Raw genomic sequence first — 55,208 nt, 5'->3', positions numbered from 1 at the left:
CGGCTCGTCTGCGAGCCCACGCTCATACGAGGTCTGGTACACCTACGTCACCGGGCAGAAGCCCGTGATCAACGACGCCATCAAGCGCATCGCCGCCCAGAGCGGACACGTCCGCGACGACGACGTGGTCACCCTCTTCGAGGAGCATCTCGCGCCCCAGCGCTTCGCCCAGGAGGCGGAGAAGGCGGGCGCCACCGTCATCGGCGAGATCGACGAGGTGATGGAGATGCTCGAGATGGCGCTCGGCTCCACCGCCAAGTACGGCGAATCGCTGGAGGCGTTCTCCAACGACCTCGCCATCACCATCGACAAGCGTCGCATCCGCGAGCTGGTCGCCGCCCTCGTCACCGCGACGAAGGACGTCGGCGCAACGAACAAGACGCTCGAGGCGCGCCTGCGCGAGACCCGCGGCGAGATCGAGGTCCTCCGCGAGACCCTCGAGGCGGTGCGCATCGAATCCCTCACCGATCCCCTGACCGGCATCGCCAACCGCAAGCACTTCGAGGAGATGCTGGTCAAGACGCTCGACCAGGCGATCGTCGAGCGCGCGCCACTCGCGCTCATCGTCATCGACATCGACCACTTCAAGCGGTTCAACGACACCTACGGCCACCTCACCGGCGACCAGGTGCTGCGTCTCGTGGGCATGACCATGCGCGAGCAGGTCAAGACGAAGGCGACGCTCGCCCGCTTCGGCGGCGAGGAATTCGGCATCATCCTGCCCGACACCACCGTCGAGACCGCGCGCGCCGCCGCCGAGCGCGTGCGTACGAGCGTGATGAGCCGCGAGCTCGTGAAGCGCTCCACCGGCGAATCGCTCGGCAAGGTGACGATCTCGGTGGGCTGCGCCGGGGTGCGCAAGGGCGATACCGCGGTGTCCCTGCTCGAGCGCGCCGACCAGTGCATGTTCACCGCCAAGCGCGCCGGGCGCAACCGCACCGTCTGCGACACCGACGACGACTTCTCCGGCGCCCAGGAGACGCCCCAGGCCGAGGTCGCCTGAGGCGCGGCGCGAGGCGCCTCAGGCGCCCTGCACGACGAGCACGACATCGCGCCGGTGCGGCCGGTCGCGGTGCTCGACGAGATAGATCCCCTGCCAGGTCCCGAGCGCGAGCGCCCCGTCGAGGACGGGGAGGCCGAGCGACGCCCCCGTCAGCATCGCGCGCAGATGGGCGGGCATGTCGTCCGGCCCCTCCGACCGGTGGCGATAGGGCGCATCGCGTGGGGCGAGCCGGTCGAGCGCATCGACGAGGTCACGCGTCACGTCCGGATCGGCGTTCTCCTGGATCGCGAGCGATGCCGATGTGTGACGGCAGAAGATCGTCGCGAGCCCCTGCGCGATGCCGCTCTCACGCACGCCGGCCCGCACCTCGTCCGTGATCTCGACGAAGCCCTGCCCCCCGGTCTCCACCGTCATGGAGAACGCCGCCTGGCGCGTCATCGCGCCGGCGTGGAGCAATCGAGGAGCGTCGATCCCCGTTCGTCTCGCAGCCATCGCACCCACCTCTCCTGCGCATCCGTCGGTCCGAAGCGCTGCACCGGAACCCCGTCCGGGGCCCGTGCTTAGCCTAGGACCGAGACAGGAGGACCGCCATGAGCCGCCTCGCGCGTCATCGCATCGATCCACCGGAGTTCCTCGCCGCTGCGGAGCTCGCACCCGGCGGCCGCACGGCCGGGACCGGTCACGTGCCGCTCGACCCGACCGAGCCGCCGGCGCCGCTGCCTCCCGGCGGACGCCTGCCCAGCGAGGTGCCACCGCTCCCCGAGAAGGAAGAGCCCGGTGCCGACGGCGATCTCGACGGCGACCCGACCATCCGCGATCCCGGGCGCCGCATGCCGCCGGACCACCTTCCCGGCGGCCCGACGAACCCGAACCCGCACCACGCCGGTCGGCACGTGAGGACACCGTGATCGCCGAGACGGGACGCGCCCTCCCGAACGAGAGGCCAGGACGGGCCCGAGCGCGGACGGCCACTTCGTCGCGGACGGTTCCCGCATGCGACCGGCGCCGGCACGATCGCCGGCCGGTCAGGCCCGGAAGCGGCGCGCCGGGACACGCACGGACGCGAGCCGACGGCGGCGCTCCGGGATCACCTGCGCGAAGACCATGGTGATGAGAGCGAGCGCACCCGCGATCGTCGCGATCGCGCCGGGAAGCGCCGAGGCGCTCGCGGCGGCGGTCGCGGACGCGACGAGCGCCAGGACGAGGAACACGGCACTGAAGCGGATGAGCAGATCGCGGGTCATCGGTGGCCTCCTGCGGTACGCGTCAACGCGCATGCCACCGATTGGTTTCACGGCAGGCTCGGACGGACGTGACAGGCGTGCCGCGCATGCGAGAGAGCCGCGCGGTCCCCCCGCGCGGCTCTCGCTGGTCCCGTGAGGGCCGCGGCCGGCTCGCGTCAGCCGCTCGCCGCCTGCAGCGCGGCGCGGGTGATCCGGTCCGCGCCGAGGTCCTCGTCGCCGTCGACCGCGAGAAGCTGGGTCAGGCGCGAGCGCGCACGGTTGACGCGGCTCTTGATCGTGCCGACCGCGCAACCACAGATGTTGGCCGCCTCCTCGTAGGAGAACCCGGAGGCACCGACGAGCAGCAGCGCCTCGCGCTGGTCGGGCGGAAGGGTGGAGAGCGCCTCGCGAAAATCCTCGAAGTCGAGGCGCGCGCCCTGCTCGGGCTGCGCCTTCAGGCGCGCGGCGTAGGAGCCGTCGGCGTCCTCGACCTCGCGGCGGCGCTTGCGGTACTCGGAATGGAAGAGGTTGCGCAGGATCGTGAAGAGCCACGCGTTCAGGTTCGTGCCGCGCTCGAAGCGATCGATGTTCGACAGGGCGCGCAGCAGCGTGTCCTGGACGAGATCGTCGGCGCGGTCCACCTGTCCGGTCAACGAGATCGCGAACGCACGCAAGCTCGGAACGGCCGCGAGCAGGGCGTCGCGCAGCGCCGGTTCCGGCTGGGTCATCGCGAGTTCTCCGTCTTGTTCTGGCTGTCGAGCTGCGCCAGCAGGTCCTTGAAACGGTCGGGAACCGGCTGGTCCATCAGATCGGAATACATGGCTCGCAGCTGGTCGCCGATCCGGGACTGTATGGCCCGGTCGAGCCTCGGATCGGACGATACCGATCCAGGATCCCCACCCTGCACGCTCTCCGCACGCACCTCGCGCGTGCCGAGCTCGTGCCCCCCCGTGCCCTTGTTGACTTTCATTACGTGACCCTCATCCTCGAGGCGTGATAACGAGCGCTCGCGGGCCTCAACGCCCCGGGCGGGCGATGGGTTCCATCTTCGGGCGCGATCGGGAACCTTTCGCGGCACGGCGCGTTGACCGGCGACAGGACCAAAGCCGAACCGGCGACTCCACAAGGGGATATGCATGTCGACAGCCCAGCTCGTCGTCCAGTACCTGCCGTATCTGCGCCGCTATGCCCGTGCGCTCACCGGCAGCCAGCAGGCGGGCGACGCCTACGTCGCCGCGACGCTCGAGGCGCTCGTCAGCGAGCCCGAGACGATCGATCGCCAGGGCAACATCAAGGCCGACCTCTTCCGCGTCTTCACCCGCATCTGGAACTCGCTTTCCGTCAACGGCCGTGCGGAGGGCGTCGAGCGCGACCTGCCGGCCGAGGCGCGGCTCGGCCAGATCACGCCGCTGCCGCGGCAGGCGTTCCTGCTCTCCTCGCTCGAGGGTTTCTCGGAGGAGGAATCGGCCCGTGTCCTCGCCGTGCCGGTGGCCGAGGTCAGGTCGCTGGTCGAGGAGGCGGGTCGCGAGCTCGCCGCCGACATCGTCACCGACATCATGATCATCGAGGACGAGCCGCTGATCGCGATGGACCTCGAGGCGCTCGTCGAGGGCCTCGGGCACAACGTCACCGGCGTCGCGCGCACCCGCGGCGAGGCGCTGGCCCTCGCCGGCTCGAAGCGTCCCGGCCTGATCCTCGCCGACATCCAGCTCGCCGACGGGTCCTCCGGCCTCGACGCGGTGAACGACCTGCTCGACACGTTCCAGGTCCCGGTGATCTTCATCACCGCCTATCCCGAGCGCTTCCTCACCGGCGAGCGGCCCGAGCCCGCCTTCCTGATCGCCAAGCCTTTCCAGCCCGCGAACGTCTCGGCGGTGATCAGCCAGGCCTTGTTCTTCCAGCAGAGCGCGCACCGCCGCCGGCCGCAGCGCGCCTCCGCCTGAGCCCGGTATCACGAGACAGCGAACGAGGGGTCCCCAAGCGGGGCCCTTTTTTCGTGCGGATCGGCGTCCTCTCGATGCGCGTCGAAGGCATTCGCGGGGTGCTCGCAAAAAGAAACGGATCGGCCCGGCCGATCCGTCGAGAGTTTCTGGCCATCTTCAAGGGGAATGCAGGGAGGACCATCGGGCCAGGTGGTCGGTGAACCGACGCGTCGGCGAATCGTTCCGCCGGCGAAACCTTCTCGACGGTAAAGCTTTAACTTCGCAGGAACCACTCCGGACACCAAGAAGGGAATTTGTCTTGGTCGAAGGCACCGAAAATGTCGGCGGGCCTTTCTCCGGCTGCATCCTTCTCGCGGAGGACAGCGCCATCATCGCCCTCGACACTGCGGACACATTGCGCGAGCTAGGATTCGAGGAAGTGCTCGTCGCCCGCGACGCCGACGCCGCGCATACGCTGCTCGCAGCGCGGGCCGACCTGCGCGCCCTCGTCCTCGACCTCGACCTCGACGGCGAGAGCGGCACGCCGGTGGCGCGCGCCGCCCGCGCCGCGGGCGTCCCGGTCGTCGTCGCGTCGGGCCACGCCGATCCCGGGCCGGACCCGGCTTTCGTCGGCGCGCCGCTCCTGCGCAAGCCTTACACCTGGGAGGCGCTCGCCGCTGCGCTCGCGCGGGCGCTGACGCCGGCCTAGCCGGCGGGCCGGAACGGTGTGCGGGAACTCTGCTTCGGCTGCGCCGTTCCATGTTCCCGCAACCTCGAACGAGAGCGCGCCGGAGCAGGCGCGCGGCCGGAGTCCTCGGGATGCTGCGCCTCGCCGCGCTCCTCGTCGCGACCTACGTCGGCGCCTTCGTGCTCACCAGCGCGGTGACGTCGCCACACGAGCTGCGTACCGGCTGGGCGCGCCTAGCCGGGGCGACGCAGAGCCTCGTCTCGCTGCCGGCACGGGCCGAGGCGAAGGCGGAGGTCTCCGGGCGGGCGACCGGCGGCGCCCGCAAGTCCGCGGCGCTCGCGCGGCCGTCCGGACAGCCCGCGCACCCGCTCGACCTCGCGACGTCCGAGATCGTCCTCCTCGCGGGCGGCGCGCTCGCCTTGCTCGATGCAGAGGGGCGCATCGTCCTGCGGCACGATCCCGCAGGTCGGACGACGACGATCGCCCGCGGCACCAGCCTGCCGCGGCTCCTCGCCGCGCCCGCCGGCGACGCCCCGCGCCTTCCCGGTCCCCTGCCGCGTCGAGAGGTGGACCCGCCCCGCGAGGTCGATGCGCCGGAGGTCGATGGGCCGGACGAGACCCTCGCCGTCGGCTGCGAGAGCCCGGTGAGCCCGCTCGCGGGCGGAGGCCGCGCGGTCTCGGCACGCGCCCTGTGCCTCGCCTCGCTCTGACGTTCGCGCCGCCGCATACGCGCCCTGCCCGGCGATCGGCACCATTCGTTCATGTTGCAGCCATCCGGAGCGCTATAACGGTCCCGCGATGCGGCCCGCGAATCGCGGGGCGCGCCACGACCACGGCGGTGCGATGCGGCAAGGCTCCTTTTCCGGCTCCTTTCTCGGCCTCCTCGGGATGGCGATCTCCCTCCTCATGCCGGCGGCGGCTCTGGCGCAGGACGCGTGCACCCGCTACCGCACCGAGCTCGCGCAGATCGACGCCGGCGGCGGGCGCGACTACGGGGCGCTCGCGCGCCAGCAGGCGATCGAGCTCGAGCAGATGCGCCGCTACGTGCAGAGCCTCGATTGCGGCCGCTCGCGCTTCCTGATCTTCGGCGCGCCGACCTCCCCCGAATGCGCCGCCGCCGAGGAGCGGCTCGGCGCCATGGAGGCGAACTACCAGCGCCTGCTCGTCGAGTCCTCGCGCTCGGGCAACGAGCGTCGTGCCGCGCTCCTCTCGGCCATCGAGCAGTACTGCACACCTCGGCCGCCCGGAGGCGTCCCCGGTGGCCAGCCCGGCGTCTTCGACACCTGGATCGAGCCGACCGAGCCCTTCATGGACGGCCCCGGCTTCCCCGACGAGGCGCGGCCGATCGCCGGTCAGGCCGTGTGCGTGCGCACCTGCGACGGCTCGTTCTTCCCGCTCGCGAGCACGCCGCGCGACTCGCGCGAGGCGGGCGCCCTGTGCCAGGCACAGTGCCCGTCCGCCCCCACCGCCCTGTTCTACAAGCCGCAGGGCGCGCCGATCGAGCAGGCGATCTCCGCCGATGGCCAGTCCTACATGGCGCTGCCGAACGCGCTGGCCTTCCGCCGCTCGCACGACGCGGCCTGCTCCTGCCGCGTGCCGGGACAGAGCTGGTCGGAGGCACTGGCGCAGGCCGAGGCGCTCCTCGGCGGCGGCGCGGACATCGTCGACGAGGCCCGCGCCCGCGAGCTCTCGCAGCCGCGCGAGACCGCTCCGGCAGCCGCGACGCCGGTGCCCGGCGCGCCCGCCGTGCCGATCCCCTTTTTCGGGATCGCGGAGGGGGAATGGCGCGAGATCGAGACCCGGGAGGGCCGCCGGCGCGTGCGCGTCGTCGCGCCCGAGGTGATCCCCGCGCCCGACGCGTGAGGCGCCGCGCGGGGAGCCCGCCCTCAGGCGGTCTGCCCGGCGAGCCGCGCGGCGGCCGTCTCGCGGCCGATCAGCGGCAGCAGCGCGGCGAGCTCGGGGCCGTGGTCGCGCCCCGTGAGCGCCTTGCGCAGCGGCATGAACAGCGCGCGGCCCTTGGCACCCGTCGCCGCCTTCACCGCGTCCGTCCAGGCCTTCCAGGTGTCGCCGTCCCAGGGCTCCGGCGGGAGCGCCTCGGCGGCGCGGGCGCAGAAGGCGGCGTCCTCGATCGCGGGCGTCACCGGTCCCGCGACGACGTCCCACCAGTCCCGCGCCTCGCGCAGCGTGCCGAGATTGCCGCGCACCGCCTCCCAGAAGGCCGCACCGCCCCCGACGGCCATGGCCGCGAGCCGCCCCTCGACTGCCTCGAACGGCGTCTCGTGCACGATCCGGGCGTTGAGCGCGGCGAGCTCCGCCTCGTCGAAGCGGGCGGGCGCGCGCGACACGTGCGCGAGGTCGACGAGGGCGGCGAGCTCCTCCAGCGACGCGACCGGGCGCACCGCGTCCGACGAGCCGACCAGCACCGCCAGCGCGGCGACCGCGAGCGGCTCGAGCCCCGCCTCGCGCAGGCCCCTCAGCGACAGGTGCCCGAGACGCTTGGAGAGCCCTTCGCCGCTCGCCGTCGTGAGCAGGTTGTGGTGGCCGAAGGCGGGGACCGGGTGACCCAGCGCCTCGAGGATCTGGATCTGCACCGCCGTGTTGGTGACGTGATCCTCTCCGCGCACCACGAGCGTCACCCCGAGCGAGGCATCGTCGACGACGGAGGGCAGCGTGTACAGGTAGCTGCCGTCCTCGCGCACGAGCACGGGATCGGACAGCGAGCCGCAGTCCACGCTCACCTCCCCGCGCACGCGGTCGTCCCAGGCGACGGCGCGATGGTCGAGCCGGAAGCGCCAGTGCGGCCGGCGGCCCTCGGCCTCGAGCCGCACGCGGTCCGCATCCGAGAGGGCGAGGGCGGCACGGTCGTAGATCGGCGGCAGGCCGCGGGCGAGCTGGAGGCGGCGCTTGCGCTCGAGCTCGTCCTGCGTCTCGAAGCAGGCGTAGAGGCGCCCCGCCGCGCGCAGCCGTTCCGCCGCCGCGTCGTAGAGCCCGATTCGATCGGACTGGCGCACGGTGACGTCCGGCGCGATGCCGAGCCAGGCGAGGTCCGCGACGATGGCCTGCGCGTACTCATCCCTGGAGCGCTCGCGATCGGTGTCGTCGAGGCGCAGCACGAAGGTGCCGCCCTCCCGGCGCGCCAGGAGCGCGTTGAGGAGCGCGGTTCGGGCGTTGCCGATGTGCAGGAGGCCCGTCGGCGAGGGGGCGAAGCGCAGAACGGGGGCGGGCGGGGTGGACGACGTCATGCGCCTCCTCTACCCCGTGGCGCGGCGGGGCACAAACGCCGTGCGCGTGCTATGGTCGCGCCGATCGAAGGAGACGACATGGACGAGGTACGCGAGAAGCGCCCGCGGGGCATCCCCCTGCACGGACCGGAGGAGTTCGTGGCCATGCGCCGCGCCGGCCGGCTCGCGGCGGCGACGCTCGACTTCATCGCCGCCCACGTCCGCCCGGGCGTCTCCACCGGCGATCTCGACCGGCTGTGCGAGACCTACATGCGCGACCACGGCGCGGTGCCCGCGACGATCGGCTTCCACGGCTACGCCCACGCGACCTGCATCTCCGTGAACCACGTCGTCACCCACGGCGTGCCCGACGACGGGAAGATCCTGGCGGAGGGCGACATCCTCAACATCGACGTGACCCCGATCCTCGACGGCTGGCACGGCGACACGAGCCGCATGTTCACGGTGGGCGAGCCCTCGGTGAAGGCGCGCCGCCTCGTCGCGGCGGCCCACGAGGCGATGATGGCGGGGATCGCGCAGGTGCGCCCCGGCGCCACGCTCGGCGACGTCGGCGCCGCGATCGAGGCGGTTGCGAAGGCCAAGGGCTACACGATCGTGCGCGAGTTCTGCGGCCACGGCCTCGGCCGCGCCTTCCACGCCCCGCCGGAGGTGCTCAGCTACGGCCTGCCCGGCCGGGGCGTGCGGCTCGAGCCCGGCATGTTCTTCACCGTCGAGCCGATGCTCAACGCCGGCCGCGCCGAGGTGAAGACGCTCGCCGACGGCTGGACCACCGTGACCCGCGACCGCTCGCTCTCGGCCCAGTTCGAGCACTCGGTGGGCGTCACCGAGGACGGCGTGGAGATCTTCACGCTGCCGGGGTGAGGTCGCCGCGAGCCCTCTCCGTTCCCTGTACCTGTCCTTCCCCCACAGGGAAGGAAAAGCGCCTGCCTCGACTCCCGATACCGCTTCCGAAACCTCGAACACAGTTCGAACTGAGCCGCTCCCCGTCAGCGCCAGTCTCCCCGCGCCGCCTGGACGAGGGCGAGCGCCGCGACGGCGGCGGTGTCGGCGCGCAGGATGCGCGGGCCGAGGGAGAGGCGCACGATGCGCTCGCGTGCGAGCAGCGCCTCACGCTCGGCGGGGTCGAAGCCGCCCTCCGGGCCGATCAGCACGGCGAGCGGCCCCTCCGGCGCGGCGGCCAGCGCGGCGAGCGGGTCGGATATGGGGGCGTCCTCGTCGCAGAACACGAGCACCCGCTCGGGCTCCAGCGCCGCGAGCGCCGCGTCGAGCTTCGCCTCCTCGTGCACCGGCGGCAGCGCCAGGACGCCGCACTGCTCGGCGGCCTCGATCACGTTGGCGCGCATGCGCTCGAGGTTGACGCGGGCCGCCTGGGTGCGGCGCGTGAGCACGGGCCGCAGCGAGCCCGCGCCCATCTCCACGGCCTTCTGCGCCATGTAGTCGAGCCGGGCGTGCTTGAGCGGCGCGAACAGCCAGGCGAGGTCCGGCGCGGGCGCTTGCGGGCGGACCTGCGCCAGCGCGAGCAGGGTCGCGCTCTTGCGGCCTTCCGGCTGGACCTGCGTGCGCCATTCCCCGTCGCGGCCGTTGAAGACGAGCACGTCCGCGCCCGCGCCGAGCCGCAGCACGTTGAGCAGGTAGTTCGCCTGCGCCCGCTCGAGGACGATCCGCGCGCCGAGCGCGAGGGGCGCGTCGATATGGAGGCGCGGGGCGGCGAAGTCGTAGGCGGCCAAGGTCCGGCTCCGGCGGTCGGTGGAACGAGAGGCGGGCGGGCGGGCGGCAATCTCGCCACATTGGCGTGGTGTCGATGCCGCGTGTCCGCGACGGCGCGCGCGCTGGCGCGCCGGTACGGGATCTGGTATCTCGCGGACGATGCGTTGATGCAAGCAAGCGAGCGCGCTCACCCGCGCGCGAGGGGCAGGGGCGGACGGCTCCTGGCGAGGACCATGGCGACGAGGATCCGGATCTCCATCGCGACGCTCTCCAAGGGGGCTCTCCCCCGGGCGGCGCTCACGGTCGCGCTCGCGCTCTGCGGGGCGGCGTCGATGCTGGCGCCGACAGCGGCGCGCGCGCAGGCGAACGTCTGCGGCGCCGTCGGCCCGCTGCTGGAGGAGCGCCGCTCCATCGTCCAGCGCCTGGAGGCGCTCGGCGAGGAGAACGTCGACCCGCGCCCGGCCTGCTCGGCGCTGCGCGCGCTCCAGGAGAACGGGCAGAAGCTCGTCGACTTCATCGACGAGAACCAGGCCTGGTGCCAGATCCCCAACGACTTCGCCCAGAACGTCCGCCAGGACCACGAGCGCGTCGGGGGCATGCGCGCGGACGCCTGCCGCGTCGCCGCGCAGATCAACGACGCCGAGCGCCAGGCCCGCGAGGCGGCCGAGTCGAACCAGTTCGGCGGGCCGGGCCTCACCGGCCGCTTCCCGATCCCGCAGGGCGCGCTGTGATCCGCCGTGCGTAGAGGGGGGCTCTTCCGCGGCGGGGCGGACCGATCGCTGCCGGACGCCGTCACCGGCCATTGGGCGGACCGGATCGCGCCGGTCTCCGCGCGTCCCTACCTGCGTCTCGCCCGGATCGAGCGGCCGATCGGCTGGTGGCTCCTCCTGCTGCCGTGCTGGTGGTCCGCCGCCCTCGCGGCGCTCGCCGCCGGCGCGCCCTACCCCGACCCCTGGCACCTCGCCCTGTTCCTGATCGGCGCCGTGGCCATGCGCGGCGCCGGCTCGACCTACAACGACATCGTCGACCGCGATCTCGACGCCCGCGTCGCCCGCACCCGCGACCGCCCGCTGCCGTCGGGCCGGGTGAGCCTCGCGGGCGCCACCGCCTTCGTGCTCGCCCAATGCGCGGTCGGCCTCGCGGTGCTGCTCCAGCTCAACTGGTTCGCGGTCGCGACCGGCTTCGCCTCGGTGGCGATCGTGCTGACCTATCCGTTCATGAAGCGGGTGATCTGGCTGCCGCAGGTGGTGCTCGGCCTGTGCTTCTCCTGGGGGGCGCTGATGGGCTGGGCGGCGGCCTTCGGCGCGCTGTCGCTCGCGCCCGTGCTGCTCTACGTCGCGGCCATCGCCTGGGTCGTGGGCTACGACACGATCTACGCGCTCCAGGACATCGAGGACGACGAGATCGCCGGCATCAAGTCATCCGCTCGCCTCTTCGGCGCGCGGGTGCGGCTCGCGATCGGCGTGTGCTACGCCGCCTGCATCGTGCTGATGGTGGGCGCGCTGGCGCAGGTCGGCGTCGGCCCCCTCGCCTGGGCGGGCCTCGCCGCCTTCGCGGCGCACCTCGCCTGGCAGGTCGCGACCCTCGACCCCTCCGACGGCCGCCGTTCGCTGATTCTGTTTCGCGCCAACCGCGACGCCGGGCTCATCCTGTTCGCCGGCATGGTGCTCGACGCGCTTCTGGCGTGAGGCGACGGGGTGCCGCAGGCGATCCGGCGCCCCATATCCGTCTTCATGCGCGCCACCGACATCCTCACCCTCACGCCCCAGGGCCTCTACTGCCCGGTGGGCGGCTTCCACGTCGATCCGATGCGACCGGTCGACAGGGCGCTCGTGACGCACGGCCATTCGGACCACGCCCGCTCCGGGCACGGCGCGGTGCTCGCGACCTCCGAGACGCTGGCGATCATGGCCGCGCGCTACGGCGCGGATTTCGCGGGGGCGACGCAGGCGGCGGCGCTGGGCGAGACGATCCGGCAGGGCGACGTGTCCGTGCGCTTCGTGCCGGCCGGCCACGTGCTCGGCTCCGCGCAGATCGTGATCGAGGCGGGCGGCACGCGGCTCGTGGTCTCGGGCGACTACAAGCGCGGCCGGGACCCGACCTGCCTGCCGTGCGAGATCGTGCCCTGCGACGTCTTCATCACCGAGGCGACCTTCGGCCTCCCCATCTTCCGCCACCCCGACGCGCGGGCGGAGGTGGACAAGCTCCTCGCCTCGCTGACGCTCTTCCCCGAGCGCGCGCATCTGGTGGGCGCCTACGCGCTCGGCAAGGCGCAGCGCGTGATGGCGCTCCTGCGCGAGGCCGGCTGGGATCGGCCGATCTGGGTCCACGGCGCCATGGAGAAGCTGTGCGCGCTCTACGCCGATCTCGGCGTCGACCTCGGCGAGATCGTCAAGGTACAGCCCGGCGACCGGGCGAAGCTCGCCGGCGAGGTGATCCTCTGCCCGCCCTCCGCCATCCAGGAGGTCTGGGCCCGCAAGTTCCCCGACCCCGTCGCCGCCTTCGCCTCGGGCTGGATGAGGGTGCGGGCGCGGGCGCGGCAGAAGGGGGTGGAGCTGCCGATGGTGATCTCCGACCATTGCGACTGGGACGACCTCACGCGCAGCATCCTGGAGACGGGCGCCGGCGAGGTCTGGGTCACGCACGGGCAGGAGGACGCGCTGGTGCACTGGTGCGGGACGATGGGGATTTCCGCGCGGCCGCTGCACATGCTGGGATATGGGGACGAGGGGGAGGACACCGCGGACGGCGCCGTGCCGGCGGCGCAGGGCGAGGCTTCGTCGTGAACGCCTTCGCCGCCCTCCTCGACCGGCTCGTCTACGAGAGCCGCCGCAATGCCAAGATCCGGCTCATCGCCGACTATCTCCGCGCGACGCCGGACCCCGAGCGCGGCTTCGCCCTCGCGGCGCTCACCGGCGAGCTGTCGTTTCGCGAGGCCAAGCCGAACCTGATCCGGGCGCTCATCCAGGAGCGTTGCGACCCGGTCCTCTTCGAGATGTCCTATTCCTATGTCGGCGATCTCGCCGAGACGACGGCGCTCCTGTGGCCGGCGCCGATGATGGAGGCGTCCGAACCGCCGCGGGTCTCCCCTCTCCCTCGTGGAGAGGGGCCGGGGGTGTGGGGCGTGCAGGACGGGGCGACGCCGTCGATGCGGGCCGAGCGCGCCGGCATTCATGCCGAGCTCGATCCTGAACGCCCCCCACCCCCAACCCCTCCCCACGAGGGGGAGGGGAGCGCGTCACGCATGCCGCCGCGGGTGGTCGAGAACGCGAGCCGTGTCGAGGCCGGCACGGCGTCGAAGGCGGTACCGGAACCGCCGCGGGTCTCCCCTCTCCCTCGTGGAGAGGGGCCGGGGGTGTGGGGCGTGCAGGACGAGGCGGCGCCGTCGATGCGGGCCGAGCGCGCGGGCATCGATGCCGAGATCGATCCTGAACGCCCCGCACCCTCCACCCCTCCCCACGAGGGGGAAGGGAGCGCGTCGCGCATGTCGCCGACGTCGGGCCACAATCGCCCCCCGCCGCCCTCTCTCTCCGAGGTCGTCGAGACCCTCGCCACGACCTCCAAGTCCGACCTCCCCGCGCGCCTCGCCGCTCTGCTCGACGCGCTCGACGAGACCGGGCGCTGGGCGCTCTTGAAGCTGATCACGGGGAGCCTGCGCATCGGCGTCTCCGCGCGCCTCGCCAAGACGGCGCTCGCCTCGCTCGGCGAGATGGAGCCCGACGCGATCGAGGAGGTCTGGCACGGTCTCGCGCCGCCCTACCTCGACCTGTTCGCGTGGGTGGAGGGGCGCGGCCCGCGGCCGGTGTCGCGCGATCCCGCGCCGTTCCGTCCGCCGATGCTCGCCCATCCGCTCGAGCTGGAGGACATCGGGACGCTCGATGCCGACGCCTTCGCCGCGGAATGGAAGTGGGACGGCATCCGCGTCCAGGCCGTGTCGTTCGACGGGACGACGCGGCTCTACTCGCGCACCGGCGAGGACGTCTCGGGCGCCTTCCCGGACCTGGTGGCGGCGCTCGCCGGCATGGAGGCCGCGATCGACGGAGAGCTGCTCGTGCTGATCGACGGGCGCGTGCAGAGCTTCAACGTCCTCCAGCAGCGGCTCAACAGGAAGGCCGTCTCCAACGCCCTGATGACGAAGCACCCCGCCCACCTGCGCGCCTACGACCTCCTGGCGGAGAGCGGAGAGGACCTGCGCGCCCTGCCCTTCGCCGAGCGCCGCGCGCGGCTCGAGGCCTTCGTCGCGCGCCGCGCGCGACCCGAGACCTTCGTCGGGCGCCTCGACCTCTCCCCCCTCGTGCCCTTCGCCGACTGGGATGCGCTGACCGCCGCGCGCGCGGACCCCGCCGCCCACGGCGCCGGTGTGGACGCCGACGCGGTCGAGGGCGTCATGGTCAAGCGCGCCGACAGCCCCTACGTGCCCGGCCGGCCCAAAGGCCTGTGGTTCAAGTGGAAGCGCGAGCCCTACACGGTCGACGCCGTGATGATGTACGCCCAGCGCGGGCACGGGAAGCGCTCGTCCTTCTACTCGGACTACACGTTCGGCGTCTGGCGCACCGGCGCGGGCGGTGGGGAGGAACTGGTTCCGGTCGGCAAGGCCTATTTCGGCTTCACGGACGCCGAGCTCGCCCAGCTCGACCGCTTCGTGCGCAACAACACGGTCAACCGCTTCGGCCCCGTGCGCGAGGTGACGCACACCACGGAGACGGGCCTCGTGCTCGAGATCGCCTTCGAGGGCCTGCAGCGCTCGACCCGCCACAAGTCCGGCGTGGCGATGCGCTTCCCCCGAGTCTCGCGCATCCGCTGGGACAAGCCCACCGCGGAAGCGGACCGGCTGGAGACGCTGGAGGCGATCCTGGCCAAGGGCGAGACGGAGCAGCACCCGACGGGGGAGTGAGGCGCCTCCCGCCCCCCGGATCCTCCCCTGCGGAGAGGAGGCGTGCGCCCGCCCCTGCGTCCCTCGCTCCCACCCCGCTCCCCTTGGCTAACCCCCCGGTCGCTGCTATCTCCCGATCACGCTAGCTCATCGGCGCGCGACGGCGTGCCCGGCCTGGATGACCATGACCCGCGAGACCCTCGAGAACATTCGCAACTTCTCCATCGTCGCGCACATCGACCACGGCAAGTCGACGCTCGCGGATCGCCTGATCCAGCTGACCGGCACCGTGTCCGAGCGCGACATGCAGGAGCAGATGCTCGACTCGATGGACATCGAGCGCGAGCGCGGCATCACGATCAAGGCGCAGACGGTCCGGCTGGAGTACCTCGCCAAGGACGGCAAGACCTACATCCTCAACCTGATGGACACGCCCGGGCACGTCGACTTCGCCTACGAGGTCTCGCGCTCGCTCAAGGCCTGCGAGGGCTCGCTCCTCGTCGTCGACGCCTCGCAGGGCGTGGAGGCGCAGACGCTCGCCAACGTCTACCAGGCGCTCGACGCCGACCACGAGATCGTGCCCGTCCTCAACAAGGTCGACCTGCCCGCCGCCGAGCCGGAGCGCGTCAAGGAGCAGATCGAGGACGTGATCGGGCTCGACGCGTCGCAGGCCGTGCCGATCTCGGCCAAGACCGGGCTCGGCGTCGACCTCGTGCTCGAGGCCATCGTCGAGCGCCTGCCGGCGCCCAAGGGCGACCGCGAGGCGCCGCTAAAGGCGATGCTCGTCGACAGCTGGTACGACCCCTATCTCGGCGTGATCGTGCTCGTGCGCGTCATGGACGGTGTCATGCGCAAGGGCATGGGCATCAAGATGATGGGCGCCGACGCCGAGTACGAGATCGATACGATCGGCGTGTTCCGGCCCAAGATGCAGAAGCTCGACGAGCTCGGCCCGGGCGAGGTCGGCTTCATCACCGCCGCCATCAAGGAGGTCGCGGACACCCGTGTCGGCGACACCATCACCGAGACCAAGCGCCCGACCACGCAGATGCTGCCCGGCTTCAAGCCGGCTCAGCCGGTGGTGTTCTGCGGCCTCTTCCCCGTCGACGCCGCCGACTTCGAGGACCTGCGCGCGGCCATGGGGCGGCTTCGCCTCAACGACGCGAGCTTCTCCTACGAGATGGAGAGCTCGGCGGCGCTCGGCTTCGGCTTCCGCTGCGGCTTCCTCGGGCTCCTCCACCTCGAGATCATCCAGGAGCGGCTCGAGCGCGAGTTCAACCTCGACCTGATCTCGACCGCGCCCTCGGTAGTCTACAAGCTCGTCCTGCGCGACGGGGAGACGCTGGAGCTGCACAATCCGGCCGACATGCCGGACGTCATGAAGATCGAGACGATCGAGGAGCCCTGGATCCGCGCCACGATCCTCACGCCCGACGAGCATCTCGGCGCGGTGCTCAAGCTCTGCCAGGACCGCCGCGGCGTGCAGATCGACCTGAACTACGTCGGCAAGCGCGCCATGGTCGTCTACGACCTGCCTCTCAACGAGGTGGTGTTCGACTTCTATGACCGGCTGAAGTCGATCTCGCGCGGCTACGCCTCGTTCGACTACCAGATCACCGACTATCGCGAGGGCGACCTCGTGCGCATGTCGATCCTGGTCAACGGCGAGCCGGTCGATGCGCTCTCGATGCTCGTCCACCGCAGCCGGGCCGAGGCCCGCGGGCGGGTGATGTGCGAGAAGCTCAAGGACCTGATTCCGCAGCATCTCTTCCAGATCCCGATCCAGGCCGCGATCGGCGGCAAGATCATCGCCCGCGAGACCATCCGCGCGTTGAGGAAGGACGTCACCGCCAAGTGCTACGGCGGCGACGTCTCGCGCAAGCGCAAGCTCCTCGACAAGCAGAAGGAGGGCAAGAAGAAGATGCGCCAGTTCGGCCGCGTGGAGATCCCGCAGGAAGCGTTCATCGCCGCCCTGAAGATGGACGGCTGAGGCCGGAGACCCCGGAGAGGGGCTGCCGAGCCGGGCTCACCCCGGCTCGCCGCGGGCCAGGTCGGCGCGGATCGAGAGCGGCCGGTCCTCGTGCAGCAGGCGCCGGTAGACCTGGTAGTTCTCCATCACGCGCTGAACGTAGTTGCGCGTCTCCGGGTAGGAGATCATCTCCACCCAGTCGATGGGGTCGACGCCGCCGCCGCGCGGGTCGCCGAAGCGCTGGATCCAGCGCGTCACCGCCCCGCCGCCGGCATTGTAGGCGGCGAACACCAGGATGTAGGAGCCGCCCCAACGCTCGATCAGCTCGGCGAGGTGCGCCGAGCCCAGCGTGGCGTTGTAGGACGGATCCGACAGGAGCCGCTCCGGCGCATAGGCGAGGCCGAAGCGTCGGGCCGTCGCCCGCGCGGTGGCGGGCATCAGCTGCATCAGGCCCCGCGCGCCGGCATGCGACACCGCCTGCGGATGGAAGGCGCTCTCCTGGCGCGCGATGGCGTAGACCAGCGCCGGATCGACCGCGTCCGTCGCCGGCTCGAAGGGCGGGATGCCGAGCGTCGGGTAGGCGTAGACGTCGAGCGGCAGGCCGCGGCTCACCGCCGCGCGCCCCAGCGCCAGGAGCCCGCGCGCATCGCCGCGCTCCGCCGCCGCCTCGCCGAGCGCCGCAACCAGCGCGGGATCGTCGAGCGTATCGCCCAGGCCCCAATAGAGCGGGATCGTGCGCTCCGAGAAGCCCGCCTCGTGGAGCAGCGCGATGGCGCGCGCCGCCGGCACGTCCTCCAGCCGCTCGCGGGCCGCCGCGAGGTCGAGCCCCTCGGGCCGGCGCAGCGGCAGGCGCGTCTCGCCGAGCTCCTCGAGGGCGAGCTGGCCGTAGTACGAGATCGGGTGCTCCCCGGCGGCCCGATAATGCTCCCGCGCCGCCTCCGCATCCCCCGCCGCCGCCGCGGCGCGGCCACGCCAATAGGCGATGCGGGCGATCGAGATCGGCAGCGTCGCCTCCTCGGCGGCGCGGGCGAAGTGGCCGGCGGCGACCTGCGGCGCGTCGAGGAAGCGCAGCGCGATCCAGCCCGCGGTCCATTCCGCCTCGATGATCTCGGCCGGCGATTCCGCCGCGTGGTTGGCGGCGATGGCGTAGGCGCGGGCGCTGTCGCCGGCCTCCAGCGTCGAGCGCGCGACGATGCGCCGCTCGTTCCACCACGCGTCCCCGTCGATCAGGAGCCCGAGCTCCCGCGGCGCCCCGGCGAGGAGGCGTGCCGCCTCGTCGTAGCGCTCCGCGTAGCGCAGGTGCTTGAGCCGCGAGTAGAGCACCGACGGCTCCGCCTGCAGCCGCGCGGGGAGCGCGTCGAGCGTCGCGCCGGCGTCGCGGGCGCGGGCGACGACCGCGCGGCGCGTCTCGATCAGGAGCTCGAGGTCCGCGCGCGCCTCGTCGGGAAAGCGCGCGAGCATGCGCCGCGCGCCCGTCCAGTCCTCTCTGAAGAGGTAGCGCTCGAAGCGCACCCGATGGTCCGCGAGCGTCAGCGCCGCCCCGAACTCCGCCTCGAGCGCCGCCTCCTCGGCGGTCCCCAGCCGCGTGTCGCGCCAGGTCGCGCGGGCGAGCGCGCGGGCGTCCGCCTCGGCGCCGTCGGCGCGGAAGGCGCGCGCGAGCGCCACCGCGCCCTCGGCGGTGCGCGGCCTCTCGCTCGCGAAGAAGGCGATCGTCGGCTCCGGACGCGCCGGGTCGGCGAAGAGCGCCTCCTCGGCTCTCCGGCGGGCGACGCCCCTCTCCGGCCAGCCGGGATTGTCGCTCAGGAAGGCGGAGAGGCGGGCGAAGTCGCGCACCGCGCCGGCCCGGATCGCCAGCCACTCGCCGGCGACCCGCGCGGCGGGATCGCCGGCGACGATCGTCTCCCAGGCGGCGGCGAGCGTGTCGCCGAGCAGGATCCGCCCGTCGGCATAGGCGTTCAGCATCTCGGTGAGCGCCACGCGCCGCGGGTCGATCTCCGCCACCGCCCGAACGATCGCCTCGGCGTCCTCGGGCGTCGCCGCCGGCTCCTCGAGCGCCGGGCGGTCGGGACGCGGCGGGGGCAGCGGCGTCGCGGCGAGCGCCGCGGGCGCGCCGCCGAGGATGGCGCTCCCGAAGATCGAGCCACCGAGGATCGCTCCGGCGAAGGCCGAAGCGAGGGAGGAAGCGCCGAGAAGGCCGCGTTTGCGCGGGCGCCGTCCGCGCGCTATGTGTGTGCCCCCGCTCGGCGCCCCGCGCCGCGCGGACCTCCCCGCATCGTCCGGAGCGTCACCATGCCCGCCCATGCCGTCCTCTCTCGCATTCGCGGCTCGATTCCCGCCATGGTCACGCCCTTCAAGGACGGCGCCCTCGACGAGGAGGCGCTGCGGTCCCACGTCGAGTGGCAGATCGAGAACGGCTCCTCCGGCCTCGTCCCCGTGGGCACGACCGGCGAGAGCCCCACCCTCTCCCACGACGAGCACAAGCGCGTCGTCGAGATCACCGTCGCGCAGGCGAAGGGCCGCGTTCCCGTGATCGCCGGCGCGGGCTCGAACTCCACCGCCGAGGCGATCGATTTCGCGCGCCACGCCGAGCGCGCCGGTGCGGACGTGCTGCTCGTGGTGACGCCGTATTACAACAAGCCGACGCAAGAGGGCCTCTATCAGCATTTCAAGGCGATCGACGCCGCCGTCGGGATCCCGATCCTGATCTACAACATCCCGGGCCGGTCCGTCATCGACATGTCGGTGGAGACCATGGCACGTCTCTACGAGCTTCCCAACATCGCCGGCGTCAAGGACGCGACCGCCAGCATGGTGCGGGTGAGCCAGCAACGCGCCGTGCTCGGTCCCGACTTCGTACAGCTTTCTGGCGAAGATTCGACGGCGCTCGGGTTCAACGCCCATGGCGGCCACGGCTGCATCTCGGTGACGGCGAACGTCGCACCGCGGCTGTGCGCCGATTTCCAGGAGGCGAGCCTCGTGGGCGACGCGGCCACCGCGCTGAAGCTGCACGATCGCCTCTTCCCGCTGCACCAGGCGCTGTTCGTCGAAACCAACCCGACCCCGGCGAAGTTCGCCCTGTCCGTGCTCGGCCGAATGTCCGACGAGGTCCGCCTGCCGCTCGTGCCCGCCTCGCCGGCGGCGCGGGAGGCGGTGCGCGCGGGCATGCGCGCGGCCGGGCTGATCAACACCTGAGAGCCAGATGGCGCAGAAGAACGCCCATTCCCACCGCGTCGTCGCCGACAATCGCAAGGCGCGGTTCAACTATGCGATCTCGGACACCTACGAGGCCGGCATCGTGCTGACCGGCACGGAGGTGAAGTCGCTGCGCTCGGGCAAGGCGACGATCGGGGAGAGCTATGCCGGCCCCTCGGGCGAGGAGCTGATGCTCTACAACGCCTACATTCCCGAGTACCTGCAGGCGAATCGCTTCAACCACGAGCCGCGCCGGCCGCGCAAGCTGCTGCTCCACCGCCGCGAGATCGACAAGCTGCTCGGCGCCACCCAGCGCGAGGGCTACACGGTCATCCCGCTGCGGATCTACTTCAACGAGCGCGGGCGCGCGAAGGTCGAGCTCGGGCTGGGCAAGGGCAAGAAGCTGCACGACAAGCGCGAGACCGAGAAGAAGCGCGACTGGGACCGCGAGAAGGCGCGCATCCTCAAGGGCGCGTGACGCGCCCCGCGGATGCGCCCGGTCAGAGCGGCCCCCCGGGCTCCGCACGCGGCGGGTCCCCTCGCGCGGTGGCGATGGAGTCGACGAGGCCCCATTCCAGAGCCGCCTGCGCATCCATGAAGCAGTCGCGATCCAACGTCGCCTCGACCTCCTCCGGGGTCCGGCCGCAATGCTTCGCGTAGAGAGCGTTGATGCGCTCCTTGAGGCGCTTGCTCTCCTCGGCGTGCCGCATGATGTCGGTGACCTGCCCCTGATAGCCGCCGGACGGCTGGTGCACGAGGATGCGCGCGTTCGGCAGCGTCGCGCGCCGGCCCGCGGCCCCTGCCATCAGCAGGAACGAGCCCATCGAGCAGGCCGTCCCCATGCACAGGGTCGCCACGGGGCTGCTGATGAATTGCATCGTGTCGTAGATCGCCAGTCCCGCGGTGACGACGCCGCCGGGGGAGTTGATGTACAGCGCGATCTCCCGGCGCGGGTTCTCCGCCTCGAGGAACAGCAGCTGTGCGCAGACCAGAGCGGCCATGCCGTCCTCGATCTGCCCGTTCAGGAAGACGATTCGCTCACGCAGGAGGCGCGAGTAGATGTCGAAGGCGCGCTCGCCCCGGCTCGAGGTCTCGACGACCATGGGGACGAGATTCATCGTGTCGCGCATCGCGCAACTCCTCTTCGTGTCGGCGATGTGGGATGCGGCCGAGATCCCGCCTCCCGGCGGCGGGCGGAGACCGCGTGCCGGGCGAGACGGTGCCGATCGGGCGCGTCGAGACGGGTTCAGCCGCGGTCCGGCGCCGTTCAGGCGGCGCGGGCCATGGGGGCGTGTGTCGCGCAGGCGTTGGCGTTGGCCGCGCGAGGAGGCGTCCGCGCATGACGCGTGTGGGTCACGCGCAGGCGTGCTCCACCGTCGGGCAGAGGCTCGAGATCGAACGCCACGAGCCCCGGCGGCTCACCGCGCTCGATCCAGTCGTAGAGGATGCGCGTGCGCGGCTCGACCTCGACGATCCGGATCGAGACCGCGCCGGCCAGTCCCCGCGTGGCGCCGTCGAGACACAGGACGTCGGGATCCGACACGTCCTGCACGAGCGGCAGCAGCCACTCGGCGACGAGCTCCGGGATCGTCAGGGCGCGCCAGATCTTCTCGATCGGCGCGCCGAGATCGCGCTCGACCACGACCTCGTCGGTCTCGTCCGGTGTCATTGATCCATCTCCGATAGGAGGCGCTTGAGCGCGTCGATGCGCTGCGGCCAGAAGGCGCTGTATCGCAGGAGCCAAGCCTGGAGCGGCCGCAGGCCCTCGGGCGCGAGGCTGTAGCGCACCTGCCTGCCTTCCCGCCGCTCGCGCAGGAGCCCGGCGGTGCGCAGGACCGCGAGGTGCTGCGAGACGGCCGGTTGCGAGATCGAGAGGCCCGCGCGCAACTCGGTGGCGTTCGCATCCCGCGTCGCCAGGCGCTCCAGGAGGAGGCGCCGGGTCGGATCCGCGATGGCTCGGAAGACGTCGGTCTCGTTCATGCGGGAATGATAAGCACAGACTTATGATTCGTGCAAGCATCCGCCTGCGCCGTCATGGGCGATCCACACCGTCTCCGGACCGGGGGTATGCGCGGTCCGAAGGCGAACGAAAAAGGGGCGCCACCGTGGTGACGCCCCCCCCGTCCTCCAGCCTCGGACCCGCATCAATCCTCGTAGTCCTCTTCCTCGTCGACCCGACCGGCGCCGCCGCCGATCGGGCCCTGGCCCTGGCGGATGCCGTAGCGGCGCTCGAGGCCCGGGCCGCCGCTCGGGCCACCCTGCTGGAAGCGCGCGGGACGGTCGGCATGGTCCCGCACCGGCCGGTCGGCGGGGTCGCGGCCGATCTTCGGCAGGAGGTGGGCGAGGTCGATGAACTCGTCCGCCTGCCGGCGCAGCTCGTCGGCCACCATGGGCGGCTGGGTCGAGATGGTCGAGACCACGGACACCCGCACGCCCTTGCGCTGCAGCGCCTCGACGAGCGAGCGGAAGTCGCCGTCACCCGAGAAGAGCACGATGTGGTCGACCTTGTCGGCGAGCTCGAGCGCGTCGATGCACAGCTCGATGTCCATGTTGCCCTTGACCTTGCGGCGCCCCGTCGAATCGACGAACTCCTTCGTCGGCTTGGTGACGACGCGATAGCCGTTGTAGTCGAGCCAATCGATCAGCGGGCGGATGGACGAATATTCCTGATCTTCGACGAGCGCCGTGTAGTAGAACGCGCGCAAGAGGTAGCCGCGCGTCTGGAATTCCTTCAGGAGACGCTTGTAGTCGATATCGAAGCCGAGGGTCTTCGTCGTGGCATAGAGATTGGCGCCGTCGATGAACACGGCAATACGTTCTTGATCTCTCATGGCTGAAATCTCTCCAATGACAATCGAGCGACCCGAGACGAATTCGCGATCGTATGAAATCGTTAGGCCCCTCGGCTGGGGGAACTTCCGCAACGGCAGCCCCGTCACGGCGGACGCGGAGACATACCGGCGCGAATAGACGCGCGCCGCGGTTCCGAGTCAAGGCGCGCGCGTCGTCGTTCCGGCTGCCGCCGCCCCGGCCCGCGCTCCTCGGGCCTCGGCCCCTCAGCTCTCGCCGCGCAGCGCCGCGGCGTAGGCGGCCACCGCGCTCTCGAAGCCCATCGTCAGCGCGTCCGCCGTCAGCTCATGGCCGATCGACGCCTCGGCGAGATGGGGGATGGCGGCGACGAGCGGCGGGATGTTGTCGAGGTTGAGGTCGTGGCCCGCGTTGACCACGAGCCCGTGCTCGCGCGCCGCGAGCGCCGCCTTGGCGGCGGCGTCGAGCAGCGGCGCGTGCCGGCCCTGCTTCCAGGCCTCGGCGTAGGAGCCCGTGTAGATCTCGATCCCGTGCGCGCCGATCGCGGCGACGCGCGGCACCACCGCCGGGTCCGGGTCGATGAACAGCACGATGCGCGTCTCGACGCCGGCGAGGGCCGCGAGCGCCTCGGAGACGAGCGTCGCCTGCGCCGCGTCGAGGTCGAAGCCCTTGTCGGAGGTGAAGACTTCGGGCGCGTCCGGCACGAAGGTCACCTGCTCGGGTCGGACCGCGCGCACGATGTCGAGGAAGCGCTCGTCCGGATAGCCCTCGAGGTTGAGCTCGAAGGCCGGCCGCAGGTCGGCCATCGCGGCGGCGATGGCGTCGACGTCGGTGCGCCGAACGTGCCGCTCGTCGGGCCGCGGGTGCAGCGTGATCCCCTGCGCGCCGGCACGCGCGGCGAGCGGCACGAACGCCACGGGATCGGGAACGCCCGTCTTCCGCGAGTTCCGCAGGAGGGCGATCTTGTTCAGGTTGACGCTGAGCCTGGCCATCGTCGAGCTCCAGGAAACGAAAGAGCGCGGACCATACCGCTCCCGGCGCGGATGTCGAGCGGCGCGACGGCGGGTCGCACGACGATCCGCGCAACGGCGGCGCAGCGGGGTGAACGGCTGCGAGATCGTCTCACGCCCGGCTCTCCCGCGCGGGCCCGTCTCCTTCGCGCCGACGCACGTCGACGTCGCGAGGCCGCCGAGATCAGGCCGCGCGCACCTCGCTCGCGAGCCGTGCGCGCAGCATGCCGAGCACCGCCGCCTCCTCAGGCTCGAGCCCGTCGAGCTCCTGGGCCAGCGCCCGGCCGGCTTCGCGCCCCACCGCCTCGACGAGCGTCCCGTCGAGATAGGCGTCGAGCACCTGCGGGTGGACGTAGCACTTGCGGCAGATGGTCGGCGTGTTGCCGAGACGTGCCGACACCTGCTCGATCGCCGTCTTGAGGTTCTTCTTCGCGGCGGCCTTGGTGTCGAAGGCCTCGAACTCCCTCAGCGCCGTCGCGGCGAGCACCGTCCCGCCCCAGGTGCGGAAGTCCTTGGCGGTAATCTCGCGCCCGGTGATCTCGCGCAGGTAGGCGTTCACGTCCGCGCTCTCGACCGCGTGTCGGTCGCCGTCCTCGTCCACCCACTGGAACAGGCGCTGCCCCGGCAGGTCCTCGAGCATCCGGACGGTGCGCGCCACGCGCCGGTCGCGCACCTTCAGGCGCCACTCCTTGCCGCCCTTGCCTGTGAAGACGAAGCGCAGGCTGTCGCCCTCGACGGCGACATGGTCGGCGCCGAGTGTCGTCAACCCCTGGGTGTTGTTGGTGCGCAGGTAGTCGGCATTGCCGACGCGGATCAGGGTCGTCTCGAGCAGGTGGACGATCGTGGCCAAGATCTTCTCGCGCCCGAGCGAGCGCCTGCGCATGTCCGCGTCGACCCGCGCACGGATCGCCGGAAGCGCCTCGGCGAAGGCGACGACATGCTCGAACTTGGTCGAGTCGCGCACCTCGCGGAATCGCGGATGGTAGCGGTACTGCTTGCGCCCGCGCGCGTCGCGCCCCGTCGCCTGGATGTGCCCGTTCGGGTCGGGCGAGATCCACACCTCGGTATAGGCCGGCGGGACGGCCAGCGACTTCAGCCGGCGGATCTCGGCGGGGTCCTCGATCCTGCGGCCTTTCGGGTCGACGTAGGTGAAGCCCCGGCCCGACCTGCGGCGCCGGATGCCGGGCGCATCGTCGGTGACGTAGGTGAGGCCCGCGTTCTGCGCGGCGTCGACGGGGTCGACGATCCCGCTCTCCGAGGCGGCCTGCGCCGCCGCGGCCCCCATCACGGCGCCCCCGCCACGCGCGCGCCGGCGCGGCGCCGCCGGCGCAGGTTGCGCAGCTTCATGACGAGGACCGAACCGGAGAGGACGAGGCTCAGCGCGTTGAAGACGATGATCGGCAGGCTCCAGATCATCAGCCCGTAGACGATCCACAGCGAGAAGGCCGAGACCGTCACGACGTACATGCGCTTGGAGATCGCCTCGGTGTCGCCCTCGCGCCAGGACTTCCAGACCTGGGGGACGAAGCTCGCCGTCGAGCACAGGCCGGCCACCGTGCCGACGACGACGGTGAGGTTTCCTTCGATGAACGCCAGCACGCGGGCCGCCTCGATCCGATTTCGGAGCCGAGAGAACGGCGGCGCGACCCCGGCGTTCCGCGCCGCGACGTCGCATGCGCGGCGGACGCCGCGCGGGGCTACTGCCCGCGACGGGCGCGACTGGCGAAGCGCACGGCGTCCTCGGCGGCGCGAAAGAGCGCCTTCGCCTTGTTGACGCACTCCATGCGCTCGGAGGCGGGCACGCTGTCGTAGACCACGCCGGCGCCGGCCTGGACGTGCATGCGTCCGTCCTTCACGACCGCCGTGCGCAGCACGATGCAGGTGTCCATCTCGCCGTCGGCGCCGAAATATCCGATGCACCCCGCATACGGCCCGCGCTTGTCGCGCTCGAGCTCGTCGATGATCTCCATCGCCCGCACCTTGGGCGCCCCGGACACCGTGCCCGCCGGGAAACCGGCGACGAGCGCGTCGAGCGCGTCGCGACGCGGGTCGAGCCGGCCGACGACGTTCGAGACGATGTGCATGACCTGCGAATAGTACTCGAGGAAGAACGAGTCCGTCACCCGCACGGAGCCGAGCTCGGCCACGCGCCCCGCGTCGTTGCGCCCGAGGTCGAGCAGCATCAGGTGCTCGGCGCGTTCCTTCGGGTCGGCGAGGAGGTCCCGCGCGTTGGCGCGATCCTCGGCCGGCGTCGCGCCGCGCGGGCGGGTGCCGGCGATCGGGCGGATGGTCACCTCGCCGTCGCGCACGCGCACCAGGATCTCCGGCGAGGAGACGACGATCTGGTAGCCCTCGAAGTCGAGGTAGCACAGGAACGGCGAGGGGTTGGTGCGCCGCAGCGAGCGGTAGAGCGCGAAGGCGGGCAGCGGGAAGGCGGCCTCGAAGCGCTGCGAGAGCACGACCTGGAAGACGTCGCCGGCGCGGATGTATTCCTTCGCCCGCTCGACCATGGCCTCGTAGGCGTCGTCCTCCGTGTTCGAGACGACGTCGATCGTCGTGGTCTCGGCGATCTCGGCGCGGGCCTGCGCGGGCAGCGGCGCCTCGAGCGCGTCGACCACCGCCTCGAGCCGCGCGAGCGCGCTCTCGTAGGCCGCCTTGGCCGAGGTGCCGGGCCGAGGGCGCACCGGGGCGACGAGGCTGATCTCGTCGCGCACGGCGTCGAACACGACCATCACGGTGGGGCGGATCAGCACCGCGTCGGGCAGGCCGAGCGCGTCGGGGTTGGGCGGCCCGAGCCGCTCCATCGCGCGCACCATGTCGTAGCCGAGATAGCCGAACAGCCCCGCCGCCATCGGCGGCAGGTCGGCGCCCGGCCCGTCGCCCTTCGGGATGCGGCTCTCGTCGATGAGCGCGCGCAGGCTCTCGAGCGGGGGGCGCGGATCGGGCTCGAACCGTCCCTCGCCGGAGAGCGCCGCGCGGTCGATCGCGCAGGCGCCGTCGCGGCAGCGCCAGACGAGATCGGGCGCGACGCCGATCATCGAGTAGCGCCCGCGCTGGGCGCCACCCTCGACCGATTCGAGCAGGAAGGCCGGCCCCGCCTGCGCGCGCCGCAGCTTCAGGAAGGCGGCGACCGGCGTCTCCAGGTCGGCGACGAGCCGCGTCGCGACGAGCGAGGGGCGCCCCGCCTCCCAGGCCGCCGCGACCTCGGCGAAGGGGGGCGCCACCTCCATCAGAAGGCGCCTCCGCGCACCGCCGCCTCGAAGGCCTCGCGGTCGATCTGCGCGCCGAGCTCGTCCTGGAGGAAGGCGAGGTACTGCTCCAGCACGTCCTGCGAGAGGAGCTGGGCGAGCTGCGTGCCGATCGCCTCCGCCTGCGGGGTGGTGACGATGTAGTCCGGCGCGGAGGCCGACAGCACGCGGTAGACGACGCGCTCGGTCGCGCCGAGCGGGGCGCTGCCCGCCTCACCGACACGGGTCGCGAACAGCCGCGTCACCGCGCCCTCGTCGAGCGGCGCGGTCGCCTGGCCGCGGGCGAGGCCGCGCGCCGGCGCGACCGACAGCCCGGTCTCCTGCGCGATCGCCTCGAGCGTCTCGCCGGACTCGAGCCGCGCGACGAGATCGCTCGCCCGCTCCGAGAGCACCTCCGCGACCTGCTCGCTGCGCCACGCGGCCACGACCTCGTCGCGGACCTCGGAGAGCGCGCGGTCGCGGGCCGGCGTGATGTCGGTCACGTCGTACCAGACGTAGCCTCCGCCCTCGGTGCGGATGGCGAGGTTGTCGACGCCGATGTCGGTCTCGAAGAGCGCCGGCAGCAGCGCCTCGCGCGCGGGCAGCGTCACCGGCTGGCCGTCCGGCCCGAGCCCGCTTCTGTCGATCGCCTCGATGCGGGTCAGCTCCAGGCCGCGGGCCTGCGCGATGTCCGCGAGCGGGATCGCGGCGGCGCGCTGGTCCTCGATCTCGTCGTAGACGGTGCGGATGCCGTCCGTGGCGCGGTCGAGCGCGATCTCGGTGCGCAGCGCCTGCGCGACCTCCTCGAAGGGCCGCACGTCCGCCGGCACCACCTCGGCGACGCGCACCAGCGCCGCACCGAAGCGCCCGTCGACCGGCGCGCTCACGGCGCCTGCCTCGAGCGCGAACGCCGCCTCGGCGATGGCGGGGTCGAGCACCTCGGAGCGGGCGAGGGTCCCGAGCGCGAACACGTCCGGGGCGATCTCCCGCTCGGCGGCGAGGTCCTCGAACGCGATCTCGCCCGCGGCGACGCGCGCGGCCGCCTCGGCCGCCTCCTCGGCGCTCGCGAAGGGGATGCGCTGGATCGCGCGGCGCTCGGGCGTGCCGAAGCGCCTCTCGGCCTCCGCCTCGTAGCGCGCCCGCACGGCGGCCTCGTCGACGGCCTCGGGATCGGCGATCGCTTGCGGAGAGATCGCGAGCACCTGCGCGCTGCGGTACTCGGGGGCGCGCCACTCGCCGCCGCGCTCGGCGAAGAAGGTCGCGAGCGTCTCCTCGTCGGGCGCGGCGATCTCGCCCGCGAGGCTCTCGGGCAGGACGAGGTAGTCCGCGTCGCGCCGCTCCATCTCGTAGCGCCAGAACGCCTCCTCCGCCGTCACCGGCGCGTCGATGCCGGCGCCGACCGCCTCGACGATGGCGCGCCGCTCGAGCTCGCGCGCCTGCTCGACCACGAAGGCCTGCTCGGAGAGGCCGGCGAGCGAGAGGAAGCGCCGGAAGGCGTTCGCGTCGAACTGGCCGTTCGCCTGGAACGACGGATCGTCGGCGATGGAGCGCGCGACGAGCCGGTCGCCGGCGCGCAGGCCGAGCGTGCCGGCGCGCTCGTTCAGCACCGCCTCGGTGACGATCTGCCCGAGCACCTGCTGGTCGATCCCGAAGAGCTGGGCCTCCTGCGGCCCGATCGGCTGGCCGAGCTGGGCGGAGAGCCGGCGGATCTGGCGCGTGTAGGCGTCGCGCACGGTCTGCGCGTCGATCTCGGTATCGCCTACGCGCACGACCGTGGTGGACGCCCCTCCACGGAAGATGTCGCCGATGCCCCACACCGCGAAGGAGAGGATCAGCAGGGTGAACAGCACGCCGGCGACGGCCTTGCCGACCCAGGTCTTTCCGGCATTGCGAAGGTTCTGCAGCATGGGGCGTCCCGTTGTTCCAGGACCGAGCGCTTAGCGCATCCGGCGCCCGCGCGAAAGGCCCGACCGCGGCGGCGCGCCGCTTCCAAGCCGCGGCCCCGCGGGTTATGACGCGGGCTCGAAACGCCGGAGCGCATCCCGACCATGACCGCCTCGCCCCTGCCCATCGTGCGCGATCGCCGTCTCGTCGCGCTGCTCGTCACCCTCGTCGCCGCGGCGACGATCGCCGCGGCGCTCGTCTTCCAGTACGGGCTCGGCTACCAGCCCTGCGCGCTGTGCCTCCTCCAGCGCTGGCCCTACTGGGTGGCCCTGCCGCTCGGCCTCGTCGCGATCGCGCTCGCCCCCCGTGGAGGTGCCGGCCGCGTGCTTCTGGCGCTGCTCGGCGTGGTCTTCGTCGTCTCGGCGGGGCTCGGCGCCTATCACGCGGGCGTCGAGTGGGGCTTCTGGGCCGGCCCGTCCGACTGCGGCGGCCCGGGCCTGCCGCAGGCCGACACGATGAACGACTTCCTTGCCCAGCTCGACACGGTGCGCGTCGTCTCCTGCACGGAGGCCGCCTGGCGCTTTCTCGGCGTCTCGATGGCGGGCTGGAACGCGCTGATCTCGGCGGGGCTGGCCGGGCTCGCCTTCGCGAGCGCCGCGGCGGGGCGCCGGGCCTGACCGGCGCTCCCGCGTCCGCCGCTCATCGGATCGCGAGCCCCTCGGGCATCCGGTGCGCCTCGAAGCGCGCACCGACCGGCGCTGGCGTCCAGGGCGAGACGGCGCCGTCGGGCCAGACGACCCGGATCTCGGCGGCGCGCGCCTCGCCGAGCCCGAAGTGCAGCGGCCCGGCCCGCCCACCGACATGCCCGCCGCCGACGGTGAGCTCCTGCACCTGGACCGCCTCCCCGCCCGGCGCGCGCACCTCGACGAAGGCGCCCACGGCGAAGCGGTTCGGCCCGTCCTGGCGCGGGGTCACCGCGAGCCAGCCGCCCGTGCCCTCGGTCGCGTTCTGCCAGACTTCCAGCGGTGCGCGGCGGTTGACGACGACGAGGTCGAGGCGCCCGTCGCCGTCGAGGTCCGCCAGCGCCGCGCCCCGGGCGCGATCGGTGGTGGCGACGCCGGCCTCCGCCGCCCGCTCGACGAAGCTGCCGTCGGGCCTCTGCATGAGCAGGTTGTTGGGGTCCCGCATCGCGTTCGACGGCATCTGGTCGACGTTGCCCTTGGCGATGAAGAGGTCCGCGCGCCCGTCGTTGTCGACGTCGCCGAACTCCGCGTGCCAGCCGGTCGAGGGCCGCCCGTCGTCGCCGAGGAAGGGGCGCTGGGCGTAGGTGCCGATGGAATAGGGCGCGTTCTCCCAGGCGTCGCCGCGGTTGAGCTTCATCAGCTGGTCGCCCATCGAGGTGAGCATCACGTCCGGCAGACCGTCGCCGGTGACGTCGCGGCTGGCGATCCCCATGCCCCACAGCGAGATTCGCGGCCAGCCGTCGGCGGCGACGCGCTCCTCCAGCGGATCGAGCTGCCACATCTGCTCGTAGCCGCCGCGGACATAGTAGTGCCGGTCGTTGGAGACGCGCAGCTCGGGCGTCCCCGTGCGGCGCCAGTCCGAGAACAGGATCGAGAGCGCGCAGAAGCCGGGCTCGAGCGGGGTCGGCTCACCGTAGCGCACGCCGTCCGACCGATGCAGCTCGTTGACGTCGCAGGCCTCGAAGGGGCCGTCGGGGGCGGCACGGTCGACGTAGTTGCCCACGGCCAGCGTCGGGCGCGTGCGGCCGGGCTCCCAGGTGGCCGAGAAGGCGGTCGACCAGCGCTCGCCGGCGTCGAAGCCCCAGGCCGCGGTCGCGTCCTCGAACATGCAATCCGGACCGCCCTTCAGGAGGAGGTTCGGCCCGACGCGCAGCACCGCGAGATCGAGGGTGCCGTCACCATCGACGTCGAGGGGGTAGGCGCCTGTGACGCCGGTCGGTACGGGGGCGGACGTCCCCTCGGCGAAGCGAATCGGTGCGCCGGGGCCCTCCGTGACGTTGACGAGGAGCCGCGCGGGGTTCGCGCCGCCGGCGACGTAGAGGTCCGGCTTCGCATCCGCGTTGCAGTCGAGCACCGCCACCCCGCCGCCGACGAAGTGCTCCCAGCCGCCGTCGTAGACGTGGGGCGCGGGGAGATCGCCCGCCCGATCGACGAAGCGCGGCTCGGCGGCCGCGGTCGGATCGGCGAAGAGAGCGAGGAGAAGACCCACGGCGGCCGCTTTCGCCCCCTCGGGGCGGGGACGATCCGCGAAGCGCATCAGGGGCGGGGTCCCGCGGCGCGACCTCGGCGGAGATTTCGGCTGCGCCGAAGCGCCTGTCGGCGCACCCACTCCGTCTCGTCGGCTTCGCCGCCGATCCACCTCCCCCGACGGCGGAGGAGCGAAGGACGTCGCGTTCGTCATGCCGAGATTCCCTCGCGCCCGCCCCCCGCGCCGAGCATCCCTTCCGTCACCGCCGACAGCGCGAGCGCCGCCGCGCCGTGGGCCCAGAGCAGGTCGCCCCAGGCGTGGACCTCGATCGGCGGCAGCGGGCGGCTCGCGGGGAGGACGAGGCTCGAGAGCTCGGCCAGCGTGTCCGCGGCGTAGAGGTAGTCGTAGCGCATGCGCTCTCCAGAGAGGATGATCAGGTCCGGGTCGAAGAGGTTGACGACGTTGGCCAGCCCGATCGCGAGGTAGCGCCCGGCCCGCCGGAAGATCGAGCGCGCCGCGCCGTTGCCGGCCTTGGCGTGGTCGAACAGCGATTCGAGGACGACGCCCATGGGGCGCCCGTCGGCATAGCTCCAGTCGAGCGCCGTCGTCGCCTCGCGGGCGAGGGCGTAGTCGGCGACGTAGGCCTCGAGGCAGCCGCGCTGGCCGCAGCGGCACAGCGCGCCGTCGAGGTGGACCTTGGTGTGGCCGAGCTCGGTGCCGAGCCCCCGCGCGCCGCGATACAGCCGGTGGTTCACGACGAGGCCCATGCCCACCCCGTGCTCGATCGTCACGACCGCGAAGTCGGACAAGGCCCGCCCCGCCCCGAACCACAGCTCGGCGAGCGCCACGAGGTTCGCGTCGTTGTCGACGTGGACCGGCAGACCGAGCCGCTCTGCGACCGCGGCGGCGAGCGGGACGTCGCGTTCGCGCAGCACCGGCGACCAGTGCACCACGCCCGCGGCGGCGTCGACGAAGCCGGGCACGCCGAGCCCGACCGCGCTCAGATCCGCGCGCGCGACGCCCGCCGCGGCGCAGACGCGCACGAGGAGCGCGTCCGCCGCCTCGAGGAGGTCGGGCAGACTGCGGCCGGCGAGCCGTTCCGTCACGCTCGCCGAGGCAACGAGGCGACCGGCGAGATCGACGACGACCGCCGTGTGCTCGCGGTCGGAGATCTTGATGCCCGCGACGTGGCGCGCGTCCGGCCGCACGCCGAGCGCCACCGGCGGGCGTCCGCGGCCCGCCGCGTCGCCGTCGCGGGAGACGGCGACCTCCTCGATCAGCCCCGTCTCCATCAGCTCGGAGGTGACCGCCGTCACGCTGGCGGGGCTCACCCCGAGGTCCTTGGCGATCTGCACCCGCGCGAGCGTGCCGGCGGCGCGGATGCGCTCGAACACCTGCTGGCGCAGCGGCCGCTGGCCCTCGGCGAGCGGGCGCAGCAGCGGGCCGACGCCCTGACGCTCCTCCTCGCTGCGAACGGCGACCGCATCGGCCCGCATTAGTTACTCCTCCTGAACTAAAGCCTTGTCGCCAACCGCTACATTCTGGGCGTTTGTAACGATTTTTGTGCAGTGCGGGAAAATCTCGCTCTTTTCGTCTAAGGTAGAACACGATGGATCGTCATTTTTATTTTGACAACTGAAATTATCCGCGACAGTCTGCACGGCACGGCGCAAGGCCGGACGCGGCCCGGCAAGGGTCGCGCGCTACGGGAGGAAACGCGATGCGCAAGTTCGCACCCACCAAGTTCGTGCTCATGGCCGCGGTCGCCGCGGTCGGCTTCGCCGGAGCCGCTCACGCCCAGGACCCGATCACCGTCGGCGTGAGCTGGTCGAACTTCCAGGAGGAGCGCTGGAAGACCGACGAGGCCGCCATCCGCGCCGCGCTCGAGGCAGCCGGTGCCGAGTACGTCTCGGCCGACGCCCAGTCGTCCTCGGCCAAGCAGCTCTCCGACATCGAGAGCCTGATCGCCCAGGGCGTCGACGCGCTCATCATCCTGGCGCAGGACTCGCAGGCGATCGGCCCGGCCGTGCAGGCCGCCGCCGACGAGGGCATCCCGGTCGTCGGCTACGACCGCCTCATCGAGGACCCCCGCGCCTTCTACCTGACCTTCGACAACGTCGAGGTCGGGCGCATGCAGGCCCGCGCGGTGCTGGAGGCCCAGCCCGAGGGCAACTACGTCATGATCAAGGGCTCGCCCACGGACCCGAACGCGGACTTCCTCCGCGGCGGCCAGCAGGAGGTGCTGCAGGAGGCGATCGACGCCGGGCGCATCACCATCGTCGGCGAGGCCTACACCGACCAGTGGCTCCCCGCCAACGCCCAGCGCAACATGGAGCAGATCCTCACCGCGCAGAACAACGAGGTCGACGCGGTCGTCGCCTCGAACGACGGCACCGCCGGCGGCGCCGTCGCGGCGCTGACCGCCCAGGGTCTCGACGGCACGGTGCCGGTGTCGGGCCAGGACGGCGACCATGCCGCCCTCAACCGCATCGCCAAGGGCACGCAGACGGTCTCCGTCTGGAAGGACGCGCGCGACCTCGGCCGCGAGGCCGGCGAGATCGCGGTCGCCATGGCGCAGGGCACCGAGATGTCCGCCGTCGAGGGCGCCCAGGAGTGGACCTCGCCGGCCGGCACGACCCTGTGGGCGAAGTTCCTCGAGCCCATGCCGATCACGCAGGACAACCTCTCGGCCGTCGTGGATGCGGGCTGGATCACGCAGGAGGCGCTCTGCCAGGGCGTCGAGAACGGCCCGGCCCCCTGCAACTGACCCGCGACCTCCCGCTCCGCGCGGCCCCCCCCGCGAGGCGTCCCGCTCCGGCGGGGCGCCTTCGGCCCGGGCCGCGCGGGCGCGACCGTCGACGATAGAGAGGCCCCTCCGCGAAGGACGCGCCCATGACCGCCGCCACCGCCCAGGCCCCCGCGACGCCGAAGAAGAGGAGCGTCTTCGCAGCGCTCGAGATCGATACGCGCCTGCTCGGCATGATCGGCGCCTTCGTGGTGCTGTGCCTCGCCTTCAACTTCGTGACGGACGGGCGCTTCCTCACCCCGCGCAACATCTTCAACCTGACGATCCAGACCGTCTCCGTGGCCATCATGGCGACGGGCATGGTCTTCATCATCGTCACGCGCCACATCGACCTCTCGGTCGGCTCGCTGCTGGCCACCTGCTCGGCGGTCATGGCGATGGCGCAGACCGCGATCCTGCCGGATCTGCTCGGGGTGGGGCTCGACAGCCCGATGGTCGCGGCCCTCGCCATCCTCATCGGCCTGATGACCGGCACCGCCATCGGCGCCTTCCAGGGCTGGCTCGTCGGCTACCTCTTGATCCCCGCCTTCATCGTGACGCTCGGCGGTCTTCTCGTATGGCGCAACGTCGCCTGGTACCTGACGAGCGGCCAGACGATCGGGCCGTTGAACGAGACCTACCTCCTCTTCGGCGGCATCAACGGCACGCTCGGCGAGACCCTGTCGTGGGCCTTCGCGCTGGTCGCCACGGTCGCGGCGCTGTGGGCGCTCGTCGCGTCGCGGCGCAACAAGGTCGCCCACGAGATGCCGGTGAAGCCGTTCTGGGCCGAGGGCGCGACCGCCCTGCTGATCGCGGTGGCGATCTTCGGCTTCGTGGCGCTGCTCGTCGCCTACGAGATCCCGTCGGGCCGGCTCGAGCGCATGTTCGAGGCGCGCGGCGAGGTGTTGCCGGAGGGCTTCAGCCAGGGCTACGGCATCCCGATCTCGGTGCTGATGCTGTTCATCCTCGCCGCGATCCTCACCACGGTCGCGCGCAAGACCCGCTTCGGCCGCTACGTCTTCGCCACCGGCGGCAACCCGGACGCCGCCGAGCTGTCGGGCATCAACACGCGCATGCTGACCGTCAAGGTGTTCGCGCTGATGGGCTTCCTGTGCGCGCTCTCGGCGGTGGTCGCCTCGGCGCGCCTGACGAACCACACGAACGACATCGGCACCCTCGACGAGCTGCGCGTCATCGCCGCCGCCGTGATCGGCGGCACCGCCCTCTCGGGCGGCGTCGGCACGATCTACGGGGCCATCCTCGGGGCGCTGATCATGCAGTCGCTCCAGTCCGGCATGGCGATGGTGGGCGTCGATGCGCCCTTCCAGAACATCGTCGTGGGCATGGTGCTCGTCGTCGCCGTGCTCGTCGACATCCTCTATCGCAAGCGCACGGGAGGGAAGTGATGAGCGGGACACGCGGAACGCCCCTCGTCGAGATGCGCGACATCTCGCTCGCCTTCGGCGGCGTCAAGGCGGTCGACCACGTCACCGTCGACCTCTACCCCGGCGAGGTCGTGGGGCTGCTCGGCCACAACGGCGCCGGCAAGTCGACGCTGATCAAGTGCCTGTCGGGCGCCTACCGGATGGATTCCGGCGAGATCCGGATCAATGGCGAGAAGGTCGAGATCAACAACCCGCGCGACGCGCGCCGGCACAACATCGAGACGATCTACCAGACGCTGGCGCTCGCCGACAATCTCGACGCATCCGCCAACCTCTTCCTCGGCCGCGAGCTGACGAACGCCATCGGCATGATCGACGAGGCGCAGATGGAGGGCGAGACGCGCAAGATCATGGGCCGGCTCAACCCCAACTTCCGCAAGTTCTCCGCGCCGGTCTCGGCGCTGTCCGGCGGCCAGCGCCAGTCGGTCGCCATCGCGCGGGCGGTCTACTTCAACGCCAAGATCCTGATCATGGACGAGCCCACCGCGGCGCTCGGTCCGCAGGAGACGCGGATGGTGGCCGAGCTCATCGACGAGCTCAAGCGCCAGGGTCTCGGCATCTTCCTGATCGATCACGACATCCATCAGGTCAAGGAACTCTGCGACCGCGCCGCCGTGATGAAGAACGGCGCGCTCGTCGGCATCGTGAACGTCGCGGACGTCACCGAGGACGACCTGCTCGGCATGATCATCGCGGGCAAGCGCCCCGAGCATCTCGCCGCCTGAGCGGCGACGCGACGGGAACCGGCGGCACGGAGAGGCGGCGCAACCATGCAGGTCATCGGGCTCGATCTCGGCACGTCCGGGCTCAAGGGCGTCCTCGTCGGCGCGGATCAGGCCGTCCTCGCCGAGGCGACGGCGCCGCTCGCGGTGTCGCGCCCCCACGAGGGCTGGTCCGAGCAGAACCCGACCGACTGGCTCGCCGCCGCCGAGAGCGTGATGGACGCGCTCGCCGCGCGGGGGCTCTCGGACGTGCGCGGCATCGGCCTTTCGGGCCAGATGCACGGCGCGACGCTGCTCGACACCGCCGACGAGGTGCTGCGCCCCTGCATCCTGTGGAACGACGGGCGCTCGCACGCGGAGGCCGCCGCCCTCGACGCCGACCCGCGCTTCCGGGCGACGACGGGCAACATCGTCTTTCCCGGCTTCACGGCGCCCAAGCTCGCCTGGGTCGCGCGGCACGAGCCGGACGTGTTCGACAAGGTCGCCAAGGTGCTCCTGCCGAAGGACTACCTGCGCCTCTGGCTCACCGGCGAGCACGTCGCCGAGATGTCGGACGCCGCCGGCACGAGCTGGCTCGACACCGGCGCGCGCGACTGGGCGGACGACCTCCTCGCGGCGACGGGCCTGTCGCGCGCCCACATGCCCCGCCTCGTCGAGGGCTCGGAGGTCTCGGGACGGCTTCGTCCCGCGCTCGCCGCGCGCTGGGGGCTCGGCGAGGGCGTCGTCGTGGCCGGCGGCGGCGGGGACAATGCGGCGTCGGGCGTCGGTGCGGGCGTGGTGCGGGCCGGCGAGGCCTTCGTCTCGCTCGGCACGTCGGGCGTGCTCTTCGCGGCCGCCGAAGGCTACGCGCCGGCGCCCGAGACCGCGGTCCACACGTTCTGCCACGCGCTGCCGAACGCCTGGCACCAGATGGGCGTCATCCTCGCGGCGACGGATGCGCTCAACTGGTACGCCCGCCTCGTCGGCGCGGATGCCGCCACCCTCACCGCCGGGCTCGGCGCGCCGAAGGCGCCGGGGCGCACGTTGTTCCTGCCCTATCTCGGCGGGGAGCGCACGCCGCTCAACGATGCCGGCATCCGCGGCGCCTTCCTCGGCCTCGAGCACGAGACCGACGGCGAGGCCGGCACCCGAGCCGTCCTCGACGGCGTCACCTTCGCACTGAGGGACTGCCGCGACGCGCTGGCCGCGACGGGCACCCGCATCGAGCGCCTGATCGCGCTCGGCGGCGGCAGCCGCTCCGAGACCTGGCTGGCGACGATCGCCACCGCGCTCGACGTGCCCGTCGACGTCCCCGCCGCCGGCGATTTCGGCGCGGCCTTCGGCGCCGCCCGCCTCGCGCTGATGGCCGCGACCGGGGCCGGACCCGAGATCGCCGGCCCTCCGCCGATCGCCCGGCGCATCGCGCCGGACGCCGATCTCACCGCCGCCTACGACGACGCGCATGCGCGCTACCGCGCCGCCGCGCGAGCCATCGGGAGCTTCTGATGACCGACTTCTTCGCCGGGATCGACAAGATCCGCTACGCCGGGCCCGACAGCGACGCCGAGCTCGCCTACCGCTGGTACGACCCGGATCGGGTCGTGATGGGCAAGCGGCTCGAGGACCACCTGCGCTTCGCGGTGGCCTACTGGCACTCCTTCGCCTGGCCGGGCGGCGACCCGTTCGGCGGCCAGACCTTCGAGCGGCCGTGGTTCTCCGATGGAATGGCGGCCGCGAAGCTCAAGGCCGACGTGGCCTTCCGCCTGTTCGAGATCCTGAACGTCCCCTTCTTCTGCTTCCACGACGCGGACGTGCGCCCCGAGGGCGCCACCTTCGCCGAGAGCCGGCGGAACCTCGAGGAGATCGTCGACTACTTCGCCGCCAAGATGGAGGGCTCCAAGACGAAGCTCCTCTGGGGCACGGCGAACCTGTTCTCGCACCGCCGCTTCATGGCGGGTGCGGCGACCAACCCCGACCCGGACGTGTTCGCCTACGCCGCCGCGACGGTGAAGTCTTGCATGGACGCGACCCACCGGCTCGGCGGGCAGAACTACGTGCTCTGGGGCGGGCGCGAGGGCTACGAGACGCTGCTCAACACCGATCTCGGCCGCGAAAGCGAGCAGGCGGGGCGGTTCCTGTCGATGGTCGTCGACTACAAGCACGAGATCGGCTTTCCCGGTACAATCCTGATCGAGCCCAAGCCCCAGGAGCCGACGAAGCACCAGTACGACTACGACGTCGCGACCGTCTACGGCTTCCTGAAGCGCTTCGGGCTCGAGAACGAGGTGAAGGTCAACATCGAGCAGGGCCATGCCATCCTCGCCGGCCATTCCTTCGAGCACGAGATCGCAGTCGCGGCGAGCCTCGGCATCTTCGGCTCGATCGACATGAACCGGAACGACTACCAGTCGGGCTGGGACACGGACCAGTTCCCGAACAACGCATCCGAGGTGGCGCTCGCCTACTACGAGATCCTGCGCGCCGGGGGCTTCACCACGGGCGGCACGAACTTCGACGCCAAGCTGCGCCGCCAGTCGCTCGACCCCGTCGACCTCGTCGCGGCCCATGTCGGCGGCATGGACGTCTGCGCGCGGGGGCTGATCGCCGCCGCTGCGATGCTCGAGGACGGCGGGCTCGAGCGCCTGCGCGCCGAGCGCTACGCCGGCTGGGACGCGCCCGACGCGAAGGCGATGCTGTCCTCCGACCTCGCGTCGATCGCCGCGCGGGTGGAGGCGCAGGGCCTCGACCCGCAGCCGCGCTCGGGCCGCCAGGAGCGGCTGGAGAACTGGGTGAACCGCTTCGTGTGAGGAGGGTACGGGGATGGACGAAAGCCGTGATGCGCTCTCCTTCCCCGTAGGGAAAGGTGGCTCGGCGAAGCCGAGACGGATGGGGCGCGCCGAAGGCGCGTTCGGCGAAGCCGACGCGGTGAAGGGCTCGACGCCGCAGGAACGTCCGATTTCCGCTGCGCGGAACACGCCTGCGGCGTGCCCCATCCGTCCCGCCGCTTCGAGTCGGTCCACCTTCCCCTACAGGGAAGGAGGGAGCATCGCCGCCCTCGCCCTTCTCCTCGCCACCCCGGCGGCCGCCCTCGACCTCCCGATCGAGCTTCCCTCGGCCCCCACCGACGCCGACTACCGCCCCGTCGACCGCGGGGAGGCCGAGCTCGGCCGGCTGCTCTTCTGGGACCCGATCCTCTCGGGCAACCGCAACATCTCCTGCGGCACCTGCCATCACCCGAAATTCGCGACCTCGGACGGGCTCTCGCTGGGCATGGGCGAAGGCGGTCTCGGGCTCGGGCCGGAACGGGCCGTCGACCCGGAGAACCCGCCCGAGCAGCGCATCCCGAGAAACGCCCCGGCCTTGTTCAACCTCGGCGCGCGAGAGTTCACCGTCATGTTCCACGACGGGCGCATCGAGGAGGACCCCTCCCGTCCCTCCGGCCTGCGCACGCCGCTCGAGGACGAGATGGTGGCGGGGTTCGACACGCTGCTGTCGGCGCAGACCATGTTCCCCGTGCTCTCCCCGGACGAGATGGCCGGGCATTATTCCGAGAACGAGATTTCGCGCGCGGTGCGCCAGGGCCTGATCACCGGCGAGGGCGGGGCCTGGGACCTGATCTCCGAGCGGGTCGCGGCGATCCCGGAATACCGGACCCTGTTCGAAGCCGCCTATCCGAAGATCGCCGCGGGGCGCGCCATCGCCTTCACCGATATCTCGAACGCCATCGGCGCTTTCATCGAGATCGAATGGCGCTCGGACGCCTCGCCCTTCGACGCGCACCTGCGCGGCGAGGCGACGCTTCCCGCGCCGGCGCAGGCCGGCATGGCGCTGTTCTACGGCGAGGCCGGCTGTGCCGCCTGCCATGCCGGGCCGTTCCAGACCGACCACGGCTTCCACGCCATGGGCGCGCCGCAGCTCGGCCCCGGCAAGGCCGAGCGCTTCGAGAGCCATGCCCGCGACGTCGGCCGCATGCGCGTGACGAACGACCCCGCCGACGCCTACGCCTTCCGCACGCCCTCCCTGCGCAACGTCGCGCGCACCGGGCCGTGGGGGCATGCGGGCGGGCATTCGGATCTCGCCGGCTTCCTGCGCTTCCACGCCGACCCGGCGGCCGGTCTCGCGACCTACGCGCCCGACGCCACGCTCCCCGCGTTCGGGCCGGCGAAGCCGGACTTCGCCGCGCTGGAGGACCTCACGGAGACCGCCGCGATCGCCGCCGCCGCCGCCGCGGCCCGTCCCGGGCGGGCGTTGGACGACGACGAGCTCGCCGCCCTCCTCGCCTTCCTCGACAGCCTCACCGACGAGGCCGCGATAGCCGGCCGGCTGGGCATCCCCGAGCGCGTGCCGAGCGGGCTGCCGGTGGATCGGTAGGCGGGTCTTTCCCTCCCCTCGTGCACCGCTCCCGATCCGGACAGCGCATGCGATCGCGCCGCCAGCGGCACGCTCTCTGCTACGCTCGCTCCCGCGTGGCGCGGCGCGAGGGAGGACGGCATGCGGATCGGATCGATCGGGCTCGGTGCGATGGGGCGGCCGATGGCGGAGCGGCTCGCCGCCGCGGGGCACGCGGTCGCCGGGCTCGACCGCGATCCGGACCGGCGCGCGGCGGGGGTGACGCCGGCGGCGGACCTCGCGGGGCTGGTCGCGGGGTCCGACGCTCTCCTCCTGTCGCTCCCCGACAGCCCCGCCGTCGAGGCCGTGATGGAGGGCGTGCTCGCGGCGGCCGCGCCGGGCCTCCTCGTCGTCGACACGTCGACCGCCGACCCGCTCTCGACGCGCGCGCTCCAGGCCCGCGCCGCGGAGCGGGGCGTCGCCTTCGTCGACGCGCCGGTCTCGGGCGGGGCGAAGGGCGCCGCCGAGGGGCGGCTCCTGGCCATGCTCGGCGGGACGGACGCGGATCTCGAGCGCGCCGAGGCGCTGCTCGCGCCGCTGACGCGGCAGGTCGTGCGCTGCGGCGGGCCCGGCGCGGGGAACGTGGCGAAGCTCGTCAACAACCTGCTCTGCTCGGCGCATCTCCTGCTCGCCGGAGAGGCGCTGGCGCTCGGCGAGGCGGCCGGGATCGACCCTCGGGCGCTCGCCGCGGTGCTCGCCGCCGGCTCGGGACGCTCGGCGGCCATCGAGACGAACCTGCCGACCTGGGTGCTCTCCGGCACCTACGACAGCGGCTTCACCATGGGGCTGATGGCGAAGGACGTGCGCCTCGCCCGCGCGCTGGGCGAGGCGGTCGGGGCGCTCGGGCCGCTCTCGCAGGCCGTCGCCCAGACGGTCGCGGCCGGCGAGGCACGCACCGGCGCGGCGGCGGACTTCAACCGGCTGGTCGATCTCGGACGGGGAGAGGCGTGATGCGCGCGGACATCCTGGCGAAGCACTGGGCCGGGCCGATCGGCAGCCTGATCGACGGGGAGATCGTGCCGGGCGCGGGCGCGCCGATCGGGCTCGTGTGTCCCGCCACCGAGGAGCCGCTCGCGACCTACGCGGACGCCGGCGCGGACGTCGCGGACCGCGCGCACGCCGTCGCGGAGCGTGGCGGCGGCGCGTGGCGCGCGCTCGCGGCCTCGAAGCGCGGCGAGATCCTGATGCGGGCAGCCGACCTCGTCGCGCGCGACGCCGGCGCGCTCGCCGAGGTCGAGGCGCTCGTCGCCGGCAAGCCGATCCGCGACGCGCGGGCGGAGGCCGGGCGCGTGGCGGAGATGTTCCGGTACTATGCGGGCTTCGCGGACAAGATCGAGGGCCGTGTCGTCCCCGTCGCCTCGGGGCACCTGACCCTCGTCACGCCCGAGCCGCTCGGCACGATCGTGCAGATCACGCCCTGGAACGCCCCGCTCTTCACCGCCGGCTGGCAGCTCGCGCCGGCGCTCGCCGCCGGCAACGCCGCGATCCTCAAGCCCTCGGAATGGACGCCCGTCACCTCGCTGATGCTGGGGCGCCTCCTGATCGAGGCGGGTGTGCCAGCGGGCGCGGTCGGCGTCGTCGCCGGCTTCGGGCACACGGCGGGCGCCGCGCTCGTCTCGGATCCGCGCTGCGGCAAGGCGGTCTTCGTCGGCTCGGTATCGAGCGGGCGCAGGGTCGCGGCGCTCGCCGCCGCCGCCGGGCGGCCGTCGCTGCTGGAGCTCGGCGGCAAGTCGGCCATGGTGGTCTTCGCCGACGCCGATCTCGCCGGCGCCGCCACCTGCGCGCAGGGTGCGATCTTCGCGGCCGCGGGGCAGAGCTGCACCGCCGGCTCGCGGCTCCTGGTCGAGCGGCCCGTCTACGAGCGGGTGCTGAGCTGGCTCGCGGAGGGCGCCGCGAAGCTGCGCGTCGGCGATCCGCTCGATCCCGCGACCGAGATCGGGCCGCTGCAGAACGCGCGCCAGCACGCGAGCGTGCTCGCCGCCATCGCCGCAGCGCGGGACGCCGGCGCGCGCCTCGTCCTGGGCGGACGGCGACCGGCGGCGCTCGGCGAGGGCCCCGGCTACTTCGTCGCCCCCACGATCTTCGCCGACGTCGCGCCGGAGATGGCCATCGCGCGCGAGGAGATCTTCGGCCCGGTCCTCGCCGTGATCCCCTTCGAGGGCGAGGAGGAGGCGGTCGCGCTCGCCAACGCGACCGAGTTCGACCTCGCCGGCGCCGTCTGGTCCCGGGACGGCGCCAAGGCCCTGCGGGTGGCCCGCCGCCTGCGGGCGGGTTCGGCCTGGGTCAACGGCTACCGGACGCTTTCGGTACAGGTTCCCTTCGGCGGCATGCGCGGCTCCGGCTTCGGCCGCTCGTCGGGAGCCGAGGTGATGGCGGAATACACGCAGGCGAAGAGCCTGTGGATCGAGACGGCGGCGCAGCCGGTGTTCCCGTTCGGGTACGCGCCCGGCACGCCCGGCTGAGGGCGCGCGCCTATTCCGCCGCGACCGCCGGGCCCAGATGCCGCCCCGGCGCGGCGGCGAGCAGCGTGCGCGTGTATTCGTGCCGCGGGTTCAGGAACAGCTCCCGCGTCGGGCCTTCCTCCACCACCTCGCCCCGGCGCATCACCGCGATGCGGTCGCAGATCTGGGCGGCGACGCGCAGGTCGTGGGTGATGAACAGGAGCGCGAGGTCGAACTCGCGCTTCACCTGGTCGAGCAATTCGAGCACCTGCTTCTGCACCGAGACGTCGAGCGCCGAGACCGCCTCGTCGGCGATCAGCACGTCGGGCTCCATGGCGAGCGCGCGGGCGATGGCGATGCGCTGGCGCTGCCCGCCCGAGAACTGGTGCGGGTAGCGGTCGAGCGCGTCCGGCGAGAGGCCGACGAGGCTCATCAGCCGACGCGCACGGGCGAGCGCCTCATCGCGGGGCAGTCCGAAGTTCATAGGCCCCTCCATGACCGACGCGCCGACCGTGCGGCGGGGGTTGAGCGAGCGGTAGGGGTCCTGGAAGACCATCTGCACGCGCCGGCGGTAGGGCGTGAGCGCGCGCGTGGAGAGGCCGGCGATGTCCACGCCGGCGATCTCGATCGCCCCGCTCGTCGGATCGACGAGGCGCACGATGCAGCGCGCGACCGTGGACTTGCCGGAGCCGCTCTCGCCGACGACGCCCAGCGTCTCGCCACGGCGCACGACGAGGTCGACGTCCTTCGCCGCGAGGAAAGCCGGCTGCGTGGCGCGGCCGAACCAGCTCTTGCCGCCGTAGCCCTTCGCGAGCTTGCGCGTCTCGACCGCGATGCTGCCCGAGGCCGCCGTGCGCGTCGGCGGCTCGAGGCTCGGCACGGACGAGATCAGCATGCGCGTGTAGTCGACCTTCGGGTTCGCGAATATCTCGGCCGCCGGCCCCTGCTCCACGATCTCGCCGTGGCGCATCACCACGACCTTGTCGGCGATCTCGGCGACGACGCCGAAATCGTGCGTGATGAACAAGACGCCCGTGCGGCGGCGCTCCTGCATCTCCTTGATCAGCTGGAGGATCTGCGCCTGGGTCGTCACGTCGAGCGCGGTCGTCGGCTCGTCGGCGATGAGGATGACGGGATCGAGCACCATCGCGGCGGCGATCATCACGCGCTGGCGCTGGCCGCCGGAGAGCTGGTGCGGGTAGCGGTCGTAGAGCGCCTGCGGATCGGGCAGGTGCATCGCCTCCATGATCGCGATCACCTTCTCCCGCCGCTCGGCCGGGGAGAGGGACGTGTGGATCTGGAGCACCTCGTCGATCTGGTCGCCGATGGTCATCACCGGGTTGAGCGCGGTGGCGGGCTCCTGGAAGATCATCGCCATGCGGGTGCCGCGCAGGTCACGCAGCCGCTCGGGCGTCGCCTTCAGCACGTCCTCGCCCTCGAGCAGGATCTCGCCGCGCTCTGCGTGGAGCTCGCCCTTGGCGAGGAGGCCCATGACCGAGAAGGCGGTGACGGACTTGCCGGAGCCGGATTCGCCCACCACGCAGACGATCTCGCCGGGGCCGACGTCGAAGCTCACGCCTTCGACGGCGTAGCGCCGATCGGCGCCGGCGGGGAGCGCGACCGCGAGGTCGCGGATGGAGAGGACCGGGCCCGAGCCCTCGTGCATGCCCTGATGCGTGGTCATCGGGTCCTCCTCACCGTTGGCCGACGCGCTTGGCGAGCTTCGGGTCGAGCCGGTCGCGCAAAGCGTCGCCCAGGATGTTCACCGCGAGGATGGTGATCGCGAGCGCGATGCCGGGATAGAGCAGGTTCATCGGCGCGATCTGGAAGAGGAGGCGACCCTCCGCGACCATGTTGCCCCAGGAGGGCACGATCGGCGGCGTGCCGGCGCCCAGGAACGACAGGATCGCCTCGGTCAGCATGGCGGAGGCCGCGACGTAGGTCGCCTGCACGATGAGCGGGGGCACGCAATTGGGGAGCACGTGGCGCCAGAGCAGCTTCGGCAGCGGCGTGCCGACCGACACCGCCGCCTCGACGTAGGGCTCCTCGCGGACGGAGAGCACGACCGAGCGCACGAGGCGCACCACGCGCGGGACTTCCGGCACCACGATCGCGGCGATGACGGTGACGATGCTCGCGCCCGACACCGAGACCAGCGCGATGGCGAGCAGGATGCCCGGGATCGCCATCAGCCCGTCCATGATGCGCATGACGATCGGGTCGAGCCAACGGATGAAGCCGGTGAAGAGACCGATCACGAGCCCGATCACGACCGCGAGCGCCGCCACCGCCAGGCCGACGACGGCGGAGACGCGCGCGCCGTAGACGAGCCGGCTCCAGATGTCGCGTCCGAGATGGTCGGTGCCGAGCCAATGTGCCGCCGAGGCGCCCTGGAGGCGCGCCGCCGGATTGAGCGCGGTCGGGTCGGTCGTGCCGACGAGCGGCGCGAAGACGGCTCCGAGCGCGATGAGCGCGAGGACGAGCGCGGCGAGCGCCGCGAGCGGTTGGCGCTTCAGCGTCCCGGAAAGGCCGGAGGCGGGCGCGGCGGGGGCCGGCGTCGGCGCGTCGCCCGGCGGGATCGCCCCCTCGGCGGTCTTGTCGAGAACGGCGGTCAATAGCGGATCCTCGGGTCGAGCAGGGTGTAGGCGAGATCGATGATCAGGTTCAGCACCACGTAGATCAGCGCGAAGAACAGGATCAGCCCCTGGATGATCGGGTAGTCGCGCCGGGTGATGGCGTCGACGACGAGGCGGCCGAGGCCGGGAATGTTGAAGACGCTCTCCGTCACCACCACGCCGCCGATGAGGAGCGCGACGCCGAGCCCGATGACGGTGACGATCGGCACCGCCGCGTTGCGCAGCGCGTGGCGGAAGAGCACGATCCGCTCGATCTGGCCCTTGGCGCGGGCGGTGCGGATGTAGTCCTCGTTCAAGGTCTCGAGCACGCTCGCGCGGGTGATGCGGGCGATCAGCGCGATGTAGATGCACGAGAGCGTCAGCGTCGGCAGGATGATGCCCTGCGCGAAGGCGCCGAGATCGGTGAAGGGGCTCGTGTAGCCCTGCACCGGCAGCAGCCGCAGCTGGATCGAGAAGAAGTACATGAAGCCGTAGCCGAGCACGAAGACCGGCACGGAGAAGCCGAGCACCGCGAAGACCATCACGGCCCGGTCGATCCAGGTGCCCGAGCGCCAGGCGGCGAGCACGCCGAGCGGCACGGCGACGAGGACCGAGAAGACGATCGTGGACAGCGCCAGCATGAGGGTCGGCTCGATGCGCTGGGCGATCAGCGTCGTCACGGGGAGCCCCGTGAACAGCGATTCCCCGAGGTCGCCCTGGAGCACCTGCCCGATCCAGGTCAGGAACTGCTCCCAGATCGGCCGGTCGAATCCGAAGGCCTGCCGCACGGCCTCGATCTGCTCGCTCGTGGCGGTGTCGCCGGCGAGGATCGCAGCGGGGTCGCCGGAGACGCGCAGCATCAGGAAGACGATCACCGCGACGATGAGGAGGACGGGGATCGTGGAGACGAGGCGCTGCAGGACGAGCAGGGGCATGGGGGTCCTCATCTATCGCGGCGAGACGAGACGGGCGCGACGTGGTTCCCCTCTCCCTCGTGGAGAGGGGCAAGGGGTGTGGGGCGTCGGGCGAGGCGGCACGCTTCCCAAGAGTGGCGGAAGGCCATTGCAGCGCTGCATCGACCGCGCGCACGTCCTGCACGCCCCACACCCCCGGCCCCTCTCCACGAGGGAGAGGGGAGAGCCGGCATCGGCGTCTCGCCCTTCCTCGCCCTCGTCTCCGAGCGATCTCGGAGTGCGATGGAGGGCGCGACGCGGTTCCCCTCTCCCTCGTGGAGAGGGGCTAGGGGTGTGGGGCGTCGGGCAGAGAGCGACGTGCGCCGATGCGGACGAGACCGATCTGCAGGCCTGCATCCGCCTCGAGCCCATTCTCGACGCCCCACGCCCCCGACCCCTCTCTGGGAGAACGCTCTCTCGGGAGAGGGGAGCGCCATCCTCGGCGTCTCGCGTGGATCGTGCCGGGGCGTGCGCATCGGTGCCTCGCCGGGTCGGACGGGAGGCTCCCCGGCACGCCGCCGGGGAGCCGATGGCCTCAGCTCTTCTGGATGTTCCAGAAGAACGGCGGCGCCTCGAGGATGCCCGAGACGTTGTCGCGGTAGCCGGTCGGCGTGAAGAACTGGCCCAGCACGGCGTGGAAGTTCTGCTCGAAGAAGCGCGACTGGATCTTGCGCGCGATCTCCTTCTGGTCGTCGATCGAGCCTGCCTCGGCGAACTCGGTGCGCAGGCCCTCGATGACGTCGTCCTGCGCCCAGCCGACCCAGGCGCCGTCACCCGCCGCCGACATGGCGAACTGCACCACGGGGTCGAGCACGTCCGCGCCCTCCCACCAGGTGACGAACATGTTCCAGCCGCCGTCCTCGACCGGGTTCTTGCTCGCGCGGCGCTGGAGCACCGTCGCCCAGTCCATCGCCTGGGCGTCGACGTTCATGCCCATGCGGCGCATCGTGTCGACGATGACCTGGATGTAGTTGGTCTGGACCGGGATGTCCGTCGTCGCCAGGACGACGAAGGGCTCGCCGTCGTAGCCGCTCTCGGCGAGGAGCCGCTTGGCCTCCTCGAGATCAGGCTCGCGGATGAGATCGGCACCCGCGTCGTTGGCGAAGGTCGTCTCGCAGGGGAAGACCGAGTAGCACTCCTTGAAGTACTCGGGCGAGCCCACCGCCGCCTGCAGCAGCGCCGTCTGGTCGAGCGCCCGCACGATCGCCTTGCGCACGCCCGGGTTCGCGCTCGCGCCGACCAGGCTGTTGAAGCGCGCCATGCCGACGTTGCCGAGCGGGTTGAAGTTCGCAACGTTCACCCCCGGCATGCCGGCGACGATCGGCGCGAGGTCGGCGGGCACCTGCTCCCAGTAGTCGACCTCGCCCGTCATCAGCGCGTTGAGCTGGGTGTTCGGGTCGGGGAAGTTGATCCACTCGACGCCTTCGAGATGCACGACCTTGCCGCCGGCGGCGTTGGACGCGGGCTCGTCGCGCGGCACGTAGTCCGGGTTGCGTTCGTAGACGACGCGCGCGCCGGGGCGGAACTCGCTCGCCACGAAGCGGAACGGCCCGGAGCCCACCTGCTCCTCCGCCGTCAGGCGCTCGGAGGTCGGCTTCTCGGCGAAGCGCTTGGGCATCATGAACGGTACGTTCGTCGAGAGCTTGCCGATCGACTGCAGCACCAGGCCGTAGGGACGCGAGAGCTTCAGCACGATCGTGTCGGTGCCGTCGTGCGTGCAGCTCTCCATGTAGGAGAACAGCCGCCGGCCCATGCCGTCGACCTGACCCCAGCGGATCAGCGAGAGCGCGCAGTCCTCCGCGGTGACGGGGCTGCCGTCGTGCCAGGCGAGGCCGTCGCGCAGCGAGATGCGGTAGGTCAGGTTGTCGGCGGAGACCTCGACGCCGCTCGCCATCTGCGGCTTCACCTCGAGGTTCGCGTCCTGGGCGAAGAGCGTGTCGTAGATCAGGTAGCCGTGGTTCCGGACGATGTAGCCCGTCGTCGCCACCGGATCGAGGATCGTCAGCGAGGCGTGCGGGATCACCTTGAGGATCCCGCTCGGCGCGGCCCGCGCGCGCCCCATGCCGAAGGGTAAGGCAGTCATGCCCGCCGTCGCGGCGGCACCCGCGAGCAGATCGCGCCTGGTCAGCTTGAAGGTCATCGTCGGTTCCCCTCTTCGTTCGTTCGTGTGCGGACGAGCCGCAGACGGATCGGAGACTTGCGCGATGTCCTCCCCAGCGCGCCGATCGCCCATCCGATGACGATGGTCATGCAAGCTGCACGCCATCGACACTCCCCCGCGGCGCATCGAGCGCGGGGAAATTCACTGCGGCCTCCACCACGGCGGCGGCCGCGAGGACGAGCGCGTCCTCGCCGCGGCGCGCGACGATCTGGAGGCCGATCGGCAGGCCCTCGCGCGTGAGCCCGACGGGCACGGTCGCGGCGGGCTGGCCGGAGAGGTTGAACGGGTAGGTGAAGGGCGACCAGTCGCTCCACGGCCCTTCGAAGCGCTCCGGCACGCCGGGGCCGGTGGGGCGGCCGTCGACGGTCGGCGCGCCGATGGGCATCGTCGGCGTGATCAGGAGGTCGACCTCGTCGTGGTAGCGGCGCATGCGCTCGGCGAAGACCTGGCGCGCCGCGAGCGCGTCGACGTAGGCCGACGCCGGCAGCCGCTCGCCGGCCTGCGCCGAGGCGGCGAAGCCGGGATCGCACAGGTGGCGGCGGTCCGGCGGCATCTTCGCCCACAGGCTCGCAGAACCGGCGAGCCAGAAGACGTTGCAGACGTCGAGCACGTCCTCGATGCCCGGATCGCCCTCGCTCACGCGCACGCCGGCGGCGGCCAGCGGCGCGAGCGCGGCCCGGCAGGCGGCCTCGACGTCCGCGTCCACGAACTTCGCGTAGCCGAGATCGGGGCTGAACGCGGCCGTGAGCCCGGCGAGCGAGCGCCCGAGCAGCGCGCGCGCCGCCGGCGGCGCCTCGGCGGAGGCGAGCGTGTCGCGCGTATCCGGGATCGCCATCAGCTCGAGGAGCAGCGCGACGTCGGCGACCGTGCGCGCCATCGGCCCGAGGATCGCGAGCACGCCCATCGCGGAGGCGGGAAAGGCGGGGATGCGTCCCGACGTCGGCTTGAGGCCGGCGAGCCCGCAGAAGGCGCAGGGGATGCGCACGGAGCCGAGCCCGTCCGTCCCGACGTGCAGCACGCCGATGCCGAGCGCCGCCGCCGCCGCCGCACCGGCCGACGAGCCGCCGGAGGTGCGTGCGACGTCCCAGGGATTTCGCGTGACGCCGTGAGCGGGGCTGTCGCCCATCCCCTTCCAGCCGAGCTCGGGCAGGCTCGTGTAGCCGACGAGGACGGCGCCGGCCTCCTTCAGGCGACGCGTCGCCGGCGCGTCGAAGTCGGGCGTGGTCGGTGGCAGCGCCCGCGAGCCGCGCCGCATTTCCCATCTGGCGACGGCGACGTTGCCCTTCATCGTGGCGGGGACGCCGTCGGCGGGGCCCAGCGGCACGCCGGCACGCCAGCGTGCCTCGGACGCGCGGGCCGCCTCCATCGCGGCGTCGTCGTCGACCCGGACGAAAGCGTTGATCGCCCCCTCGAAGCGGTCGCGCCGGGCGATGACCGCCTCGGCGACCTCCACCGGCGAGCAGCGTCCCGCGGCATAGGCCGCCGTCAGCTCGGCTGCGGTCATCTCGTGGATGTCGGCCATCGCGGTGCCCTCCGCCCGGTCGGTCACGCGAGCCTAGGCTAGACCGAGCCGGGTGCGCGGCGAAATACGCGCATGACCGAATGCGTATTGGCGCACGCGCAGACCCCATGGCATCGACGTGCCGGTGCGGCGACGCTACCCTGCCTCAGAGGAAGCGATCCGCCACGCACGAAGGAGTACCGCGCCGATGACCGGGGTCGCCTCTGGATCCGGAGCGAAGCGTGTCGTCATCGGCGGCTTCATGCACGAGACGAACACGTTCGCGGCGACGAAGGCGGATCTCGACGCCTTCCGCCACGGCGGCGGATGGCCGCCCCTGACGGAGGGGGCGGACGCGATCGCGGCGACGCGCGGCGTCAACGTCGGCATGGCCGGGGCGATCGCCGCTGCGGAAGCGGCCGGCTGGGAGATCGTGTCGACGCTGTGGGCGGCGGCGAGCCCGTCGGCCCACGTCACGCGGGACGCCTACGAGGCGATCGCCGAGCGCCTGCGCGCCCGCATCTCGGACGCGCTGGCGGCGGCCCCCCTCGACGGCGTGCTGCTCGACCTCCACGGCGCCATGGTCGCCGAGCATCTCGACGACGGCGAGGGCGAGATCGTCGCGCGGGTGCGCGCCCTCGTCGGCCCGGACGTGCCGATCGTCGCGAGCCTCGACCTGCACGGCAACATCGGCCCACGCCTCGTCGAGACGGCGGACGCGCTCGTGGCCTACCGCACCTATCCCCATGTCGACATGGCGCGGACGGGCGAGCGCGCGGCGGCCCTCCTCGCGCGGCTGATGGCGGGCGAGCGGCTGGCGCGCGTCTTCCGCCCCCTCCCCTTCCTGGTGCCGGTGCCCTGGCAATGCTCGCTCGTCGAGCCGGCACGCACGCTCTATGCGGGGCTCGAGGCGCTCGAGGCCGATCCCGCCGTGGCGGCGCTGTCGCTGATGATGGGCTTTCCCGCCGCCGACATTCCCGATTGCGGCCCGAGCATCCTCGCCTACGCGACCGATGCCGCGACCGCCGAGGCGGCTGCGCGAGCGCTGGAGACCGCGTTCCTCGCCGCCGAGGACGCCTTCGCCGGCGAGGCGCTCGCGCCGGACGCCGCCGTGGCGCGGGCCCGCGCCATCGTCGCGGAGCGCGGCGGGCCGGTGGTGATCGCCGACACGCAGGACAATCCGGGCGCGGGCGGCGACGCCGACACGACGGGCCTGCTGCACGCGCTCGTCGCCGCGGGCGTCCCGAGCGCGGCGATCGGCGTGATGGTCGATCCCGCGGCGGCGGCAGCGGCCCACGCGGCGGGCGAAGGCGCGCGGATGAGCCTCTCGCTCCCCGGCAGCGGGCTCCCGGGCGATCGGCCCTTCACGGCGGAGGCGATCGTCGAGCGCCTCTCCGACGGCGTCTTCGTCGCCGACGGCCCGTACTACGGCGGCACCACGATGCGGCTCGGCCCGAGCGCGGCGCTGCGCATCGGCGGCGTGCGCGTCGTCGTCGCCTCGCACAAGGCGCAGGCCGCCGACCGGGCGATGTTCCGCTATGTCGGCATCGCGCCGGAGGAGGCGGACATCGTCTGCGTGAAGAGCTCCGTGCACTTCCGCGCCGACTTCGCGCCGATCGCGCGCGCGATCCTCGTCGCCGCCGCGCCCGGCCCGATGCCGGTGAGCCCCGCCGACCTCCCCTTCACCCGGCTGCGCCCGGGCCTGCGGCTCGCGCCGAACGGGCCCGTGTTCGCGCCCCCGTCCACAGGAGACGCCCCGTGAGCACCGCGACCCCGACGATCCCGCCCGCAATCGCGGGCTTCGCCGATGCGCTCACCGCGATCAGGCGGGACTTCCACGCGCACCCGGAACTCGGCTTCGAGGAGACCCGGACCGCCGGGCGCGTCGCCGCGCTGCTGCGCGAGTGGGGCGTCGACGAGGTGCACGAGGGCGTCGGCGGCACCGGCGTCGTCGGCGTCGTGCGCGGCGCGCGGCCGGGGACGCGCAGCATCGGGCTGCGCGCCGACATGGACGCGCTGCCGATGGAGGAGGCGACGAACCTGCCCTGGCGCTCGACGCGGCCGGGCCTGTTCCACGGCTGCGGCCACGACGGGCACACGACGATGCTGCTCGGCGCCGCGCGTGCGCTGGCGCAGGACCGCGACTTCGCGGGCACCGTCGTGCTGATCTTCCAGCCCGCCGAGGAGGGGCTCGGCGGGGCGCGCGCGATGCTCGCGGACGGCCTGTTCGCACGCTTCCCCTGCGACGAGGTCTACGCCCTCCACAACGCCCCCGCCCTGCCGCTCGGGTCGGTCGGCATCACGCCGGGGGCCGGCATGGCCGGGGCGAGCTTCTTCGACATCCTCGTGCGCGGGCGCGGCGGGCACGCGGCGATACCGCACCACACGCGCGATCCCGTCCTCGTCGCCACCGCCCTCGCCCAGGCCTCCCAGAGCGTCGTCGCCCGCGACGTCGACCCGCTCCAGCCGGCGGTTCTCTCGATCACGCGGATCGCGGCGGGCGCAGCCTACAACGTCATCCCCGACGAGGCCCGGCTCGCAGGGACCCTGCGCTACTTCTCGGACGGAACGCGCACCGTCCTGGTCGAGCGGCTGGAGGCGTTGGCGCGGGGGCTGGCGCAGGCCTATGCGGCGGAGATCGAGGTCTCGATCCGCGACGTCTTCACGGTGCTCGAGAACGATACCGAAGCCGTCGAGGCCGCGGCGGCGGCGGCGCGGGACGTCGTGGGCGAGGCTGGCGTCGACGCCGCCTACCCGCCGAGCGTCGCGAGCGAGGACTTCGCCGACATGCTGCGGGCCGTGCCGGGCGCCTATCTCTGGGTCGGCCACGGTGGCGACGTGCCGCTGCACAATCCCGGCTACGTCTTCGACGACGCGGTCCTGCCGGTGGGCGCGAGCCTGCTCGACCGGATCGCGCGCACGCGGCTCGCGTGAGGGTCCCGCGCTAGAACGGCGTCCCGGCCTCCCGCTTGCGCGCCCGCGCGGCGAGCGCCCAGAACTCGAGATCGCCGAGGAACTTGGCGAGCGCCTTGGCCAGGAACGGCGTGCGATCCTCGCCCTCGAGCGAGACCGCGTCCTGGACCTGCGGTACCGGCAGCAGCGTGGAGATCGTCGGCATGCCGAGCTCGGCGAGCGTCATGCGCAGCTGCATCGCCGCGCGCACGCCGCCGTAGCGCCCGGCGGAATAGCAGGCGATGCCGGCGGGCTTGAAGAACCATTCCTCGAGATAGTGGTCGAGCATGTTCTTCAGGGCCGGCGGGATGCCGTGATTGTACTCGCCCGAGACCACGACGACGGCGTCGCTCGCGCGGATCATGCCGGCGAGCCGCTCCATCGGCTCGGGCGCCTCGCCCGGCGCGAACTCCTTGTACATCCGGTCGAGGAACGGCAGCGGGATCTCGGCGGCGTCGGCGAGGAGCGCACGCTGGCCCCGCGCCTCGACGGCGCGCACGAGGAGCCGCGCGAGGCCGATGCCGCGGCGCGCGCTGCGCACCGAGCCGTAGAGCACGAGGATGGTCAGCGGGTCGTCCCGCGCGGTGTCGGTCTCGGGGTTGTCGGCGGTCATGGGCTGCTCCGAGCGCGTCCTTCGGCGCGCTCATCCTGGCGGGCGAGGGGGACGCCCGGAAGACACCTTGTCGTGAGCGCGGCGATCTCCTCCACTCCCTCCGGCCCGCCGCCGCTTCGCTGTGCAACAGCGCACCCGGTGCGCAACCGTCGACGGCGAACCTGCCCGATTCAGCGGCGACCCTAGGGGAAACCCGGAGCGATTCGCCCTGGCCTCCCTCTTGCACCGCGGCGCGGGTGAGGCGCCGCGGGGGGCGGCGCTAGAATGCAACGACAGGGGGACGGCTTCCATGACCTTCACGCGTAGACACGTGCTCGGCCTCGGCGCGGCGCTCGCCGGCGCCTCCATGTTCCGCGGCGTGCCCGCGCTCGCCCAGGGCGAGCCGATCAAGGTGGGCGTGCTGCACTCGCTCTCGGGGACGATGGCGATCTCCGAGACGACGCTGAAGGACGTCATGCTGATGCTCATCGAGCAGCAGAACGCCAAGGGCGGCCTGCTCGGGCGCCCGCTCGAGGCGGTGGTCGTCGACCCCGCCTCCGACTGGCCGCTCTTCGCCGAGAAGGCGCGCGAGCTGATCACCGGCGGCTGCGCGGCGACGTTCGGCTGCTGGACCTCGGTGTCGCGCAAGTCGGTGCTGCCGGTCTTCGAGGAGCTCAACTCGATCCTGTTCTACCCCGTCCAGTACGAGGGCGAGGAGAGCCAGCGCAACGTGTTCTACACCGGCGCCGCGCCCAACCAGCAGGCGATCCCGGCGGTCGACTACCTGATGGACGTCGAGGGCGTCGAGCGCTGGGTGCTGGCGGGCACCGACTACGTCTACCCGCGCACCACGAACCGCATCCTCGAGGCCTATCTCCAGGCCAAGGGAGTCGCCCCCGAGGACATCCTGATCAACTACACGCCCTTCGGCCATTCCGACTGGCAGACGATCGTCTCCGACATCCGCCGCTTCGGCGGCGAGGGCAAGCGCACGGCGGTGGTCTCCACCATCAACGGCGACGCCAACGTGCCCTTCTACCGCGAGCTCGCCAACCAGGGCGTGGCGGCGACCGACATCCCCGTCGTCGCCTTCTCGGTGGGCGAGGAGGAGCTCGCCGGCATCGACACCGGCCCGCTCGTCGGCCACCTCGCGGCGTGGAACTACTTCATGTCCGTCGACACTCCGGAGAACCGCGCCTTCATCGAGGCCTGGCACGCCTTCACCGGCGACACGAGCCGCGTCACCAACGACCCGATGGAGGCCCATTACATCGGCTTCAACATGTGGGTGAAGGCGGTGGAAGCGGCCGGCACGACCGATGCCGACGCCGTGATCGACGCCATGGTCGGCGTCGCGGTCCCCAACCTCACCGGCGGCATCTCGGCGATGATGCCCAACCACCACATCACGAAGCCCGTCCTCGTCGGCGAGATCCAGGACGACGGCCAGTTCGCCGTCGTGTGGGAGACCGCCGGCCTCGTCCCGGGCGACGCCTGGTCCGACCATCTCGAGGGCTCGAAGGACCTGATGTCCGACTGGCAGGCCCCGATGAGCTGCGGCAACTTCAACGTCGCAACCGGCTCGTGCGGCGGGGCGTGACCCGCGCCTGACCGCGGCGGCGCCCGCCACGGGGGCCCCCGCCCCGTCCCCCCCAACCCCATACGTCCCCAAGGCCGCGCACAAGGCGCATCTCCCCCCGACGCCGCTACCCCA

General features: G+C 72.3%; 50 protein-coding genes and 1 pseudogene (1 of these 51 running past the window's edge). 27 read left to right on the top strand and 24 right to left on the bottom strand.

The window, feature by feature from the left end; genetic code table 11:
• On the top strand, positions 1-1,003 hold the 3' portion of the coding sequence (locus ACTZWW_RS08275; protein WP_444780468.1) for a GGDEF domain-containing protein. The gene continues 74 nt to the left of window position 1, outside the view; 1,003 of the gene's 1,077 nt are visible here — the last part of the coding sequence; its start codon lies beyond the left edge, outside the window; the stop codon is at positions 1,001-1,003.
• An 18-nt stretch (positions 1,004-1,021) separates the two neighbouring features.
• Here the strand turns inward: ACTZWW_RS08275 and ACTZWW_RS08270 are convergent, their stop codons facing one another.
• The gene (locus ACTZWW_RS08270; protein ID WP_444780467.1) at positions 1,022-1,495 is read right to left on the bottom strand and encodes a secondary thiamine-phosphate synthase enzyme YjbQ; all 474 of its coding nucleotides are present in this window, start codon (positions 1,493-1,495) and stop codon (positions 1,022-1,024) included.
• Between the two features lie 98 nt (positions 1,496-1,593).
• Here ACTZWW_RS08270 and ACTZWW_RS08265 point away from each other — a divergent pair, with 98 nt between their 5' ends.
• Positions 1,594-1,911: a hypothetical protein gene (locus ACTZWW_RS08265; protein ID WP_444780466.1), complete on the top strand. Its 318-nt coding sequence runs from the start codon at positions 1,594-1,596 to the stop codon at positions 1,909-1,911.
• A 117-nt stretch (positions 1,912-2,028) separates the two neighbouring features.
• Here ACTZWW_RS08265 and ACTZWW_RS08260 read toward each other — a convergent pair whose 3' ends face one another.
• The 3 genes from ACTZWW_RS08260 to ACTZWW_RS08250 all read right to left on the bottom strand — a co-directional run bounded on the left by ACTZWW_RS08260 (position 2,029) and on the right by ACTZWW_RS08250 (position 3,196).
• Positions 2,029-2,247, bottom strand: coding sequence for a hypothetical protein (locus ACTZWW_RS08260; RefSeq protein ID WP_444780465.1), 219 nt, complete (start codon positions 2,245-2,247; stop codon positions 2,029-2,031).
• A gap of 155 nt (positions 2,248-2,402) precedes the next feature.
• Complete coding sequence (locus tag ACTZWW_RS08255) at positions 2,403-2,954, bottom strand: sigma-70 family RNA polymerase sigma factor (RefSeq protein ID WP_029031441.1); 552 nt, start codon at positions 2,952-2,954, stop codon at positions 2,403-2,405.
• Complete coding sequence (locus ACTZWW_RS08250) at positions 2,951-3,196, bottom strand: NepR family anti-sigma factor (RefSeq protein WP_444780464.1); 246 nt, start codon at positions 3,194-3,196, stop codon at positions 2,951-2,953. Before ACTZWW_RS08250 ends, ACTZWW_RS08255 begins: the two co-directional genes overlap by 4 nt.
• A 166-nt stretch (positions 3,197-3,362) precedes the next feature.
• On the opposite strand from ACTZWW_RS08250, the gene ACTZWW_RS08245 reads away from it, so the two are divergent.
• The 4 genes from ACTZWW_RS08245 to ACTZWW_RS08230 all read left to right on the top strand — a co-directional run bounded on the left by ACTZWW_RS08245 (position 3,363) and on the right by ACTZWW_RS08230 (position 6,699).
• On the top strand, positions 3,363-4,169 hold the full coding sequence (locus ACTZWW_RS08245; RefSeq protein WP_444780463.1) for a response regulator: 807 nt from the start codon (positions 3,363-3,365) through the stop codon (positions 4,167-4,169).
• Between the two features lie 298 nt (positions 4,170-4,467).
• Positions 4,468-4,857, top strand: a complete 390-nt coding sequence (locus tag ACTZWW_RS08240) for a response regulator (RefSeq protein WP_444780462.1) — start codon at positions 4,468-4,470, stop codon at positions 4,855-4,857.
• A 110-nt stretch (positions 4,858-4,967) separates the two neighbouring features.
• Entirely contained in the window at positions 4,968-5,546 is a 579-nt protein-coding gene (locus ACTZWW_RS08235; RefSeq protein ID WP_444780461.1) for a hypothetical protein, read from the top strand.
• A gap of 133 nt (positions 5,547-5,679) precedes the next feature.
• Entirely contained in the window at positions 5,680-6,699 is a 1,020-nt protein-coding gene (locus tag ACTZWW_RS08230; RefSeq protein WP_444780460.1) for a DUF2865 domain-containing protein, read from the top strand.
• A gap of 23 nt (positions 6,700-6,722) precedes the next feature.
• Here ACTZWW_RS08230 and gltX read toward each other — a convergent pair whose 3' ends face one another.
• Positions 6,723-8,078, bottom strand: coding sequence for a glutamate--tRNA ligase (gene gltX / locus ACTZWW_RS08225; RefSeq protein WP_444780459.1), 1,356 nt, complete (start codon positions 8,076-8,078; stop codon positions 6,723-6,725).
• A gap of 78 nt (positions 8,079-8,156) precedes the next feature.
• Between gltX and map the strand changes: the two genes are divergently transcribed.
• The gene (map, locus tag ACTZWW_RS08220) at positions 8,157-8,939 is read left to right on the top strand and encodes a type I methionyl aminopeptidase (RefSeq protein WP_444780458.1); all 783 of its coding nucleotides are present in this window, start codon (positions 8,157-8,159) and stop codon (positions 8,937-8,939) included.
• A 125-nt stretch (positions 8,940-9,064) separates the two neighbouring features.
• On the opposite strand, the gene ACTZWW_RS08215 is transcribed toward map, so the two are convergent.
• Complete coding sequence (locus ACTZWW_RS08215) at positions 9,065-9,805, bottom strand: 16S rRNA (uracil(1498)-N(3))-methyltransferase (RefSeq protein WP_444780457.1); 741 nt, start codon at positions 9,803-9,805, stop codon at positions 9,065-9,067.
• 213 nt (positions 9,806-10,018) lie between these two features.
• On the opposite strand from ACTZWW_RS08215, the gene ACTZWW_RS08210 reads away from it, so the two are divergent.
• The 5 genes from ACTZWW_RS08210 to lepA all read left to right on the top strand — a co-directional run bounded on the left by ACTZWW_RS08210 (position 10,019) and on the right by lepA (position 16,648).
• The gene (locus ACTZWW_RS08210) at positions 10,019-10,516 is read left to right on the top strand and encodes a hypothetical protein (RefSeq protein WP_444780456.1); all 498 of its coding nucleotides are present in this window, start codon (positions 10,019-10,021) and stop codon (positions 10,514-10,516) included.
• 6 nt (positions 10,517-10,522) lie between these two features.
• The gene (gene ubiA, locus ACTZWW_RS08205) at positions 10,523-11,473 is read left to right on the top strand and encodes a 4-hydroxybenzoate octaprenyltransferase (RefSeq protein WP_444780455.1); all 951 of its coding nucleotides are present in this window, start codon (positions 10,523-10,525) and stop codon (positions 11,471-11,473) included.
• A gap of 45 nt (positions 11,474-11,518) precedes the next feature.
• Positions 11,519-12,571: a ligase-associated DNA damage response exonuclease gene (locus tag ACTZWW_RS08200; RefSeq protein ID WP_444780488.1), complete on the top strand. Its 1,053-nt coding sequence runs from the start codon at positions 11,519-11,521 to the stop codon at positions 12,569-12,571.
• Positions 12,568-14,679 (top strand): cisplatin damage response ATP-dependent DNA ligase, encoded by a 2,112-nt coding sequence (locus ACTZWW_RS08195; RefSeq protein WP_444780454.1) that lies wholly within the window; start codon positions 12,568-12,570, stop codon positions 14,677-14,679. The genes ACTZWW_RS08200 and ACTZWW_RS08195 overlap by 4 nt, the downstream gene beginning before the upstream one ends.
• A gap of 163 nt (positions 14,680-14,842) precedes the next feature.
• Positions 14,843-16,648, top strand: coding sequence for a translation elongation factor 4 (gene lepA, locus ACTZWW_RS08190; protein ID WP_444780453.1), 1,806 nt, complete (start codon positions 14,843-14,845; stop codon positions 16,646-16,648).
• Between the two features lie 36 nt (positions 16,649-16,684).
• Here the strand turns inward: lepA and ACTZWW_RS08185 are convergent, their stop codons facing one another.
• On the bottom strand, positions 16,685-18,928 hold the full coding sequence (locus ACTZWW_RS08185; protein ID WP_444780452.1) for a transglycosylase SLT domain-containing protein: 2,244 nt from the start codon (positions 18,926-18,928) through the stop codon (positions 16,685-16,687).
• Between ACTZWW_RS08185 and dapA the strand changes: the two genes are divergently transcribed.
• Positions 18,917-19,819, top strand: coding sequence for a 4-hydroxy-tetrahydrodipicolinate synthase (gene dapA / locus ACTZWW_RS08180; protein ID WP_444780451.1), 903 nt, complete (start codon positions 18,917-18,919; stop codon positions 19,817-19,819). The genes ACTZWW_RS08185 and dapA overlap by 12 nt on opposite strands.
• Positions 19,820-19,826: 7 nt before the next feature.
• Positions 19,827-20,297 carry an SsrA-binding protein SmpB gene (smpB, locus tag ACTZWW_RS08175; RefSeq protein WP_444780450.1) on the top strand — a complete coding sequence of 157 codons (471 nt, stop codon included), beginning with the start codon at positions 19,827-19,829 and terminating at the stop codon, positions 20,295-20,297.
• A 22-nt stretch (positions 20,298-20,319) separates the two neighbouring features.
• On the opposite strand, the gene ACTZWW_RS08170 is transcribed toward smpB, so the two are convergent.
• The 9 genes from ACTZWW_RS08170 to ACTZWW_RS08130 form a co-directional block, all read right to left on the bottom strand.
• Positions 20,320-20,949 (bottom strand): ATP-dependent Clp protease proteolytic subunit, encoded by a 630-nt coding sequence (locus tag ACTZWW_RS08170; protein WP_444780449.1) that lies wholly within the window; start codon positions 20,947-20,949, stop codon positions 20,320-20,322.
• 137 nt (positions 20,950-21,086) lie between these two features.
• Positions 21,087-21,488: an SRPBCC family protein gene (locus ACTZWW_RS08165; protein WP_444780448.1), complete on the bottom strand. Its 402-nt coding sequence runs from the start codon at positions 21,486-21,488 to the stop codon at positions 21,087-21,089.
• A complete protein-coding gene (locus ACTZWW_RS08160; RefSeq protein ID WP_444780447.1) occupies positions 21,485-21,799 on the bottom strand; it encodes an ArsR/SmtB family transcription factor in 315 nt (104 codons plus the stop codon). The genes ACTZWW_RS08165 and ACTZWW_RS08160 overlap by 4 nt, the downstream gene beginning before the upstream one ends.
• Positions 21,800-21,963: 164 nt before the next feature.
• Positions 21,964-22,650, bottom strand: coding sequence for a LabA-like NYN domain-containing protein (locus ACTZWW_RS08155; RefSeq protein ID WP_444780446.1), 687 nt, complete (start codon positions 22,648-22,650; stop codon positions 21,964-21,966).
• Positions 22,651-22,875: 225 nt separating this feature from the next.
• Positions 22,876-23,619, bottom strand: coding sequence for a pyridoxine 5'-phosphate synthase (locus ACTZWW_RS08150; RefSeq protein WP_444780445.1), 744 nt, complete (start codon positions 23,617-23,619; stop codon positions 22,876-22,878).
• A gap of 202 nt (positions 23,620-23,821) precedes the next feature.
• The gene (locus ACTZWW_RS08145) at positions 23,822-24,922 is read right to left on the bottom strand and encodes a DNA topoisomerase IB (protein WP_444780487.1); all 1,101 of its coding nucleotides are present in this window, start codon (positions 24,920-24,922) and stop codon (positions 23,822-23,824) included.
• Positions 24,922-25,236: a SemiSWEET family sugar transporter gene (locus ACTZWW_RS08140; RefSeq protein WP_444780444.1), complete on the bottom strand. Its 315-nt coding sequence runs from the start codon at positions 25,234-25,236 to the stop codon at positions 24,922-24,924. Before ACTZWW_RS08140 ends, ACTZWW_RS08145 begins: the two co-directional genes overlap by 1 nt.
• 98 nt (positions 25,237-25,334) lie before the next feature.
• A complete protein-coding gene (gene trpE, locus ACTZWW_RS08135; protein WP_444780443.1) occupies positions 25,335-26,867 on the bottom strand; it encodes an anthranilate synthase component I in 1,533 nt (510 codons plus the stop codon).
• Positions 26,867-28,771, bottom strand: a complete 1,905-nt coding sequence (locus tag ACTZWW_RS08130; protein ID WP_444780442.1) for a SurA N-terminal domain-containing protein — start codon at positions 28,769-28,771, stop codon at positions 26,867-26,869. Before ACTZWW_RS08130 ends, trpE begins: the two co-directional genes overlap by 1 nt.
• A 141-nt stretch (positions 28,772-28,912) precedes the next feature.
• Here ACTZWW_RS08130 and ACTZWW_RS08125 point away from each other — a divergent pair, with 141 nt between their 5' ends.
• Entirely contained in the window at positions 28,913-29,425 is a 513-nt protein-coding gene (locus ACTZWW_RS08125; protein WP_444780441.1) for a disulfide bond formation protein B, read from the top strand.
• A 22-nt stretch (positions 29,426-29,447) separates the two neighbouring features.
• On the opposite strand, the gene ACTZWW_RS08120 is transcribed toward ACTZWW_RS08125, so the two are convergent.
• Both ACTZWW_RS08120 and ACTZWW_RS08115 read right to left on the bottom strand, forming a co-directional pair.
• Positions 29,448-30,980 carry a CRTAC1 family protein gene (locus ACTZWW_RS08120; RefSeq protein WP_444780440.1) on the bottom strand — a complete coding sequence of 511 codons (1,533 nt, stop codon included), beginning with the start codon at positions 30,978-30,980 and terminating at the stop codon, positions 29,448-29,450.
• 188 nt (positions 30,981-31,168) lie between these two features.
• A complete protein-coding gene (locus ACTZWW_RS08115) occupies positions 31,169-32,455 on the bottom strand; it encodes an ROK family transcriptional regulator (RefSeq protein ID WP_444780439.1) in 1,287 nt (428 codons plus the stop codon).
• A 224-nt stretch (positions 32,456-32,679) separates the two neighbouring features.
• Between ACTZWW_RS08115 and xylF the strand changes: the two genes are divergently transcribed.
• The 9 genes and pseudogenes from xylF to ACTZWW_RS08070 all read left to right on the top strand — a co-directional run bounded on the left by xylF (position 32,680) and on the right by ACTZWW_RS08070 (position 42,741).
• On the top strand, positions 32,680-33,726 hold the full coding sequence (gene xylF / locus ACTZWW_RS08110; RefSeq protein ID WP_444780438.1) for a D-xylose ABC transporter substrate-binding protein: 1,047 nt from the start codon (positions 32,680-32,682) through the stop codon (positions 33,724-33,726).
• A 125-nt stretch (positions 33,727-33,851) separates the two neighbouring features.
• Positions 33,852-35,150: a sugar ABC transporter permease gene (locus ACTZWW_RS08105; protein ID WP_444780437.1), complete on the top strand. Its 1,299-nt coding sequence runs from the start codon at positions 33,852-33,854 to the stop codon at positions 35,148-35,150.
• Positions 35,150-35,914, top strand: a complete 765-nt coding sequence (locus ACTZWW_RS08100; RefSeq protein WP_444780436.1) for an ATP-binding cassette domain-containing protein — start codon at positions 35,150-35,152, stop codon at positions 35,912-35,914. Before ACTZWW_RS08105 ends, ACTZWW_RS08100 begins: the two co-directional genes overlap by 1 nt.
• A 45-nt stretch (positions 35,915-35,959) precedes the next feature.
• A complete protein-coding gene (xylB, locus tag ACTZWW_RS08095; protein WP_444780435.1) occupies positions 35,960-37,396 on the top strand; it encodes a xylulokinase in 1,437 nt (478 codons plus the stop codon).
• A complete protein-coding gene (gene xylA / locus ACTZWW_RS08090; RefSeq protein WP_444780434.1) occupies positions 37,396-38,697 on the top strand; it encodes a xylose isomerase in 1,302 nt (433 codons plus the stop codon). The genes xylB and xylA overlap by 1 nt, the downstream gene beginning before the upstream one ends.
• A 13-nt stretch (positions 38,698-38,710) precedes the next feature.
• Positions 38,711-40,261 (top strand): cytochrome-c peroxidase, encoded by a 1,551-nt coding sequence (locus ACTZWW_RS08085; RefSeq protein WP_444780433.1) that lies wholly within the window; start codon positions 38,711-38,713, stop codon positions 40,259-40,261.
• A gap of 111 nt (positions 40,262-40,372) precedes the next feature.
• Positions 40,373-40,828, top strand: a pseudogene (locus tag ACTZWW_RS08080) (NAD(P)-dependent oxidoreductase); the annotation flags it as partial.
• Between the two features lie 3 nt (positions 40,829-40,831).
• Positions 40,832-41,230, top strand: coding sequence for an NAD-binding protein (locus ACTZWW_RS08075; RefSeq protein ID WP_444780486.1), 399 nt, complete (start codon positions 40,832-40,834; stop codon positions 41,228-41,230).
• Complete coding sequence (locus ACTZWW_RS08070) at positions 41,230-42,741, top strand: aldehyde dehydrogenase family protein (protein ID WP_444780432.1); 1,512 nt, start codon at positions 41,230-41,232, stop codon at positions 42,739-42,741. Before ACTZWW_RS08075 ends, ACTZWW_RS08070 begins: the two co-directional genes overlap by 1 nt.
• Positions 42,742-42,751: 10 nt before the next feature.
• On the opposite strand, the gene ACTZWW_RS08065 is transcribed toward ACTZWW_RS08070, so the two are convergent.
• From ACTZWW_RS08065 to ACTZWW_RS08045, 5 genes are all read right to left on the bottom strand, one after another.
• Positions 42,752-44,404: an ABC transporter ATP-binding protein gene (locus ACTZWW_RS08065; protein WP_444780431.1), complete on the bottom strand. Its 1,653-nt coding sequence runs from the start codon at positions 44,402-44,404 to the stop codon at positions 42,752-42,754.
• A gap of 10 nt (positions 44,405-44,414) precedes the next feature.
• Complete coding sequence (locus ACTZWW_RS08060) at positions 44,415-45,335, bottom strand: ABC transporter permease (RefSeq protein ID WP_444780430.1); 921 nt, start codon at positions 45,333-45,335, stop codon at positions 44,415-44,417.
• Positions 45,332-46,270: an ABC transporter permease gene (locus ACTZWW_RS08055; RefSeq protein ID WP_444780429.1), complete on the bottom strand. Its 939-nt coding sequence runs from the start codon at positions 46,268-46,270 to the stop codon at positions 45,332-45,334. Before ACTZWW_RS08055 ends, ACTZWW_RS08060 begins: the two co-directional genes overlap by 4 nt.
• Before the next feature lie 553 nt (positions 46,271-46,823).
• Entirely contained in the window at positions 46,824-48,428 is a 1,605-nt protein-coding gene (locus tag ACTZWW_RS08050; RefSeq protein ID WP_444780428.1) for an ABC transporter substrate-binding protein, read from the bottom strand.
• A 106-nt stretch (positions 48,429-48,534) separates the two neighbouring features.
• Positions 48,535-49,971, bottom strand: coding sequence for an amidase (locus ACTZWW_RS08045; RefSeq protein WP_444780427.1), 1,437 nt, complete (start codon positions 49,969-49,971; stop codon positions 48,535-48,537).
• Positions 49,972-50,158: 187 nt separating this feature from the next.
• On the opposite strand from ACTZWW_RS08045, the gene ACTZWW_RS08040 reads away from it, so the two are divergent.
• On the top strand, positions 50,159-51,712 hold the full coding sequence (locus ACTZWW_RS08040) for a M81 family metallopeptidase (RefSeq protein WP_444780426.1): 1,554 nt from the start codon (positions 50,159-50,161) through the stop codon (positions 51,710-51,712).
• Positions 51,709-52,884, top strand: coding sequence for an amidohydrolase (locus tag ACTZWW_RS08035; protein ID WP_444780425.1), 1,176 nt, complete (start codon positions 51,709-51,711; stop codon positions 52,882-52,884). The genes ACTZWW_RS08040 and ACTZWW_RS08035 overlap by 4 nt, the downstream gene beginning before the upstream one ends.
• A 10-nt stretch (positions 52,885-52,894) precedes the next feature.
• On the opposite strand, the gene ACTZWW_RS08030 is transcribed toward ACTZWW_RS08035, so the two are convergent.
• Complete coding sequence (locus tag ACTZWW_RS08030) at positions 52,895-53,515, bottom strand: NADPH-dependent FMN reductase (protein ID WP_444780424.1); 621 nt, start codon at positions 53,513-53,515, stop codon at positions 52,895-52,897.
• A 289-nt stretch (positions 53,516-53,804) separates the two neighbouring features.
• Here ACTZWW_RS08030 and urtA point away from each other — a divergent pair, with 289 nt between their 5' ends.
• The gene (gene urtA / locus ACTZWW_RS08025; RefSeq protein ID WP_444780423.1) at positions 53,805-55,094 is read left to right on the top strand and encodes an urea ABC transporter substrate-binding protein; all 1,290 of its coding nucleotides are present in this window, start codon (positions 53,805-53,807) and stop codon (positions 55,092-55,094) included.
• Positions 55,095-55,208: the final 114 nt, after the last annotated feature.

It is taken from the genome of Salinarimonas sp. NSM (assembly GCF_052380005.1).
In the GTDB taxonomy this organism is placed as follows: domain Bacteria; phylum Pseudomonadota; class Alphaproteobacteria; order Rhizobiales; family Beijerinckiaceae; genus Salinarimonas.
The sequence above is the reverse complement of the archived record's forward strand: the minus strand, read 5'-3'. Positions and strand labels throughout refer to the sequence as shown.

What these genes read in the sequence shown, in the direction of transcription:
- ACTZWW_RS08270 (WP_444780467.1), bottom strand. Translation starts at nt 1,495, where the DNA reads ATGGCTGCGAGACGAACGGGGATCGACGCTCCTCGATTGCTCCACGCC.
- ACTZWW_RS08265 (WP_444780466.1), top strand. Translation starts at nt 1,594, where the DNA reads ATGAGCCGCCTCGCGCGTCATCGCATCGATCCACCGGAGTTCCTCGCC.
- ACTZWW_RS08260 (WP_444780465.1), bottom strand. Translation starts at nt 2,247, where the DNA reads ATGACCCGCGATCTGCTCATCCGCTTCAGTGCCGTGTTCCTCGTCCTG.
- ACTZWW_RS08255 (WP_029031441.1), bottom strand. Translation starts at nt 2,954, where the DNA reads ATGACCCAGCCGGAACCGGCGCTGCGCGACGCCCTGCTCGCGGCCGTT.
- ACTZWW_RS08250 (WP_444780464.1), bottom strand. Translation starts at nt 3,196, where the DNA reads ATGAAAGTCAACAAGGGCACGGGGGGGCACGAGCTCGGCACGCGCGAG.
- ACTZWW_RS08245 (WP_444780463.1), top strand. Translation starts at nt 3,363, where the DNA reads ATGTCGACAGCCCAGCTCGTCGTCCAGTACCTGCCGTATCTGCGCCGC.
- ACTZWW_RS08235 (WP_444780461.1), top strand. Translation starts at nt 4,968, where the DNA reads ATGCTGCGCCTCGCCGCGCTCCTCGTCGCGACCTACGTCGGCGCCTTC.
- ACTZWW_RS08230 (WP_444780460.1), top strand. Translation starts at nt 5,680, where the DNA reads ATGCGGCAAGGCTCCTTTTCCGGCTCCTTTCTCGGCCTCCTCGGGATG.
- gltX (WP_444780459.1), bottom strand. Translation starts at nt 8,078, where the DNA reads ATGACGTCGTCCACCCCGCCCGCCCCCGTTCTGCGCTTCGCCCCCTCG.
- map (WP_444780458.1), top strand. Translation starts at nt 8,157, where the DNA reads ATGGACGAGGTACGCGAGAAGCGCCCGCGGGGCATCCCCCTGCACGGA.
- ACTZWW_RS08210 (WP_444780456.1), top strand. Translation starts at nt 10,019, where the DNA reads ATGGCGACGAGGATCCGGATCTCCATCGCGACGCTCTCCAAGGGGGCT.
- ACTZWW_RS08200 (WP_444780488.1), top strand. Translation starts at nt 11,519, where the DNA reads ATGCGCGCCACCGACATCCTCACCCTCACGCCCCAGGGCCTCTACTGC.
- lepA (WP_444780453.1), top strand. Translation starts at nt 14,843, where the DNA reads ATGACCCGCGAGACCCTCGAGAACATTCGCAACTTCTCCATCGTCGCG.
- dapA (WP_444780451.1), top strand. Translation starts at nt 18,917, where the DNA reads ATGCCCGCCCATGCCGTCCTCTCTCGCATTCGCGGCTCGATTCCCGCC.
- ACTZWW_RS08185 (WP_444780452.1), bottom strand. Translation starts at nt 18,928, where the DNA reads ATGGGCGGGCATGGTGACGCTCCGGACGATGCGGGGAGGTCCGCGCGG.
- smpB (WP_444780450.1), top strand. Translation starts at nt 19,827, where the DNA reads ATGGCGCAGAAGAACGCCCATTCCCACCGCGTCGTCGCCGACAATCGC.
- ACTZWW_RS08170 (WP_444780449.1), bottom strand. Translation starts at nt 20,949, where the DNA reads ATGCGCGACACGATGAATCTCGTCCCCATGGTCGTCGAGACCTCGAGC.
- ACTZWW_RS08165 (WP_444780448.1), bottom strand. Translation starts at nt 21,488, where the DNA reads ATGACACCGGACGAGACCGACGAGGTCGTGGTCGAGCGCGATCTCGGC.
- ACTZWW_RS08160 (WP_444780447.1), bottom strand. Translation starts at nt 21,799, where the DNA reads ATGAACGAGACCGACGTCTTCCGAGCCATCGCGGATCCGACCCGGCGC.
- ACTZWW_RS08155 (WP_444780446.1), bottom strand. Translation starts at nt 22,650, where the DNA reads ATGAGAGATCAAGAACGTATTGCCGTGTTCATCGACGGCGCCAATCTC.
- ACTZWW_RS08150 (WP_444780445.1), bottom strand. Translation starts at nt 23,619, where the DNA reads ATGGCCAGGCTCAGCGTCAACCTGAACAAGATCGCCCTCCTGCGGAAC.
- ACTZWW_RS08145 (WP_444780487.1), bottom strand. Translation starts at nt 24,922, where the DNA reads ATGGGGGCCGCGGCGGCGCAGGCCGCCTCGGAGAGCGGGATCGTCGAC.
- trpE (WP_444780443.1), bottom strand. Translation starts at nt 26,867, where the DNA reads ATGGAGGTGGCGCCCCCCTTCGCCGAGGTCGCGGCGGCCTGGGAGGCG.
- ACTZWW_RS08130 (WP_444780442.1), bottom strand. Translation starts at nt 28,771, where the DNA reads ATGCTGCAGAACCTTCGCAATGCCGGAAAGACCTGGGTCGGCAAGGCC.
- ACTZWW_RS08125 (WP_444780441.1), top strand. Translation starts at nt 28,913, where the DNA reads ATGACCGCCTCGCCCCTGCCCATCGTGCGCGATCGCCGTCTCGTCGCG.
- ACTZWW_RS08115 (WP_444780439.1), bottom strand. Translation starts at nt 32,455, where the DNA reads ATGCGGGCCGATGCGGTCGCCGTTCGCAGCGAGGAGGAGCGTCAGGGC.
- xylF (WP_444780438.1), top strand. Translation starts at nt 32,680, where the DNA reads ATGCGCAAGTTCGCACCCACCAAGTTCGTGCTCATGGCCGCGGTCGCC.
- ACTZWW_RS08105 (WP_444780437.1), top strand. Translation starts at nt 33,852, where the DNA reads ATGACCGCCGCCACCGCCCAGGCCCCCGCGACGCCGAAGAAGAGGAGC.
- ACTZWW_RS08100 (WP_444780436.1), top strand. Translation starts at nt 35,150, where the DNA reads ATGAGCGGGACACGCGGAACGCCCCTCGTCGAGATGCGCGACATCTCG.
- xylB (WP_444780435.1), top strand. Translation starts at nt 35,960, where the DNA reads ATGCAGGTCATCGGGCTCGATCTCGGCACGTCCGGGCTCAAGGGCGTC.
- xylA (WP_444780434.1), top strand. Translation starts at nt 37,396, where the DNA reads ATGACCGACTTCTTCGCCGGGATCGACAAGATCCGCTACGCCGGGCCC.
- ACTZWW_RS08085 (WP_444780433.1), top strand. Translation starts at nt 38,711, where the DNA reads ATGGACGAAAGCCGTGATGCGCTCTCCTTCCCCGTAGGGAAAGGTGGC.
- ACTZWW_RS08070 (WP_444780432.1), top strand. Translation starts at nt 41,230, where the DNA reads ATGCGCGCGGACATCCTGGCGAAGCACTGGGCCGGGCCGATCGGCAGC.
- ACTZWW_RS08065 (WP_444780431.1), bottom strand. Translation starts at nt 44,404, where the DNA reads ATGACCACGCATCAGGGCATGCACGAGGGCTCGGGCCCGGTCCTCTCC.
- ACTZWW_RS08055 (WP_444780429.1), bottom strand. Translation starts at nt 46,270, where the DNA reads ATGCCCCTGCTCGTCCTGCAGCGCCTCGTCTCCACGATCCCCGTCCTC.
- ACTZWW_RS08050 (WP_444780428.1), bottom strand. Translation starts at nt 48,428, where the DNA reads ATGACCTTCAAGCTGACCAGGCGCGATCTGCTCGCGGGTGCCGCCGCG.
- ACTZWW_RS08045 (WP_444780427.1), bottom strand. Translation starts at nt 49,971, where the DNA reads ATGGCCGACATCCACGAGATGACCGCAGCCGAGCTGACGGCGGCCTAT.
- ACTZWW_RS08040 (WP_444780426.1), top strand. Translation starts at nt 50,159, where the DNA reads ATGACCGGGGTCGCCTCTGGATCCGGAGCGAAGCGTGTCGTCATCGGC.
- ACTZWW_RS08030 (WP_444780424.1), bottom strand. Translation starts at nt 53,515, where the DNA reads ATGACCGCCGACAACCCCGAGACCGACACCGCGCGGGACGACCCGCTG.
- urtA (WP_444780423.1), top strand. Translation starts at nt 53,805, where the DNA reads ATGACCTTCACGCGTAGACACGTGCTCGGCCTCGGCGCGGCGCTCGCC.